Source organism: Lacticaseibacillus hulanensis (genome assembly GCF_004010095.1).
In the GTDB taxonomy this organism is placed as follows: domain Bacteria; phylum Bacillota; class Bacilli; order Lactobacillales; family Lactobacillaceae; genus Lacticaseibacillus; species Lacticaseibacillus hulanensis.
The window spans coordinates 1-49,236 of record NZ_RRYD01000022.1; the positions used below are offsets into that span (position 1 = coordinate 1).

The 49,236-nt window shown below is 54.7% G+C and carries 47 protein-coding genes, 2 tRNA genes and 1 riboswitch; of the genes, 39 read left to right on the forward strand and 10 right to left on the reverse strand.

Annotated features, from left to right (window positions below; all coding sequences use genetic code 11):
* Positions 1–235 precede the first annotated feature (235 nt).
* A complete protein-coding gene (locus tag EKN00_RS06765) occupies positions 236–985 on the reverse strand; it encodes an SDR family NAD(P)-dependent oxidoreductase (RefSeq protein ID WP_127849377.1) in 750 nt (249 codons plus the stop codon).
* A gap of 329 nt (positions 986–1,314) precedes the next feature.
* On the opposite strand from EKN00_RS06765, the gene EKN00_RS06770 reads away from it, so the two are divergent.
* The 4 genes from EKN00_RS06770 to EKN00_RS11080 all read left to right on the forward strand — a co-directional run bounded on the left by EKN00_RS06770 (position 1,315) and on the right by EKN00_RS11080 (position 5,333).
* Positions 1,315–1,965: an ABC transporter ATP-binding protein gene (locus tag EKN00_RS06770; RefSeq protein WP_127849378.1), complete on the forward strand. Its 651-nt coding sequence runs from the start codon at positions 1,315–1,317 to the stop codon at positions 1,963–1,965.
* A complete protein-coding gene (locus EKN00_RS06775) occupies positions 1,958–2,716 on the forward strand; it encodes an ABC transporter permease (protein ID WP_127849379.1) in 759 nt (252 codons plus the stop codon). Before EKN00_RS06770 ends, EKN00_RS06775 begins: the two co-directional genes overlap by 8 nt.
* A gap of 564 nt (positions 2,717–3,280) precedes the next feature.
* On the forward strand, positions 3,281–4,729 hold the full coding sequence (locus EKN00_RS06780) for an NCS2 family permease (protein WP_127849380.1): 1,449 nt from the start codon (positions 3,281–3,283) through the stop codon (positions 4,727–4,729).
* Between the two features lie 481 nt (positions 4,730–5,210).
* Positions 5,211–5,333 (forward strand): hypothetical protein, encoded by a 123-nt coding sequence (locus tag EKN00_RS11080; RefSeq protein ID WP_277749629.1) that lies wholly within the window; start codon positions 5,211–5,213, stop codon positions 5,331–5,333.
* 117 nt (positions 5,334–5,450) lie between these two features.
* Here EKN00_RS11080 and yidA read toward each other — a convergent pair whose 3' ends face one another.
* A complete protein-coding gene (gene yidA, locus EKN00_RS06785; protein ID WP_127849381.1) occupies positions 5,451–6,263 on the reverse strand; it encodes a sugar-phosphatase in 813 nt (270 codons plus the stop codon).
* Between the two features lie 232 nt (positions 6,264–6,495).
* Here yidA and EKN00_RS06790 point away from each other — a divergent pair, with 232 nt between their 5' ends.
* Positions 6,496–7,377 carry a fumarylacetoacetate hydrolase family protein gene (locus EKN00_RS06790; RefSeq protein WP_127849382.1) on the forward strand — a complete coding sequence of 294 codons (882 nt, stop codon included), beginning with the start codon at positions 6,496–6,498 and terminating at the stop codon, positions 7,375–7,377.
* A gap of 146 nt (positions 7,378–7,523) precedes the next feature.
* Here EKN00_RS06790 and EKN00_RS06795 read toward each other — a convergent pair.
* The 4 genes from EKN00_RS06795 to EKN00_RS06810 form a co-directional block, all read right to left on the reverse strand.
* Positions 7,524–7,595: transfer RNA gene (locus EKN00_RS06795), tRNA-Glu, on the reverse strand.
* Positions 7,596–8,016: 421 nt separating this feature from the next.
* Positions 8,017–8,631 carry a hypothetical protein gene (locus tag EKN00_RS06800; protein WP_127849383.1) on the reverse strand — a complete coding sequence of 205 codons (615 nt, stop codon included), beginning with the start codon at positions 8,629–8,631 and terminating at the stop codon, positions 8,017–8,019.
* Positions 8,632–8,695: 64 nt separating this feature from the next.
* Entirely contained in the window at positions 8,696–8,902 is a 207-nt protein-coding gene (locus EKN00_RS11150; RefSeq protein WP_127849384.1) for a zinc ribbon domain-containing protein, read from the reverse strand.
* Between the two features lie 26 nt (positions 8,903–8,928).
* Positions 8,929–9,498, reverse strand: coding sequence for a DUF1643 domain-containing protein (locus EKN00_RS06810; RefSeq protein ID WP_127849385.1), 570 nt, complete (start codon positions 9,496–9,498; stop codon positions 8,929–8,931).
* 338 nt (positions 9,499–9,836) lie between these two features.
* Here EKN00_RS06810 and EKN00_RS06815 point away from each other — a divergent pair.
* Positions 9,837–9,920 (forward strand) — tRNA-Leu (locus tag EKN00_RS06815).
* Positions 9,921–10,417: 497 nt separating this feature from the next.
* On the opposite strand, the gene EKN00_RS06825 is transcribed toward EKN00_RS06815, so the two are convergent.
* Complete coding sequence (locus tag EKN00_RS06825) at positions 10,418–11,479, reverse strand: amidohydrolase family protein (RefSeq protein WP_127849386.1); 1,062 nt, start codon at positions 11,477–11,479, stop codon at positions 10,418–10,420.
* Positions 11,480–11,696: 217 nt separating this feature from the next.
* Between EKN00_RS06825 and EKN00_RS06830 the strand changes: the two genes are divergently transcribed.
* The 22 genes from EKN00_RS06830 (at position 11,697) to EKN00_RS06935 (ending at position 31,206) form a co-directional block, all read left to right on the forward strand.
* Complete coding sequence (locus EKN00_RS06830; protein WP_164848060.1) at positions 11,697–12,302, forward strand: TetR/AcrR family transcriptional regulator C-terminal domain-containing protein; 606 nt, start codon at positions 11,697–11,699, stop codon at positions 12,300–12,302.
* A 273-nt stretch (positions 12,303–12,575) separates the two neighbouring features.
* Complete coding sequence (gene dnaX / locus EKN00_RS06835) at positions 12,576–14,417, forward strand: DNA polymerase III subunit gamma/tau (protein WP_127849388.1); 1,842 nt, start codon at positions 12,576–12,578, stop codon at positions 14,415–14,417.
* 76 nt (positions 14,418–14,493) lie between these two features.
* The gene (locus EKN00_RS06840; RefSeq protein WP_127849421.1) at positions 14,494–14,793 is read left to right on the forward strand and encodes a YbaB/EbfC family nucleoid-associated protein; all 300 of its coding nucleotides are present in this window, start codon (positions 14,494–14,496) and stop codon (positions 14,791–14,793) included.
* A 120-nt stretch (positions 14,794–14,913) separates the two neighbouring features.
* Positions 14,914–15,513 carry a recombination mediator RecR gene (gene recR / locus EKN00_RS06845; RefSeq protein ID WP_127849389.1) on the forward strand — a complete coding sequence of 200 codons (600 nt, stop codon included), beginning with the start codon at positions 14,914–14,916 and terminating at the stop codon, positions 15,511–15,513.
* A 22-nt stretch (positions 15,514–15,535) separates the two neighbouring features.
* Positions 15,536–15,805, forward strand: a complete 270-nt coding sequence (locus tag EKN00_RS06850) for a DUF2508 family protein (protein ID WP_127849390.1) — start codon at positions 15,536–15,538, stop codon at positions 15,803–15,805.
* 5 nt (positions 15,806–15,810) lie between these two features.
* Entirely contained in the window at positions 15,811–16,449 is a 639-nt protein-coding gene (gene tmk / locus EKN00_RS06855) for a dTMP kinase (protein WP_127849391.1), read from the forward strand.
* Positions 16,450–16,489: 40 nt separating this feature from the next.
* Positions 16,490–16,825 (forward strand): cyclic-di-AMP receptor, encoded by a 336-nt coding sequence (locus tag EKN00_RS06860; RefSeq protein WP_127849392.1) that lies wholly within the window; start codon positions 16,490–16,492, stop codon positions 16,823–16,825.
* Positions 16,825–17,817, forward strand: coding sequence for a DNA polymerase III subunit delta' (gene holB / locus EKN00_RS06865; RefSeq protein WP_127849393.1), 993 nt, complete (start codon positions 16,825–16,827; stop codon positions 17,815–17,817). The genes EKN00_RS06860 and holB overlap by 1 nt, the downstream gene beginning before the upstream one ends.
* Before the next feature lie 33 nt (positions 17,818–17,850).
* Positions 17,851–18,213 (forward strand): DNA replication initiation control protein YabA, encoded by a 363-nt coding sequence (locus tag EKN00_RS06870; protein ID WP_127849394.1) that lies wholly within the window; start codon positions 17,851–17,853, stop codon positions 18,211–18,213.
* Positions 18,214–18,236: 23 nt separating this feature from the next.
* Positions 18,237–19,097 carry a 16S rRNA (cytidine(1402)-2'-O)-methyltransferase gene (gene rsmI / locus EKN00_RS06875; RefSeq protein WP_127849395.1) on the forward strand — a complete coding sequence of 287 codons (861 nt, stop codon included), beginning with the start codon at positions 18,237–18,239 and terminating at the stop codon, positions 19,095–19,097.
* 49 nt (positions 19,098–19,146) lie between these two features.
* Complete coding sequence (locus tag EKN00_RS06880; protein ID WP_127849396.1) at positions 19,147–19,875, forward strand: acyl-[acyl-carrier-protein] thioesterase; 729 nt, start codon at positions 19,147–19,149, stop codon at positions 19,873–19,875.
* 1,057 nt (positions 19,876–20,932) lie between these two features.
* Positions 20,933–21,196, forward strand: coding sequence for a mucin-binding protein (locus tag EKN00_RS06885; RefSeq protein ID WP_127849397.1), 264 nt, complete (start codon positions 20,933–20,935; stop codon positions 21,194–21,196).
* Between the two features lie 216 nt (positions 21,197–21,412).
* A complete protein-coding gene (locus EKN00_RS06890; RefSeq protein WP_127849398.1) occupies positions 21,413–21,730 on the forward strand; it encodes a hypothetical protein in 318 nt (105 codons plus the stop codon).
* A gap of 208 nt (positions 21,731–21,938) precedes the next feature.
* A riboswitch (THF riboswitch) is annotated at positions 21,939–22,033 on the forward strand.
* A gap of 30 nt (positions 22,034–22,063) precedes the next feature.
* Positions 22,064–22,591: a folate family ECF transporter S component gene (locus EKN00_RS06895; protein WP_127849399.1), complete on the forward strand. Its 528-nt coding sequence runs from the start codon at positions 22,064–22,066 to the stop codon at positions 22,589–22,591.
* 224 nt (positions 22,592–22,815) lie between these two features.
* On the forward strand, positions 22,816–23,535 hold the full coding sequence (tsaB, locus tag EKN00_RS06900) for a tRNA (adenosine(37)-N6)-threonylcarbamoyltransferase complex dimerization subunit type 1 TsaB (protein ID WP_127849400.1): 720 nt from the start codon (positions 22,816–22,818) through the stop codon (positions 23,533–23,535).
* A complete protein-coding gene (gene rimI / locus EKN00_RS06905; RefSeq protein WP_164848061.1) occupies positions 23,519–24,109 on the forward strand; it encodes a ribosomal protein S18-alanine N-acetyltransferase in 591 nt (196 codons plus the stop codon). Before tsaB ends, rimI begins: the two co-directional genes overlap by 17 nt.
* Before the next feature lie 38 nt (positions 24,110–24,147).
* Entirely contained in the window at positions 24,148–25,170 is a 1,023-nt protein-coding gene (gene tsaD / locus EKN00_RS06910; protein ID WP_127849402.1) for a tRNA (adenosine(37)-N6)-threonylcarbamoyltransferase complex transferase subunit TsaD, read from the forward strand.
* A gap of 242 nt (positions 25,171–25,412) precedes the next feature.
* Complete coding sequence (locus tag EKN00_RS06915) at positions 25,413–26,948, forward strand: ABC transporter permease/substrate-binding protein (protein ID WP_127849403.1); 1,536 nt, start codon at positions 25,413–25,415, stop codon at positions 26,946–26,948.
* 2 nt (positions 26,949–26,950) lie between these two features.
* Positions 26,951–27,904 (forward strand): ABC transporter ATP-binding protein, encoded by a 954-nt coding sequence (locus EKN00_RS06920; protein ID WP_127849404.1) that lies wholly within the window; start codon positions 26,951–26,953, stop codon positions 27,902–27,904.
* Positions 27,905–27,946: 42 nt separating this feature from the next.
* Positions 27,947–29,278 (forward strand): dihydrolipoyl dehydrogenase family protein, encoded by a 1,332-nt coding sequence (locus tag EKN00_RS06925; RefSeq protein ID WP_127849405.1) that lies wholly within the window; start codon positions 27,947–27,949, stop codon positions 29,276–29,278.
* 213 nt (positions 29,279–29,491) lie between these two features.
* The gene (locus tag EKN00_RS06930) at positions 29,492–30,430 is read left to right on the forward strand and encodes a LacI family DNA-binding transcriptional regulator (protein ID WP_127849406.1); all 939 of its coding nucleotides are present in this window, start codon (positions 29,492–29,494) and stop codon (positions 30,428–30,430) included.
* A 5-nt stretch (positions 30,431–30,435) separates the two neighbouring features.
* On the forward strand, positions 30,436–31,206 hold the full coding sequence (locus EKN00_RS06935; RefSeq protein ID WP_127849407.1) for a Cof-type HAD-IIB family hydrolase: 771 nt from the start codon (positions 30,436–30,438) through the stop codon (positions 31,204–31,206).
* A gap of 147 nt (positions 31,207–31,353) precedes the next feature.
* Here EKN00_RS06935 and EKN00_RS06940 read toward each other — a convergent pair whose 3' ends face one another.
* The gene (locus EKN00_RS06940; RefSeq protein ID WP_127849408.1) at positions 31,354–33,279 is read right to left on the reverse strand and encodes an ABC-F family ATP-binding cassette domain-containing protein; all 1,926 of its coding nucleotides are present in this window, start codon (positions 33,277–33,279) and stop codon (positions 31,354–31,356) included.
* 433 nt (positions 33,280–33,712) lie between these two features.
* On the opposite strand from EKN00_RS06940, the gene EKN00_RS06945 reads away from it, so the two are divergent.
* The 6 genes from EKN00_RS06945 (at position 33,713) to EKN00_RS06970 (ending at position 40,299) form a co-directional block, all read left to right on the forward strand.
* Positions 33,713–34,345, forward strand: a complete 633-nt coding sequence (locus EKN00_RS06945) for a redox-sensing transcriptional repressor Rex (RefSeq protein ID WP_127849409.1) — start codon at positions 33,713–33,715, stop codon at positions 34,343–34,345.
* A 277-nt stretch (positions 34,346–34,622) separates the two neighbouring features.
* Positions 34,623–34,907: a co-chaperone GroES gene (gene groES, locus EKN00_RS06950; RefSeq protein WP_127849410.1), complete on the forward strand. Its 285-nt coding sequence runs from the start codon at positions 34,623–34,625 to the stop codon at positions 34,905–34,907.
* Positions 34,908–35,089: 182 nt separating this feature from the next.
* Entirely contained in the window at positions 35,090–36,721 is a 1,632-nt protein-coding gene (groL, locus tag EKN00_RS06955; protein WP_127849411.1) for a chaperonin GroEL, read from the forward strand.
* Positions 36,722–36,953: 232 nt separating this feature from the next.
* Positions 36,954–37,523 (forward strand): LOG family protein, encoded by a 570-nt coding sequence (locus EKN00_RS06960; RefSeq protein ID WP_127849412.1) that lies wholly within the window; start codon positions 36,954–36,956, stop codon positions 37,521–37,523.
* Positions 37,524–37,671: 148 nt separating this feature from the next.
* Positions 37,672–38,262, forward strand: coding sequence for a pentapeptide repeat-containing protein (locus tag EKN00_RS06965; RefSeq protein ID WP_127849413.1), 591 nt, complete (start codon positions 37,672–37,674; stop codon positions 38,260–38,262).
* A gap of 201 nt (positions 38,263–38,463) precedes the next feature.
* Complete coding sequence (locus tag EKN00_RS06970) at positions 38,464–40,299, forward strand: APC family permease (RefSeq protein ID WP_127849414.1); 1,836 nt, start codon at positions 38,464–38,466, stop codon at positions 40,297–40,299.
* Between the two features lie 94 nt (positions 40,300–40,393).
* Here EKN00_RS06970 and EKN00_RS06975 read toward each other — a convergent pair whose 3' ends face one another.
* A complete protein-coding gene (locus tag EKN00_RS06975; protein WP_127849415.1) occupies positions 40,394–41,227 on the reverse strand; it encodes a methyltransferase domain-containing protein in 834 nt (277 codons plus the stop codon).
* Between the two features lie 281 nt (positions 41,228–41,508).
* On the opposite strand from EKN00_RS06975, the gene mutS reads away from it, so the two are divergent.
* The 5 genes from mutS (at position 41,509) to ruvB (ending at position 48,606) form a co-directional block, all read left to right on the forward strand.
* Positions 41,509–44,214: a DNA mismatch repair protein MutS gene (gene mutS, locus EKN00_RS06980; RefSeq protein ID WP_127849416.1), complete on the forward strand. Its 2,706-nt coding sequence runs from the start codon at positions 41,509–41,511 to the stop codon at positions 44,212–44,214.
* 4 nt (positions 44,215–44,218) lie between these two features.
* Positions 44,219–46,312 (forward strand): DNA mismatch repair endonuclease MutL, encoded by a 2,094-nt coding sequence (gene mutL / locus EKN00_RS06985; protein WP_127849417.1) that lies wholly within the window; start codon positions 44,219–44,221, stop codon positions 46,310–46,312.
* Entirely contained in the window at positions 46,309–46,851 is a 543-nt protein-coding gene (locus EKN00_RS06990) for a Maf family protein (RefSeq protein ID WP_127849418.1), read from the forward strand. The genes mutL and EKN00_RS06990 overlap by 4 nt, the downstream gene beginning before the upstream one ends.
* A 106-nt stretch (positions 46,852–46,957) precedes the next feature.
* The gene (gene ruvA, locus EKN00_RS06995) at positions 46,958–47,551 is read left to right on the forward strand and encodes a Holliday junction branch migration protein RuvA (RefSeq protein WP_127849419.1); all 594 of its coding nucleotides are present in this window, start codon (positions 46,958–46,960) and stop codon (positions 47,549–47,551) included.
* Between the two features lie 38 nt (positions 47,552–47,589).
* Complete coding sequence (gene ruvB / locus EKN00_RS07000; protein WP_127849420.1) at positions 47,590–48,606, forward strand: Holliday junction branch migration DNA helicase RuvB; 1,017 nt, start codon at positions 47,590–47,592, stop codon at positions 48,604–48,606.
* Between the two features lie 434 nt (positions 48,607–49,040).
* Here the strand turns inward: ruvB and EKN00_RS10990 are convergent.
* The coding region (locus EKN00_RS10990; RefSeq protein WP_206611269.1) for a hypothetical protein at positions 49,041–49,236 on the reverse strand (196 nt) is incomplete at its 5' end.

Here is a 49,236-nt window from a genome sequence, read left to right on the forward strand (position 1 = left end):
TTTGATCTCGGCATCTAAATAACCTCCATTTAGAGATGTAGATATTTAGGTGTCTCCTCAACGCGTACCATAACAGATACAGGACATATTATTTGGAATGAAAATGGACTGCAAATGCATTGAAGAGTCCTTTTCAAACGATTTAACGGCCGCTTTCAGTGAAATTCTGCGCATATTTACGAAATATTACCTGTCGCAAATCCGCAAAGAGCCGAGATTCCTGTTGAGCAACGGCCTACCAGGGCAGGGTGCCCTCGGTTTCGGTAAACGTGCCGGTCGCGGGAGAATCGGTGAGCGCGAGGTTGATTACCTGCGTGGCGCCCTCAGCTGGGGTCTGCATGCCCGGGATTGCGGGCTGGCTTTCGTCGCGGCCACCGAAACCAGTGGCGGTCCAGCCCGGGTTCACGGAATTAACGGTGATGCCGTCAGGGGCGAGTTCCTTGGCGAAGCTGATGGTGGCGAAGTTCACGGCCGCCTTGGATGCTTGGTAACCGAGCGAGTTGACCTTGTAGAAGCGCGAGTTCGGGTCACTGGCCAGACCGAGCGAGCCCATGTTGCTGGCGAGGTTAATAATCCGGGCGGAGTCGGCCGCCTTGAGCAGCGGAATCATGGCCTGGGTGACGGCAACGAGACCGAAGAAGTTGACGTCGAAGTCCTGGCGCATGACCGCAACGGGCATCGTGCTGGCGCTTTGGTGATGATCCAGGGCCACGCCCGCGTTGTTGATCAAAATGCTGAGGTAGCCGTATTCTGCTTTGATTTGCGCTGCCGCGGCGTCGATTTGGTCCTGCTTGGTGACGTCGAGCTGGATGAATTCGGCCTCACCGCCGAGTGCCATGATGGCGTCGGCCGCCTTGATGCCCTTAGCGGCGTTGCGGGCCCCGACGAGAATAGTGTGGTCCGCCTTGGCGAGCGCCTTTGCGGTTTCGAAGCCAATGCCTTTGTCCGCACCGGTGATGAGGGTGATTGTTTTTTGTTTTTCCATGAAATAGCCTCCGTTAATCGTCCAGAGCGGAAAATTTTTTCTGCTGGTGGGCGGGTGTTTCGATTCGGCCAGCACTGCGTTGCCATGATTGTGGCCCCGTGGTGGTGGTTTCGCCAGCGAGGCAGTAGCGCTCCGCCGGCTAGGGAATTGAAACTCATGGTGCGAGTCTAGGCTTTAAGCAAGTGTGGTGCAAGAAAGTCGGTGGGCAAATGAGCAAATTTTAAATTGCCCTTCAGAAAGTTGTAATTACACAAAAAGCCCGCAAGCCGGTAAGCGCTTATGGTATAATTGGGTAAAGAAACTTTTGTAAGCAGGAGGAGGGGCTGACGATGAGCGATATTTTCACACTAAAGGACGTTGGTTACGCACCGGGCGGCAAGGTGATCTTGGCGAATATAAATTTGACGATTGCTGCAGGTGCGTATCTCACCATTTCTGGGCCATCGGGGTCGGGGAAAAGTACGCTGCTTCGGCTCCTAGCGACCTTGCTGACACCAACGAGCGGGATGATTATGTACCAGAACGAGCCGCAGACAGCAATTAGTAAGCCGGCGTATCGCCGCGAAGTTTCCTATTGCTTCCAGCAGCCGAGCCTGTTCGGGGAGACGGTCCAGGACAACCTCGAATTCCCGTTCACCCTGCGCGACGAGCCATTTGCCAAGGACCGTGCGCTCGCGGCGCTGACCGAGGTCGATTTGGCGGAATCGATGCTGACCAAACCAATCACGGAGCTATCCGGTGGGGAAAAGCAGCGGGTGGCGTTAATCCGCAACCTGTTGTTCACGCCGAAAGTCTTGCTGCTGGACGAAATCACCACGGGGCTGGATGCCGAAACGAAAAACACGGTCCACGAGCTAATTCGGCGCAAGCAGCAGTCTGGGGTGACCGTCATTGCGGTCACGCACGATGAATCCGAGATTGCCGCGGCGGACACACTGCTGACGATCAAGGCGGGCAGATTGGAGGATAGCCATGAATAATTTAGTTGTAAGTCCAACTGCACTGGCGTTTGCAATCGTGCTTGTTCTGATTGCATTTGGAATTAACCTGCACGAAAAGATTGGCTTGGAAAAGGACATGCTGATTGGTGTTCTCCGGGCGGTGATTCAGCTGACGGTGGTCGGCTACGTTCTGACCTACATTATTCGGGTGGACCGGGTGTGGTTGACGGGGCTCATGGTGGCAATCATCATCTTCAACGCAGCGATGAATGCACGCAAGCGGGCAAATGGCATTCCGCACGCGTTTCGCATCAGCCTGCTTGCCATCACGGCGGCAACCCTGACGACGATTGCGCTGTTGGTCGTTGCGGGGGCGGTGCGGTTTACGCCGAGTCAAATTGTGCCAATCTCCGGGATGATTGCCTCCAACGCGATGGTTGCGGTGGGTCTGGCCTACCGCAGCATGAACACCAGCTTCCATGATCAGCGTCAGGGTGTGCTCGAGCGGCTGGCACTGGGCGCGAGTCTGAAGCAAGCCTCGGTGCACATCGTCCGGGAGTCCATCAGAACGGGGATGGCGCCGACGATTGATTCAGCCAAGACGGTCGGCATTGTGAGCCTGCCGGGGATGATGTCCGGCCTCATCTTCGCGGGGGTCGATCCGACCAAGGCGATTATGTATCAAATCATGGTGACCTTCATGTTGCTTGCGGCCACCAGCATTGCCAGCGTGATTGCTTGCTACCAGGCGTACCCGCAGTTCTACAACGAGGATATGCAGCTGAACTAAACAAGACCCGTCTGCCGCAGATAGCCGATGCGGCGGACGGATAGTGTCACCACGGCTGCTTTGACCCCCGATTGCGGGGAGTTAGATTTGTCGCGGAAATTTAATGATACGACCACGCGAAAGTTGATGCTAAAGTGAATGAATTTGGTAAAATTGAAGTGGACGGATACCGGTGTTATTGGGATTGCTTGATCCCCGCGGGTGCGGGGGTAATCCTGGAAAAGATTTCAGGAGCAAAGAAATTTGACCGTGTTCCTCGCAGGTGCGGGTGTAATCCCACGCAAAGTTAAATCGGTAGGCAAGTGCAATTGTGGTTCCCGCGTAAGCGGGCTTTTTTGTACACCGGGTTAATTGGTGATAAAACCAATTCGAGTCACGTATAATTACGCTTGTTATTTCGAGCCATGTCGCAGACAAATAAATGCGCATGTTTTATTGTAAGTTTCTAACAGGCCGTCGAAATTGTACACAATTTTCGACGACTTTTTTTCTTGCCTTTTTCAGAAAATCCGCGTAACGTAGACCTAACGTGTTTTCAAATTACGGAGACTAGGGGAGGCCGACATGGACCAGTTTTTCCAGCTAAAAGAGAACCACACGACGCGCGGGCGTGAGGTGATTGCGGGGTTAACGACATTCTTCGCGATGTCGTACATTTTGTTTGTTGCACCACAAACCTTGGCGCTCACGGGGATGCCGTCACAGGCGGTGTTCTTGGCAACGATTATTGCCAGTGCGACGGGGACGCTCATCATGGGGCTCTTCGCCAATGTACCGTACGCGCTCGGACCCGGGCTCGGGCTCAACGCGTTCTTCACCTTCACCGTGGTCGGCGCGATGGGCTTTACCTGGCAGGAAGCTCTAGCACTTGTTTTCGTGTGCGGGTGCATCAACATCCTCATCACGGTCACCAAGATTCGGAAGCTGATCATCATGGCAATTCCTGAAGTGATGCAGCACGCCATCAGTGGTGGGATTGGGGTGTTCATTGCCTACATCGGGCTCAAGAACGCAGGGTTCCTGCAGTTCAGTGCCAACAAGTCCGGTCTGCTCAGCGTCAACGGTGGGTCAGCCGCGGCTAAAGTTCACGGCGCCGTTAATTCAATCGTTGCTGGTGGGGGCATCACCCCCGCACTGGTTGATTTTACCCGTCCTGGGGCCATCGTTGCGCTGCTTGGACTGTTGCTGATGGTTGTGCTCGTGGTGCGCAAAGTGCCCGGGGCCGTTCTCATCGGGATTGTTGCCACGACAATCATCGGGATTCCGTTTGGCGTCACCGACCTGCACATGTCAGCGGCAAACAGTTTTGGCCACGCGATTGGCCAGCTGGGCACGACCTTTGGGGCCGCATTTTCTGCGCAGGGCTTTGGCAGCCTGTTCACCACGCCGCACCGGGTTGTGATGTCAATCATGGCCATCTTTGCGTTTAGTTTTGCCGACATCTTCGACACGCTCGGCACCTTCATCGGGACTGGCCGGCGCACCGGGATTTTCACCGAGTTCGACATGAACGCGATGGAGAACGGTCACGGCTTTTCCTCCAAGATGGACAAGGCACTGTTTGGTGACGCGATTGCGACCGGGGTTGGTTCCATCTTTGGGACCAGTAACATTACCGTCTTCGTTGAATCTGCCACCGGGATTGGTGCCGGTGGTCGCACCGGACTCACCGCCGTCGTTGTTGCGGCCTGCTTCCTGGTTTCGTCACTGCTGTCGCCAATCATCGCGATTGTGCCGAACGAAGCCGTGGCGCCCGCGCTGATTCTGGTCGGGGTCATGATGATGTCCAGTTTCCGCGAAATCAACTGGAACGATATGTCCGAAGCAATTCCGGCGTTCATGGCCTCCGTTGTGATGGGGCTCATCTACAATATTTCTTATGGGATTGCGGCTGGGTTTATCTTCTACTGTCTGGTCAAGACGGCCACGGGCAAGGCCAAGGAAGTGCACCCGGTACTCTGGGTGGTTTCTGCGTTGTTCATCCTTGATTTTGCCGTCATGGCGATTGTGTAAATAATTAAAAAGCGACCGAATTCCGCTACGTGCATGGCGGAATTCGGTCGTTTTTTCGATGCTAAATTATAAAACCGGCTGATTGTGCACAAATGTGACATATTCACACCTGTGACAAAGACGTGGGACGAAAGGGGCTGCGGTTTTGGGTTAGGGTGCCATCAGCCGGTCATAAAACAACGGTGCTAGTTACCGCGGCCCACCAGTTTGCGGGATTGTTCGGCTTTTGATGACAAGTACGCCGCGCGCCTGTGTGACACCACCATTTGTCCCAAACCTGTTAAGTATTCTGACAATTAGAAACCCCTTACAGATGCGTCCTTCCGCCTCATTTTGCGCTCAAAAACACTTATAAATCGGCGCATTATCCTGGTCAACTTCTTACCGACAACTTAGGTAAGCCACCTTGTTGCACCGGCGCAAGTCGCTTAGTATAGCGGAGAAGTTAAACATGTTTTGTCAAAATTAGGAGGAATTAACCATGTTTCTGGCCGTTGTCGGCATTGTTGTCTTAGGCGTAATTGTAATTGAGAGTGATGAACTGATTGACGATACGCAGACGCCCGTTGCGCTGCGCCACTCTGCAAGCTTGGTCATGCGTTAAGATTTGCCGCGCGTTGTTCCATTATTTAAACTAACTAAATAGCAAAAGATGGCAGGACCAAAAATTCGCGTGATTTTTGGTCCTGCCATCTTTTTTTAACGGGCGGAGTTACCCAGCTTAGTTAAGCGCGTATTCAGTAATTGCCTTGGCCACGCCGTCGTTAACGTTGGTTGCGGTGATGACCTGTGCCGCATCCTTCACGGCGTCAATGGCGTTACCCATCGCGACGCCGGTACCGGCAGCTTCCACCATTGGCAAGTCGTTGGCCTGGTCGCCAATGGCCATGACCTCGTCCATGGTGTAGCCAAGGTACTTGGCGAGCGCCGTGACGGCATTGCCCTTGCTGACGGCCTTGTTCATGAATTCGAGGAAGAAGGGCTCGGAGTTGACGATGTAATAATCATCGAAGAACGCCGCCGGAATCTTTTCCTTTGCGGCCGCTAGCTTAGCGGGATCGTCGATGAGCATGACCTTGGCGAAGCGTTTGTCGGCCGGGAACGTGTCTGGCAGCCGGTAGAACAGCGGCATGTTCACCAGGAATGATTCGCGCACGGTGTAAGGAGAAATATCGGCATTCATGGTGTAAATGTGGGCTTCATCTTGCACGTGGGCGTGAATGTGCAGCTCGTTTGCCAGGTCCTGGATGCGTTTGTAGTCAGCGCAACTCAGGGTTTCGGACACGACCGTTTTGCCCGTGTCGACGTGCTGCACGAGAGCACCGTTGTAGGAAATGGAGAAGTCACCGGGCTCGGTCAGGTTCAGTTCGTGCAGGTATGCTTGCAGTCCCGTCAGTGGCCGGCCCGAACATAGGACCACCTTGATGCCTTGCTCCTTGGCACGCTTAACGGCAGTCACGGTTGCCGGGTTCAGCGCGTGGTTTTCATTTAGCAGCGTGCCATCGAGGTCGATAGCGATTAATTTGATGCTCATAACATTCTCCTTTACCGTATGCGGTTGCAGTACTTACAGTTTCTATTATAGAAGAAACGCAACGGTTTTGCTGAGGGTACGTCAAAAATGTGCGCAAACAGGGGGCAAGCAGCATTCTTTCCGCGGCAAATACGCATTTATCCTCGCAACGGCGCGGTTGTCATTAGCCGTTTTGGCAAAATAGAACTAGAATAGAGGTGTAAGAAATACGAAATAAGGGAGTCTGATTATAATGCGTTTAGCAATGTATCAAGGTCGACCATATTTTGTTCAGCCTAAGGGCAATCAGTTGCTGGGGGCTCGGATTGATGCGGCCAATGTGGTTACGTTGATTCGGCATCCGGCAGAATTAGCACGCCTTTCTAGCGAGATTAAGTATGACGTTAAGCTAGATCCGGCAAAACTGCGAGCGCCAATCCGCCTGCCGCACCAGATTTTTGCACTTGCGGGTAACTTCGAGGACCACCAGCAGGAACGGCAATTACCCGTCAGCGACATGCCGGTCGTTTTCTCTAAGTCCGCCAGTTCCATCACTGGTCCGCGGCCGCGCGTGACCCTACCTAGTGACACGGTCGATTGGGAAACCGAGCTGGTCGTGGTTCTGGGCAAACGGGTGCACGATTGTGATTTGCGTGCGGCCCAAAGCGCGGTCTTCGGCTACATGGTTGGCCAGGACCTGACTGACCGTTCGCTTGAAGATCAGCACGAGCTGCTCTTGAGCAAGTCCTACCCGCGTTTTTCCGCCATTGGTCCTTGGATTACCACGACGGACGAGCTGCCAGAGGGAATCGGTGATTTGCGCCTAGAAACACACGTCAACGGCATCCGGAAGCAGGCCGCGGCCCTCAAGCAGATGATTTTCACGGTGCCACAAGTGATTCAGTACCTGTCCCAGGCGGTAACGCTGCTACCAGGGGATCTGATTTTCATGGGTACGCCAAGTGGGGTTGGTTTTGCCCACCAGCCAAAACAATACATTAAACCAGATGATTTCATCGACAGCCAGATTGATGGGCTGGGGACATTATCCGCGACGTTCGTTATGAACGGCCGCGAAGTTCTGCGCCAGCAGCAACAAGACGCACTCGATGAGAAGGCCGCTGTGACTAATTAAGGCGGTGAGCAAACTGCAATGCGGTTTGCTTTTTTTGTGCAGATTATCGGGCGAAAGAAGGGTGTGCGGACGTGAGTTAAGCTGCTATACCAATTCACAAAAAAACAGGCTAAACGCTGAATTATCAACGTTTAGCCTGCCATTTATCACCCGTACGGGATTCGAACCCGTGTTTTCGCGCTGAGAACGCGACGTCTTAACCCCTTGACCAACGGGCAATGTTCATCAAGTACCCTTAATATGATACGGGAATTTGGCCAAAAGTCAACCATAATTACAGTAAATCTCACGCGAGATGTGAATCGGGTCGGTGGTGGGTGCCTTAGTTACAGTTATGGGCGACAGACACGGGTTGTGGCATCAAGGGTGCCGAGGAGCACAATGGCAGCCGTGCATAGCTCAAAATTAAGCTGCTGCTGATTATAGATTTGGTGTTGCAACAGGAACGTACATTTTTAGCGACCCAAACAGAATCAAACTCAGGGGTATTCATAATTTGAGGGGGTTCAAAAACGTGTGCGTATCTTGCTTGGTGCTTGGCGTACAATTTTAGGCCAACTACACGACACGAAGGGCAACGAACTAGTATCATTCGTTGCCCTTCGTGTACTAAAGATTTGCCGAAACGTATCTATGAAGTTAGCCCTCTGTTCCTGCCGACGGGGCAACTTCATTTTCTGAGAGTTCTACTAGGCTAAATCCCTGACCGTCACCGTTATCGGCATCGAGGGCGAAGTAGTAGTGCTTGTTCTCGAGCTCTTCAAAGAGGGAGAATAAATATTTTTTGCCGTCATTACGCGCCGTAGTTACGGAATGTTTTAGGCTCTTATGACCGTACCAAACCTCCTTGACCTCATCTGGCCGAATGATTACGCTGTTCCGGAAAAGTTTTTCAACCTCACCAATTTTGGTGGATGTTCTTTCATTTATTAGGATGAAGCGGCTTGAAACATTTTGCTTAGCATTTGACCGCACAATATTCAATGCCGCGGGACTATTGCCAACGTTGACAACCTGCAGGCAATATCCATACAGGCCGTCCATACTTGGCGCGCCAAAGCCTTCATGTGGTTCAGTTGTGAGCGCGGTTACGACAAATTTCAGAGCGGGAGCTGATTCCATTTCGATTGCCAACTGCTTCTTTGCAACGAGATTGGCTTCTTTTGTTTGTTCGTAAGCTATCCATACACCAATGACTGCCACTAGCGCCGCAACAGCGCTAACCCAGTCTGCAATACTTCCGACTTCCATCATTAACCACCCATCCTATCAATTAATCTATGTAAAGCCGTCCCGTTACCAGCGAGACAGCTGCGCACTAGCCGAAAATAATTTTAATCAACACTAGTGCAACAACAATGACAATGATTTTCCCAGTTAGGGACATACTGGTAAACCAGCTGAATGAGGAACGTCTTGCGGGTGCGGGTGTCCCTAATTGTTGTCCACAATGGGTGCATACAGTACCGTCGCGCTTTACGTATTTACCACAATTTGGGCAGCGTGGCCGATAAACATAAGCCATAAACTAATCCTCCTCTATTCTGCTATTTAACCGATACGGAAGTGCCACTGATTATCCGCCTTGCGAATGTGGGTCAGGTTTTGGATTTCTTCAGTCTTTTTGTAAAGTGGGTGTCCACCGTAACCGTCCTTGGTCAAACGAACTGTGTAAAAACCATCGCCAGTCGTCATTCGATCAATCTCGTCCATCAGCTCGATGTAGGACCTGTCGTTAACCCCTTTCTTGATTTCACCAGTTGCGACGAGGAAATGAAACTGCCTAGCAGCCACAACCATATTGGCAACCACGTTGGCGTTTACCGATGCTTGGTCATTAATTTCGGCCTGATGCGCCTTGAGATTATCGCTGTTAGTCTCGATTATTGGTGTGGTGTTGACGATGATAATCTGCTTGTAGTTGTCGCCCAAGTTCCTAATCAGTGTATTAACGGTTGGATCAGAGTGCTGACTGTTGGCAACGCTAGGGTTCATCATTAACACGAACAGTGACAGTGGCTTGTTTGCGTTCTTCGGGTTTGAGATTGTCAGTGAGTAGCGGTAGCCGTTAGCCACCCTGGGATTCATTTCGGCTGTGTAGCCATAAGGGTATTCTGTCATGAGTTAATCTCCTATTCTTGTGTTTACCGCACAAAAGCTTTTGCAAAAATGCAAAATAAAATCGGCCGCCATCAAATTCATTAACTGAATTTGGTGAACGAGAAAAATTCGAATTGCTTGAATCTGGTTGAATTTTTCTCGTATAGTCGGCCGACTAGAGATTTCATTTATTTTGAATTATTTACACTGTCAATTTAACCACCTAAAGCGCATACATGCAATATAAAAATTTGAATATTTGGTCTGATGTGAGCGTAAGATTTATCTTACTGTCAGTGACACTTAAAAACTGCCTATTGCTATTCCCCTGTGCTTTTGCTATAAATAATAATGTTGTTGCCGCAATGGCGGAATTGGCAGACGCGCAGTGTTCAGGTCGCTGTATGGGTAACCATGTGCAGGTTCGACTCCTGTTTGCGGCATAAGCGACAACCCAGTGAGCTCCGGAACTCGTTTCTTAACGGAAACGGGATCCGGGGCTTTTTTGTTCCGTCGCGTCAATGCTGGAAATGTATGTTTCCCCACAAAAAGTCAGTAGAATCAGGATGTATGCGGACAAACACCACTGCTATTCGCTGCCACATCCGTCAACTTGTCCCATGTTAAACCGCGCATAGGCAGAGTAGAATTAAACCGGTAAACTGGGGTTTGGGGAAATATACATAAATGAGGTGCGCACATGTTAAAGATAATTTGGCAACATGTGCCCGGCCGGACGTATCGTGGAGCGCGGCACGCACGATGCGCTGCTAGCCAAGCACGTATATTACTTTGACCTGTACAACAGTCAGTTCAGCGCGGAAAAATGACCGCACAATAACGGGAAAACGGACGTGCCCCATTCGGGTACGTCCGTTTTGTGTGTGCTGGTGCACTAATTATTGGTTGGGACAACGAGTAGTGTTGCTGTCTAGGCGGGTTAGTCGCATCCCAGTAACGCCTTGGCGTTGTCCGTTAGAATTTCCTGCTTTAATGTTGGGGTCAGAATCTCGGCGCCGGTCATCATCTGCGTCACCATCGTCAGCAGGGTGGGAATTTGGTCGAGTTTGGCGTGGTGCTCGAAGAAATGGTCGAAATGGTGTGCGGTTTTGACTAGGCGCAACTTTTGCTGGGCCTGCTTCGCGTTGGCGGTGGTGATGACGCTGAGCAGCTGACTGGATAACTGGAGGTCGGTGTAGGGGATGTCGCTACCGTAGAGGATGTGGTGCTCGTCGGTGAGGGTGAGTAGCATGGGGAGCTGGCGCGGGAAAACGGCCCCAGCGGTGTCGAAGTAAACATGCTGCAACGCGGCGAACATGTCTGAATGATATTGCTCTTTGACGAACGCCGCATCTCGGTCTGCGAGGATACCGAGGAAAGCCCCGGCATGCGGGACAATCAGCTTAATATCGGGAAAACGATCGAAGAAATGATATTGGAGCAAATTCATAAAGGTCATGGTGGTATCAAAGAAGAACCCCATGAGCGGTGTCGGCATGTCGATATTCACGTTTTGGGGCAAGGCCGCGGGTTGGTTCGGGTGCAGGGCCACAATTGCCTTGGCCGCGTTCAGCTGTGCGTACACCTCGTCGAAAATTGGCGAACCAAAATAGATCCCGCGGGTGTTGGTCGGGACGGTGAAACCGCGGGCACGGTTTGACAATGCCCAGTTAATCTCGGCGACAGAGTCATTGACGTAAGGTAGTGGTAACGATGCCAGATAGCCAAACTGCTCGGGATGCGCAATCGCCAGTCGTTCACCCTCCGCGTTGGCTTGGCGGGCAATGTCCAAGGTTTCCTGCCGGTCGCCAAAATTGAAGTGGGGTGAGGATAGGGAGAGCAGTGAGTAACCGATTTTATTTTTGGCCATGAAGTCTAGCGTCAGTTCGGGCGTCCATGCTGGTGTGGGCCAGCCGTCAGGGTCACCGGGAATGTGCCGCTTTAATGCGTCCGTGTAAACTTGGGGCAGGTAGTGGGTGTGAACATCAATAATTCCGTTCATGAGAGCATCTCCTTAGATTTATATCAACACTGTGTCTATCACCCAGCTATTCTAGGTCACATTCTGGCCAGCAACAATAATCAAAAAAGCTGGAAATGTTGAGTTAAATGTAATGGCCACGGTGTTGACTAATTTAGTTGGCAACTGCACACGGTGTTGATTTATTGTGGCGTGCGCGGAATAATAAAGGCAAAATCAGAGTTGGGTGGGGGATAAATTGCACCAAAAAACTGTTGCCACTGAGGCACGCATTAAGCAGAGCTTCATCACGCTACTGCAGGCAAAAACGTTTGAACAGGTTTCGGTGAGTGATATTGCACAACTGGCGGGTATCAACCGAGGCACATTTTACTTGCACTATGTTGACAAGTACGCACTACTTAATCACTACGAAGATGATTTAATTGGTCGAGCTCAGCAATTTTTCCGTGATGATTCCGCTGAGACAATGATGTATCAGCCGGTGACGAGTGCTGAACTATTTACCTACCCCGTGGTTGCCGATATTGTGGGCTTGGTCCAATCGGAGTTTGCGTTGTTTAAGGTACTGTTTGGGCCGAATGGTGACCCGCGCTTTGAAGTAAAGCTGCAGCATATTCTCCGGGATGCAATCAGTCAGCGTTTAGTCCAGTTAAAGGGCAAACCAACTCTGACCAAGTACATCCCAGAGACGTACGCATGGGAGCTGGTTATTTCTGGATTGGTCAGCATCATGAAAACCTGGTTACAGTCACCACAGCCAGCGGAGCCGCGGCGTGTGTGCGACATAATTATGAAGACGCGATTCTTGAGCCCCTACGACTTGCTCGGGGTTACCGATTAAGTGTGGGCCCAGAGGACAAGTTTTCCGTGAGCGTTAGCCGCGGTAAAGCGGTGCTTGTTTAGTAATCGTTCATCCATGAACACGGTGGCAAAATTATCCAAGTAAAAATAAAATTTCGGCGCTAAACCCAGTTCCGCGTTTTGCCCCACACCCAATCAATGTTAAAATTGAATTCAGAATGTGCGTTCGGGCAGCGGCCCGGGCGCCCACAACTGAAAGTGACCGTGTGCCGCGGGCTAACCGGCTGGTGCACGAATGAAAGGAAGGGTTTAGGTGAGTTATCAGGCACTGTACCGCGTATGGCGTCCCCAGACATTTAGCACCGTTGTTGGGCAGGACGCGATAACCCAGACCCTAAAAAACGCCGTGATTAGCGGCCAGACGAGCCACGCGTACCTGTTTACCGGCCCCCGGGGGACAGGGAAAACGTCCGTCGCCAAGATTTTGGCCAAGGCGCTTAACTGTTTGCACCTAGAAGATGGCGAACCGGACAACACCTGTGTTATCTGCACCGCGATTAACAATGGTAGCCAGCCGGACGTAATCGAAATCGATGCCGCAAGCAACAACGGTGTCGATGAGATTCGGGAAATTCGGGACAAGGCCAAGTACGCGCCAACCGAGGCCCGCGTGAAGGTCTACATCATCGATGAAGTCCACATGCTGTCGACTGGTGCGTTCAACGCGCTGCTCAAGACGCTCGAAGAACCACCGGCGCACGTGGTGTTCATTCTCGCCACCACGGAACCCAACAAGATTCCGGCGACGATTATTTCCCGGACGCAGCGGTTTGATTTTCGGCGGATTACCAGTGCCGACATCGCGGGCCATCTGGCGGATATCCTCGATTCCAAGGACATTACGTACGATGAGAAGGCGCTCGCCATCATCGCCCGGGCCGCTGACGGGGGGATGCGTGACGCGCTGTCCATCCTCGATCAGGTATTGAGCTTTGGCGACAATCACGTCACCACGGAGAACGCGCGCGACGTCACTGGTTCCGTCACGACGGCCGATTTGGGCGCATTTTTGAAGAGCGTTCACGCCGGCGATGTGGCTGAAGGACTCGCGACGATTGACCGGATTTTGAGTGCCGGGCGGGATGCCGGACGCCTGATTGAAGATCTAATCAGCTATGCGCGGGACCTGCTGGTTTATCAAGCAGCACCCAAGCTGATGGACGAAGCGGAAATGGCGCTGATGGATGAAAACTTCACCACGCTCGCCGGTAATCTTGCCACCAACTGGTTGTACCGGGTGGTGGACTTGCTCAGCTCCACCCAGCAGCAACTCAAGACGACCAACCAGCCCGACCTATACCTGCAGGTGGCCACGGTCCGGCTCGCGCAACTGGCCAAGACGCCGGAAGCACCGACTGCGATGGCAGCGACGGCAAGCGCACCAGCCGACGAAGACGAACTAACGCAATTGCGGGAGCAGGTCAGCAAGCTAAGCCAAACAGTCCAGGAGCTTGAAAGAAGGCCCCAGGGCGGTGTCAACCAAGCATCCCCGGCCAAGCCGGCCCGCAGCAGGCAACCCAAGCCAAGCGCCAAGGCAAAGGTGAACACGGCTGCGATTTACCCAATTTTGGCCCACGCGACCCGCGACGACCTCAACGCGCTCAAGGACGTGTGGCCGGACGTGCTGAACCGGCTGAGCACCATTAAGCGCAGCATGATGAACGTGTCGGAACCGGTGGCCGCAAGTCGTGATGGGGTCATTGTCAGTTTTGACAACGACTTTTACATCGAGCGGGTAACTGGCGACGCGACGCTGCTGCAAGAGATGCGTGACGGGCTCAAGGCGATGACCGGGCGCGACGAAAAAGTCGTGCTGGTCGAGCAATCGCAGTGGCCACGCGTGCGGCAGAACTTCATCAAGGAAGTCGGCTTTAAGGCTAAACCAGAAGCAGCCAAGGATGGCGCGGCGCCGGCAACATCTGCGTCGGTTGCACCACAGGCCGCCCAAGAAGCACCAACTGCGCCTGCTGATTCTGCGCCCGCTGCTGCGGATACCGCTACAGAAGCGCCGAAGCCAGATACCGAGGACACCAAGGTTGTCTCCGAATTGACTGATTTGTTCGGTAAGGACAACGTTGATGTTGTGGACGATTAATTAAAGCAATCAAACCGGCCGTTAATGGGCCAGACAATACGAATTCAAGGAGATTATTACAATGCCAAACATGGGAATGGGAAACATGCAGAACATGATGCGTCAGGTCAAGAAGATGCAAAAGGACATGGAAAAGGCGCAGGCAGATTTGAACGCCGCAACCTTCACGGGGACCAGTGCCCAGGACCTTGTCACCGCCACCTTTACCGGCGATCGCAAAATGACCGAACTCAGCATCAAGCCTGAAGCCATTGACCCCGATGACCCAGACATGGTTGCCGACCTCGTGCTCGAAGCCGTGAACAACGCGCTGGCCGAAGTTGAAAAGGAAACCCAGGCGAAGATGGGTAAGTACACCCGGGGCATGGGTATCTAAACTTGATGCAAGGGTGAGCCGGACATACATTTGGCGCGCAAACGGCGTCAAAGCGCTGGTCGCCGCTAATTGTTGCTAAATTGACGATGGCGGCAGCTGCGCTTACGTGGAGGATTAATTGTGCAATACCCAGAACCAATTGAACGTTTAATAGATAGTTACATGAAATTACCGGGCATTGGCGAGAAAACGGCCACCCGGCTTGCTTTTTTCACGATTGATATGGACAAGGACGACGTGGATGGTTTTGCCAAGAGTCTCGTCGCGGCTAAAACCGAGCTGCACTACTGCTCTGTTTGCGGCAACATCACGGATACTGACCCCTGCAGCATTTGCAGCGACCCGGACCGCGACCAGACGAAGGTGCTGGTGGTGGAACAGCCCAAGGACGTCATGAGCATTGACCGGATGGACGAATACCACGGGCTTTACCACGTGCTCCACGGGGTGATGTCCCCGCTTGAGGGTACTGGCCCCGAAGACCTGAACATTGCCAGCCTGCTGCACCGCCTGCAGGACAACGACGCCGTGACCGAAGTAATTGTGGCCACGAACGCAACCCCAGAAGGTGAAGCAACGGCGATGTACCTGGCGCGCCTGATTAAGCCAGCCGGAATTCGCGTAACGCGGCTTGCCCACGGGCTGGCTGTTGGTAGCGACATCGAATACGCCGACCAGATGACCTTGATGAAGGCCGTCGAGGGGCGCACCGAGTTATAGAGACAGTTGCGGAGGATAAAATATGTTTGGACGCAAGAAAACCGCTGGTAAAGAAGCGGTTGATGCTCAGCTACTCAACCTGATTTACACCGTCCGTGAGGGAATTGTCCGTGAACGGTCACTGGCGAACGCCAACGTCTCGGGAATGACCGAGCGGGAAAAAGCGAACATTGCGCGTCAGGAAGGCTTGTTTGATTTTTTGCATCGTCAAGCCCGGACGCGCAAGGTGAGCGCAAAGCAGGTTGAAGAGTTTTCCGTACGCTTCAACCTGGAAAAAATCAACAAGGGGTGAAGCGTGTGAGCGGGAAATTCATTACTTTTGAAGGCCCAGACGGCGCGGGCAAGGACAGCGTGCTGGACGCCATTGTGCCCGAATTAAGGGCTCAACTTGGCGATAAGCTGGTTGTGACCCGCGAACCCGGCGGCGACCCCATTGCTGAACAAATCCGCGACGTGATTTTGGATCCGCAAAACACGGCCATGGACGACCGAACTGAAGCACTGCTGTACGCGGCATCGCGGCGCCAGCATCTCCAGGATGTGGTCGAACCGGCGCTGGCACGCGGTGCGGTGGTGCTGTGCGACCGGTTTGTTGACAGCTCGGTGGCTTACCAGGGCGCTGGTCGCCAGATTGGTGAGCAGGCGGTATTTGACCTCAACCAGTTTGCGACGAATGGGCTGCAGCCGGATCTGACGGTGTACCTTGACGTCCCGTCAGAGGTTGGACTGGCGCGGATTGAACAGCACCGCAAAGACACGCAGTACGACCGGCTCGATCAAGAGGAATTGACCTTCCACAAGCGTGTGCGTGCCGCCTACCAGCGTCTCGCTAAGGCGAACCCGCAGCGCATCGTGACGATTGACGCGACCAAGCCGCTGAACCAGGTCATTGATGATGTGCGCAGCTTGTTGCGCCACCACGTGGTCACGGACTAGGCGCTCGGGTTGTTTCGGGGATAATACAGGAGGTTCAACAATGAAGTTAGTGTTAGCAATTGTTCAAGACCAGGACGCTTCTCGGCTTAGTGCGGCGTTTGTGGATAACAACATTCGCGCAACCAAATTAAGTTCAACCGGGGGCTTTCTGCGCGCCGGTAATTCCACCTTCATCGTGGGGGTTGAGGACAGCCGCGTTGATGCAACTTTGCAGGTAATCAAGGCCAACTGCGAATCCCGCGATGAATACGCAACGCCACCACTCATCAGCGTTGACGCGGCGGCGGGTGATTCCGCTGCGGTGCGGCCAATTGAAGTTCGCGTTGGGGGCGCTACGGTGTTTGTTCTGCCGGTTGACGCCTTTCACCAGTTCTAATGGCGGCCGCAAGCACGCTGCCGGAGGGGCTTGTCCGGCAGTTTAGCCACATAATTGACCGGGACCAGATGAGTCAGGCGTACATTTTCGCGGGCCCTGCTGGTGCGGGAAAAAAGGCGCTTGCGCTGTGGATTGCCAAACGTCTTTTCTGCACGAACCTGCAAGATGGCCAGCCCTGCAATGAGTGTGGTGAATGCCTGCGCATTGCTACCGGGAATAATCCGGATGTTCTGACGGTTGAACCGGATGGGCAAAGCATCAAGGCCGAGGCCATCCGCGGACTCAAGGACGAGATGGGCAAAAGTTCGGTTGAGGGGCATTCGCGGGTGTTCATCATTCGCGATGCGGACCGGATGACGGCCAGCGCCGCTAACAGCCTGCTCAAGTTCTTCGAAGAACCGCTGCCTGGGATGCTCATCATTCTCACAACGACGGCGAAGAACCGGCTGCTCCCGACCGTGTTGTCCCGGGCCCAGATTGTCCAGTTTCCGCCCCCATCATGGCAGGCGGTTGCCGACCAGCTCGCAAATGCTGGTGTGGCGAGGTCACTGGCATCAGTGATTGCCCGGCTCACCAGTGATGTTGAAGCGGGTACGGAACTGGCGGCGGATGAGGCCTTTCAAAACCGCTTGAACAGCGTCCTGCGCCTGACGGGATTGCTGGCACATGCTGACGCGATGGCTTTTCCGTTCATTCAAACTGATCTGATGAAACAGGTGGGCGACAAGAACGACCAGCGGCAGGTCTTGCGGATGCTGGCGCTAGTTTACGCCGAGGCGATGCGCCGCAGCTGCGGCCAAGAAGCGCAACTGCTGGTGAATAACCAAGATGTGGCGCAACTGTCGACCCAATCAACGGTGCAACTAAGTGCGGGGCTCGACGCGGTGCTCACGGCGACCGGCCAGTTGGAAAGCAACGTTGGTTTTCAGGCCGACTGTGAGCAATTGGTGCTGAAGCTATTGCACGGCGCGCCGGCAGTAAGCAGTAATTAAGATGTGGGCAGTGGACCCACAAGGAGATGCGACATGGAACAGACAAATCTTTTGGAAGAGTTCATGAACCTTAGCAATGAAGCCGAGGAGTTGAGTGCCAAGGTGGCTGGGCTGAAGGATGCGGTGACGGCGGTGCTCGAACAGAACGCGGAACTGCGCATGAACAATGGCCGGTTGCGCGAACGAATTGAACAACTAACGGCGGAGCAGGATGATGCGGAGCCAACGGTTGTGGAGCACACTGCCGAGGCGGGGATGAGTAAGTCCCGCAAGAACCTCGAAAAAATTTACATGGAAGGCTACCATGTTTGCTCGAAATTCTACGGTCAGCACCTCGAACCCGGCGAATCGTGCGCATTTTGTACTGACATTCTCTACGGCGAGCGGCAGCGCTAAGCATTGCCCAGGAAGGAACGATAATGCAGGTTCAGTCAAGTTTTGCTAACCACCAGACGGGGACACTTTACCTCGTGCCCACCCCCATCGGTAACTTGGACGATATGACGATGCGGGCCGTGAAGACGCTACAGGAAGTCGACATGATTGCGGCGGAAGACACACGCAACACCGCCAAGTTGCTCAACCACTTCGACATCACCACCAAGCAGATTAGCTTCCACGAACACAACACCCAGCAGCGGATTCCCGAGCTCCTGCAATATTTGCGCGATGGGCGCAGCATTGCTCAGGTGAGTGACGCGGGGATGCCGTCCATTAGCGACCCCGGCAAGGAGCTTGTGGCTGCCGCAATTGCTGCAGATATTCCGGTGGTCCCACTTCCTGGGGCCAACGCCGGCATCACGGCACTGATTGCTTCTGGCCTTGCACCTCAGCCCTTTACCTTCTACGGGTTCGTGCAGCGTAAAAAGAGCGTGCAGGCGGAAGAACTTGCAGCATTGGCGCACCACCCGGCCACGCTGATTTTCTACGAGGCTCCACACCGACTAGCCAAAACGCTCACGGCAATGGCCGAAGCGTTCGGCTCGGACCGGCAGGCGGTGCTCGCGCGCGAGTTGACCAAGCGCTACGAGGAATTCGCACGCGGCACTCTGGCAGAATTAATCGAGCAGGCAGCAACTCCGCGAGGTGAGTACGTGATTCTGGTCGCTCCCGGCCCCGCCGCGCCGGAAGAAGAGGCGGAAGACGCCGATTTGTCCGTGGTGGATGCGGTGCAGGCTTTAATTGATGCCGGCGCCAAGCCGAACGCGGCGATTAAGCAGGTGGCCAAGGAGCGCAATCTGGAGCGCCAGGCGATTTATAACGAATTCCACGAGATATAAGTAGAACGCAGCCATGCAAGGTAAGTAGCAACACTGAGAGGACGGTTCAATGCGGTATTCAGAGAAAGCACTAATTCCATTTTTTATGGTGACGGAAGACGGCACACTCAGCTTGGCCAATCTGGTCAACCTGGTGCAACAGGTTTCTGAGCGGCAACTGGCCGGCGCGGCTAGTCAAACCGAGATGGTCAAGCGTTACAACATCGGCTGGGTCATCACGCAGTCGCAAATTGAAATTACCCGCATGCCCCGTGCCGAAGAACACGTGACCCTCTGGACGGAAGCAACCAGCTACAACCGGCTGCTTTGTTACCGCGATTACGGCGTCTTGGATGAGCAGGGCAACCAGCTCGTGATTGTTCACAGCACGTGGGTGATGATGGATCTGGATACACGCAAAATTGTGCCAATCATCGACGAAATCGTTGAGGGCTTTGGCGCCAAAAAGCTGACGAAGGTGGAACGGCTGCCCCGCCTGCCACGCTTTGAAGATCCCGAGGGTGAACGCAAATACTGGGTCCGGTATTTTGACATCGACACCAATCACCACGTCAACAACGTGCACTACTTCGACTGGATGCAAGATGCCCTTGGGTACGACTGGATGCGGACGCACAAACTGGTTAGTGCCAACATTAAGTACGAACGCGAAGTCGAACCCGGGACGCAGCTGACGTCGCAGTACAAGGTTGTCCGTGAGGGCGGCAAGACCGAGACGTACCACCAAGTCCGCGTCGGCGACACCGTCAACGCCACTGCGCACCTGCAGTGGGCGTAGTCCAAGAACACTGACACTGTCTGGCAGCGCAAGTAGTTTTGTGCTTGTTGGGTACTGAGTGGTCTAGGGGCCGCGCCTGGGCGGGGCCGGTGCGCGTTCCGTGCGGCTGGGATTTTCCGTGCGGCCGGTTGAAGCCCCAAAAGCGGGGTCTTCAACCTAAAAATTAAGCCCCGTATGTCCGTTCTTCTAGTTACGAACTTAATGCGTATTATTAGGGCCTGTGGGGAAGCTTTGTTCTTCCTGACGGGTCTTAATTTTTGCCGGCTATGGTGTGGAGAAGCCCGATGCAAAAAACGCATCGGTCTTCTCTCACCATAGCTTTCACAGGAAAATCCCAGCCGCACTACACGCGCACCGGCCCCACCCAGTCGCTACAACGTGGTTAAAGTTCTAGGGTGCACAACTGAGAACTTCACGACACAGGTAGCTACCTTAGACTTGTTGGGCTGCCCTCCGTGGAACTGATTCTGAATTTGAGTTTATGCCGCTATCCAGCGGAGCGTTGTGGGGTTTGGCCGGAGGGTCCGGGCTGGGTCTCGGGTGTGCCGCCCAGCTGTGGCAACAGTAAAGCCTGGGATGACTGGCGGGTTTTGCCAGGCATCTCAGGCTTTACTGAGGGAAAAATTTAGATTTGTGTGAGGAGCATTCAGGATTTGCGCACGAGATAGAGGCTTCGGTTTCTTGCCCATCATCGTACGAGTTAGGTTCAGGCTGCGACGATGCAAAGCTAAATTTTTAGTCTGGAGACGGTGCTTTTCCGGCTCCAGACGACCGCCACAGCGACCACGGCGAAGCACACCCGAGGTCCAGCCCGGACCCGGAGGCCAAACTCCACAACGCGGAGCCTCCCCCTACTGGTATACCTCCCCAAGATCTGACGCTGCCAGACAGCATAAGCCTCCAGGTGGACATGTCTTGACGGTATTATTAGCGTTATTGTTTTGCAATTAGCTTTGCCGACTTGTTACAATAAGGATATAACAATATGGTGGCTGTGCACCGTGCAGGTAGCAGGAAACGGTGCGGGAATAGCACCCTAGAAATGGTGGGAATGGGCATGACGGCGACGAAGATTAAAGCACAAATCAAACAGGGTGAAGAGTACGTTCGCCACGTGTTAACGCGCACAGTGCGTTACATCGATGACGACACACACTGCATTTTGGCTGAAGACTTTTCCAGAGTGCACGACAAGTTAGTGCAGTACAGCACCGCGGCGACGATTAGCTTCTTCGAGGGCCGCGGGTACACGCTCGTTAGCGATGAGTGCGCCGGCAAAGTGGTCACTGGCGATTACACCGTGCACATGCGGCGTGTATAATTTATTTTCAGGGTATCCATTAGTTTTTGTGTTAGGTCCAATATTAATTAAAGAAAAATGGCGATAATCCAGTAATTGTTCGGGATTATCGCCATTTTTGTTCGTTTCGCCGTAAACTGTTCCCAAATAGAAAAATTAGTTATTAAATCCTGCACGCGACGACGCGTAAGACCGCAATACAATACTGAAGAAGGGAGTTATGGAGGCATAACTAAAATGGAAGAACGTGATGTAATGCAGATGCATGGGCTAACGGGGGCGTTTAGCCGTCTCCGCGCGCGATTGATTATTAGTGATATCACGAACCGTGTGCTCGACACGCATCGCAGTGGTGCACTGATGGTGACATACGTTGATGGGTTGACCAACGTAATTCTGCGAACGGACGTAATTATGGGTAGCCAAACGGCAACGCGCAAACGGATTGAACAATCGTTACGCGAATTGTGGCGGCCAGGTTCGGAGTTCCGCCTGGTGTCGGCTCAAATTGATCGATTTGGTGGCGGGTATCGAATTGTGCGTTCAGCGCACTGAATAAGGGCAAAGCAACGGGGCGAAATTTGACTGGCTATTGGCCAAGTTTCGCCCTATTGTTATGCGCAACGGGAACGTTAATTGCTGTTAACCGATAATTGTTTGGGTTTAGAACTGATTTTGTGCGGTAATAAGCGGACACTTTTACACTTGCGGACCGAAAGCATTCGTGGTATCTTTATTAGGTAAGTGATACGCTTACTAATAATAAGGAGTAGGACTCAACGCGTTAAGTGCTGGTGGAACGGAATGTGAACACCGGACGAAGTCGTCAGACGCGATGTTGGGACCGCATTCGCCTGAATAGGGCGTCTCCAAAAGGGAGATGGCAACATGCAAATAGTTAGTTTGGCAAGCCCCAAGCTCACGACGCGGAATTTGGTTTATTTAGCCATGCTGATGGCAATGCAATTGGTTCTCGGCCGGTTTTCGGTGGGGAACGAGTGGATTAAAATCAGCCCGGCGTTCATCGCGACCGTGATTTTGGGGTATTATTTTGGCCCGTGGCTGGCGGCACTCGCCGGCGCACTGAACGATCAGATTGCGTTCATGCTGTGGGGCACCGGGGCGAACTTCCTCGGTTTCACCCTGTCAGCAGCAGTGGGCGCGCTGATTTATGGCCTGTTTTTCCACAAGAAGGCCGTTAAGTTGTGGCGCGTCATCGTCGCAACGGCGCTGGTGATTCTCGTCGTGAACATCGGGCTCGACACGCTGTGGCTGGTGATGATGGGCTTTAAGTTCAACGTCATCATCTGGCCGCGCGTGCTGAAGAATCTCGTTGTGTTGCCAATTCAAGCCGCACTTGCTTACAGCGTTTTGAAAGCAGTTGTGCGCGTACGTCCTAATCTAGAGCGTAAATAATTGATTAACCGGCAATGGTCTGGTCGAAGCACACCGCGTGTTTTGGTTGGTCGCTGCCGGTTTTTTTGCGCTCAAATCCTGGAAGCGCCCGCATTTTTTAGGGGTTGAAAGGTGTGGTAAACTAGTATGCAGAATTAGACAGTTATCATGGCCTACTTGACGTTTGCTCCTTGCAATCCGCACCGAGCCAGATAAAGGTGACCATGGCTCAGGAGGACCTTTCGATGAATATTTTGGCGCTCGACACGTCGAACAAAGCAATGAGTGTAGCGGTTGTGCAAGACGGAACGCCGCTGGCCGAAACCACGCTGAACCGGATGAAGACCCACAGCGTACAGCTTCTGCCCACCATCGATAATTTGGTAGCGCTCAGTGGGCTCGTGCCCGAAGACATTGACCGTGTGGTAGTCGCCGCCGGTCCGGGGAGTTACACCGGTCTGCGCATTGGGGTGACCACTGCCAAAACGTTCGCCTACACGATGAATATTGACCTGGTCGGTGTTTCCAGTCTGGCCGTTCTGGCGGCGAACGTGCGGAAGGAAACAGCGCTGATTGTGCCCGTCATGGATGCGCGGCGGGGCAACGTCTTCACCGGGATTTACCAGTGGGACGGCGACAAGCTCGTGAACGTGCTTCTGGACCGGCACACCAGCCTCGAACAGTTGGTGGCTGAAGTGGGTGCCTTGGACCAGCCGGCCATTTTCGTTGGTGCCAGCTCCGTGATGCGGGAACAGATTCGCGGCGCGCTTGGCAGCATGGTGTCCTTCACCGATGCGGTTGACGACCTGCCCCGGGCGCTGCGCGTTGCCGAGTTAGGCCGGGAGTTGCCCGCTGCGGATATCGCGTCCTTCGTGCCGCAATACCTGCGCCTGACGGAAGCGGAAACGAATTGGCTCAAGAAGAATCCGAATGCGGACCGGAGTAACTATGTTCAGAAGGTTTAAAGATTGGCTTGCGCGGCGGCAGGCAATTCGTGACGGTTTTTTGCCGCACCCAATTACAATTAATGGCGCTACTTACAGTTTGCGCCGCATGACGGAAGCGGACATCCCCGCAGCCCTAGATTTAGAGCGCGCTGTCTACGGTGACACGCCGTGGGAAAAAATGGCGTTCATGTCGGAACTGCAGAAGAAATCAACCGCGCTGTACCTAGTGCTGGTGGTTCCCGAATCCGGACAACTAGCAGCATTCATCGGCGCGTCGTTTCGGCGGCTTGAGTCCCACATCACGAACATCGCGGTGCACCCGCAGTTTCAGCGGCAGGGCATCGGGCGGACGCTCATGGAGCTCATGCTGGACCGGTCGAAAACCATGGGGATTCAGGTTGTGTCGCTTGAAGTACGGCTCGACAACGTGCACGCACAGTCGCTGTACCGGTCGCTTGGCTTTGTCGATGGTCGCGTGCGGCGTAATTATTACACGCGCGAACGGGCAGACGCAATTGACATGGCGGTGAAGTTGAGTGGTAGTACCGACAAAGCTCCGATTAACGATTGTGATCACAACGCAACGGTGTAGTGGCGGTAACCTGAAAAGAGAGTTTAAGAGGTAGTATTTTGGCTAAAGATGAAATTATTTTGGCGTTTGAATCAAGCTGTGACGAAACGTCGGTGGCGGTAATTAAGAACGGGGACAAGATTCTGAGCAACATCATTGCGACCCAAATCAACAGCCACAAGCGCTTCGGCGGCGTCGTTCCGGAAGTGGCCAGCCGCCACCACGTGGAAGAAATTACCATAATTATTGACGACGCACTGACCGAAGCTGGGATCAGCTACGAAGACGTCGATGCCGTGGCTGTTACGTACGGCCCCGGTCTGGTGGGCTCACTGCTGATTGGGGTGACGGCCGCTAAGACCATCGCCTACGCCCACCACTTGCCCCTCATTCCGGTGAACCACATGGCTGGACACATCTACGCGGCGGCATTTGTCACCAAGCTCCAGTACCCCGTGCTTGCGCTCATGGTTTCTGGTGGGCACACCGAACTGGTCATGCTCACGGGTCCTGCCGAATTCTCCATCATTGGCGAGACGCGGGATGACGCTGCCGGTGAGGCCTACGACAAGATTGGGCGGGTACTCGGCATTTCCTACCCCGCCGGTAAGGAAATCGACCGGCTCGCGCACCTGGGCAAGGACACGTTTGGCTTCCCGCGCGCCATGGACAACAGCGATGACCTCGACTTTAGCTTCAGTGGTTTGAAGTCCGCATTCATCAACACCGTCCACCACGCGGACCAGTTGCACCAGGAGCTCAGCCACGAGGACTTGGCGGCCAGCTTCCAGGCGGCCGTCGTGGACGTTCTGGTCGACAAAACGATGACCGCGCTGCAGGAGCACCCCGTGAAGCAGCTGATTGTTGCCGGCGGGGTCGCGGCCAACCAGGGCCTGCGTGAGGCGCTCGGTGCGCGGCTTGCCACCGAGATGCCTGACGTTGAGCTGATTGTGCCCCCACTGCGTCTTTGCGGCGACAACGCGGCGATGGTCGGTGCGGCAGCCCACATTTTGCGCGGCAAGAACGTGTTCGCGGGGGAAACATTGAACGCTGAACCAAACCTGAATTTTGCGCGCGCCTAGATCATGCGCGACAATTATCATTTTATCCGTGCACAACTAACCAATTGCGGGTAATATAGAACCCCGTTAGCACCAAAGCTGCCCGTTGCGGGCGGTTTGCGGGCTAACGGGGCTTTTTTGTACAAGAGCGAACGTTTGTCCGTTTTTTTTGACCACTCAACTTGCGATAATTAGATATAAGTATTAACGTTGTTGCCAATTAAGCGCGAACGAATAAACGTGTGTAAAAGGAGGGCAAATCCATGCAGGACCTAATTAACACCTTTATGGAGCGACGATCTGACCTGGTTCAGGCATTGGGTCAGCACCTCGAGATTTCAATTGTTGCACTAATTATTGCCATGGCCATTGCGATGCCCCTGGCGTATTGGGGTGTGAACCACGAGCGCGTGTCAGGGTGGCTGCTCCAGATTACGGGGGTGTTGCAGACGATTCCGTCGCTCGCACTCCTGGGGCTACTCATTCCGCTGGTCGGCATTGGCACGGTGCCCGCAATTATTGCGCTGGTGGTGTACGCACTACTGCCAATTTTCCAAAACACCTACCTGGGGCTAACCGGAATTGACCCATCACTGCTCGAGGCGGCCGATGCCTTCGGGATGAAGCGCTGGCGCAAGCTGATTAAGGTGCAACTTCCGCTTGCGGCACCGACCATCATTGGCGGGATTCGCACGGCGATGGTGCTGATTATTGGGACTGCAACGCTCGCCGCCCTGATTGGGGCCGGGGGGCTCGGGTCGTTCATCCTGCTAGGGATTGACCGCAATAACACCAGTTTGATTGTGATTGGGGCCGTCACCTCCGCGCTGCTTGCCGTGGGGCTTAACCTCATCGTCGGCTGGCTGGCGAAGCACCGCTGGCAGTGGACCGCCGCCCTCGCCGCACTCCTTCTGGGGGTTGGCGCCGGGACGGGAATCGCACGGATTGCCACCCAGACGGAAACCATCACCATTGCCGGCAAGCTCGGCGCCGAACCGGATATTTTGATTAACATGTACAAGGAGTTAATCGAACAGGATAACCCGCGGGTGCACGTGCAGCTCAAGCCGAACTTTGGTAAAACCACGTTCCTGTACTCGGCCCTCAAGAAGGGGTCGGTTGACGTGTACCCCGAATTCACCGGGACCGTCCTCGAGACGCTGGTGAAGGTGCCCAAAGCCCAGGCGGATCAGCACCGGTCGGCCCAGCAGACGTATGCACTCGCCAAGCAGCTGATTGCAAAACAAAGTGACATGACCTACTTGCCACCGATGAAATACGAAAACACCTACGCGCTGGCCGTGACGAAGAAGTGGGCCAAGGCCAATGACGTCAAAACCATTAGCGACCTGACCGGCCACAGTGGGAGCCTGCACGCCGGCTTTTCCCTCGAATTCACCGACCGACCAGACGGGTACCCGGGGCTGAAGGCAAAATACGGGCTGAAACTGCCGTACCAGACGCTGGAACCAGCGCTGCGGTACACCGCCATTCGTGACGGGCGGGTGAACATCGTGGATGCCTACTCGACCGACAGTGAGCTGGTGCAGTACCACCTGCAGACGCTCACGGATAACCACCACCTGTTCCCCTCCTACCGCGGCGCGCCGCTGATGCGCAGCAAGTTCGCACAGCAGCATCCGGGGGTCGTGAAGAGCTTAAACAAACTGGCCGGTAAAATTTCGGCAGCGGACATGCAGCAGATGAACTACGACGTGAACGTAAAAAAGCAAAGTGCAGCCCACGTTGCGCGGCACTACCTCGAAACCCACGGACTGCTCAAGAAGGGGGGCAAATAGCGATGGGAACGATGATTGAGTTTGACCACGTCCACAAGGAATTCAACGGCGCCGCCGTAATTCCCGATTTGTCGCTAACCATCCCCGAACGCGAGATTACCGTCCTGGTTGGCCGCTCCGGTTGCGGGAAGACCACGACGCTGAAGATGATCAACGCGCTGATTAAGGCGGACAGCGGCACCATCAAGTACAATGACCGGCTGGTGACCGATTACAACCTGCAGGAATTGCGCTGGCAAATTGGTTACGTATTGCAGCAAATCGCCCTGTTCCCCAACATGACGGTGGCTCAGAACATCGCGGTGATTCCCGAGATGCGCCGCGAATCGGCCGCCGATATTGAGCGGCGGACGCGGGAGCTATTAAGGTCCTGCAGCTTGGACCCGGACACCTACATGAATCGCGCGGTGGACGAACTGTCCGGCGGCGAGGCGCAGCGCGTGGGGATCATGCGCGCACTGGCGGCTGATCCGCCAACGATTCTGATGGACGAACCGTTTAGCGCGCTGGACCCCCTGTCCCGGCGCCAGTTGCAGGACCTTGTGCTGGATTTGCAGACCAAGTTGCACAAGACCGTTGTCTTCGTCACCCACGACATGAACGAGGCCCTCAAGATGGGCGACCACATTGCGGTGATGGATGCCGGCCAGATTGTGCAGGTCGGCACGCCGAGTGAAATTCGCAACAATCCGGCCGATGAGGTGGTGGCAAAGCTGTTTGCCGGCACCAAGCAGGACGATCCGTTCGCGCGGAGCCTAGATGAAATTGTGGCGGACGGGTACGGCGCGTTACAATCAAGTGGGGATGCCGCTGACCTCGTGCCAGCATCAACCAAGCTGGCCGCCGTGATTACCGAGTTGACAAGTGGTCAGACCGTGCGCGTGGCGCGTGCCGGGCAGAAGTACGCACTGACGGCGGGAGATGTGTTGCGGTACCTCACGACGCAGCGGAATTAACCGTGGCAGATTGATTGTTACTCACGAAAGGAGTGGCTTCAAATGGCATTTGACGTAGACGTTGTGGTAATTGGTGGCGGACCAGGCGGACTGGCCGCGGCCCACGCTCTTGCGCGGACCAAGAAGGTTCTGGTTGCCGAGGATAATCTCTGGGGCGGAACCTGCCCGAACTTCGGTTGTGACCCCAAGAAGATGCTTTACGGGGTCACCGAGGCGGTGCGGCAGACGCGCAGCTATGCCGGCAGTGGGGTCAGCGGGGTTGCGCTTGTTGATTGGCCACAGATGATGGCGTTCAAGCGCGGCTACACCGATAGCGTGCCGGCTGGGACCGAGAGTGGCCTAGCCAGTGCGGGCATCGAGCACGTGCACGCCAAGGCGAGCTTCATTGATGCCCACACGCTGCGAGTTGGTGACCGCGTGGTGACGACTGACAAGGTGATTATCGCCACGGGGGCGCACGCGGCGCGGCCAGACATTCCGGGTGCGGAGTTGCTTGAAACGAGCACGGATTTTCTGAGCCTGCCGGACAAGCCGGATGCAATTGGGTTCATCGGTGCTGGCTATGTCGCCATTGAGCTGGCCAACATTGCCGCAGCTGCGGATGTCACCGTGCACGTTTTCCAGCACAATCACCGCATCTTGCGGAATTTCCCGGAAGAATACACGCAGCTGGTCGCAGAGGACCTCGCCCGCAAAGGCGTCATCTGGCACTGGGACACGGAGGTGCAGGAAGTCCGCGACCAAGACGATGGCGTTCAGGCGCACACCACGACCGGTGATTTTGACCTGAACCACCTATACGTGGCGATGGGGCGGCCGGCAAACACGGATGGCCTGAACCTGGACCAAGTGGGTATTAAGCAGGGCAAGGGTGGTATTACAGTAAGCGACCACCTGCAGACCAGCCAGGCCAACGTGTACGCAATCGGTGATGTTGCCGGTAGCAACGTGCCGAAGCTCACACCGGTTGCCGGGTTAGAGGGCCGCTATGTCGCTGGGCAAATCCTGGGCGATAGCAGCGACCCAATCAAGTACCCGGCAATTCCGCACGCGGTGTTTGCTGGTCCCGAACTGGCTTCCGTCGGGGTTACGCTCGATGCGGCCCAGGCTGATCCGGATGCCTATGCGGTCACCACACAGGACGTCGGGTCTTGGTACACCTACAACCGCATTCGGGACACGCGGGCCAAGGTTTCCGTGATCACGCGGCGGAACGACGGCATCATCGTTGGTGCGATTGCCTACGCGACGAACGCTGAGGAGTTAATCAATTATCTCAGCGACATGATTAGTCACGAGACGCCAGCAAGTGACCTAGCGCAGTGGATGCCGGTTTACCCAAGCGTGGCCAGTGATTTGGGCTACTTCTATTAACAAGAATAATCGCCGCCAGTCGCGTTTTGACTGGCGGCTTTTTGATGCACATGTTCATTTTTAGTGCCCATGTGGTGGGCCTTTTGTACTTTTTTGAACAAAGCCAGCGCTTGTTGTTGCCGGGATATGCTATGATAGAAAGCGTCATCATTAATAAAACGATAATGTACATATGTTGGTGTCTGACGGATATCGACCAAGGGAGGTGAGAAGATGGCGACGATTCACGATGTTGCCCGGATTACGGGTTTTTCGCTCGGCACGGTTTCGAACGTGATTAACCGGCCGGAGCGGGTTGCGCCCAAGACGCGGGCAAAGATTGAGCGCGTGATGGCGGAACTGAACTACACGCCGAACGCAATGGCGCGCGGCCTTAGTCTGGGCCAGAGCCGGAACGTCGGCGTCGTGCTTCCGAATAGCCACCACCCTTACTTTGCCCACATTGTGGACGGCATTACCGACGCCGCTTTTCCCACTGGGTACCGGGTGACGCTGCTGCCGACGAACTACGACGAGGGCTTCGAGCGCCAATACCTGCGCGAGTTCCAGCAGAAAATGTACGCCGGCATGATTTTCGTTTCCAGGCAGCTGCCACTGGCGGACCTTGTGAATTATGTTCGTTATGGCCAAATTGTGACGTGCGAAAACGTGGGCGACATGAAAATCACCTCCGTTTATTCCGACCGGACGACGACCTACCGCGCCGCTTTTCGGTGGGTTTGGCAGCGCGGGTACCGCAACGTGGCCCTGCTTGGTTTGCGGGGTCCGGAGCACAGCGAAACCACGCGCGATTTGATGCGGGCGTACGAATATGTTTTCCACGAAGAACTTGACCCGGATCGGTTCCGGCCGGGCGTTTCGAGCAGGCAGGATGGGTACGCGGCGGCGCAGTATTTGGCCACGACTGACCCGAAGATTGACTTTGTGATGGCTAATGGTGATGATATTGCTGCGGGGGTGTACGCGGCGTATAAGGAGCTCGGGGTGAAGATGCCCGGCATTATGGGCACGGAAAACCAGCTGTCTAGTCAGCTGTTGCACCTGCCGACGATTAATCACCACTTGGAGACGCTGGGGCACATTGCCTTTAACCAGGCAATTCGTCCGGGAATTCGGCATCAGCTGGTAAAATCAGACTTTGTTGCGAGGTAATAATTTTGACTGAAAAAAGATTGGCAGTTTTCGATATTGACGGAACGCTCGTCACGATGAAAAAGACGATTTTAAAAAGTACGCTTGCGGCCATTCGGGAGTTGCAGGAAAAGGGCGTGCACGTGGCCATCGCGACGGGCCGCAATTACAAGATGGCCCGCGCGGTGATTGATGAAACGGGCATCCACGACTACATTGTGTGCAACGGATCGGCGTACTACGTGAACGATAAGCTGGTGGCGCAGCGCACGATGGACCAAGATGACATGCGCAAGTTAACGCTGTTCACACGGCAAATCGACACCAACTTCCTCGCCGAAACCGCCGATGAGGTCTACGCCGATAAGCTGCCCGAACCAATGGCGGAAAAGTTGATGGCGGGCTGCCAGACTTTCCCCGTTTTGGGCCACGGCTTTGCCCTCAATCACCCGTTTGTCCAAGGCCTGGCGGTGATGTCACCGGAGCAGGAACAAAGCGTACCGGAATTGAAGCACACGCAGTTCCGCCGCTTTGGTCCTGAGGGGGTCGACGTCCTGCCGGCTGACGGGTCAAAGGCGCGCGCGATTAACGAACTGGCCGGCACGGTTGGCGTCAGTCGTGATAATATCGTGGCCTTTGGGGACAACCAGAACGACAAGGAAATGTTGCATTCTGCCGGCATCGGGATTGCCATGGGCCACGCCACCCCGGACGTCCAGGCCATGGCCGACTGGGTCACGAGTGACTCCGAAAGTGACGGCATTATGCGCGGCCTGCAGCACATTGGTTGGCTCTAAACGCGAATAGGTATTTGGCAAAGCTCGCAGTAGGGGTGCTCACCTCGGCTGCGATTTTTTGTGATTGGGCGCAAAAAAAGCCCACCGCAATGAAGCGATGGACTGTGCTCGTGTATTTGGCATTGATTAAGCTCAGACGCGCAGGGCTTAGTAGTCTTCAAGTGCCAGTGAGGCTTCTTCCCAGATTGATTCCTGCTCGGCAATCTGCTGGTCAAGGTCCTCGATTTCCTTTTGCATGTCGGCCAGTTTGAGGGCGCGGGCAGCATTTTCGGGCTGGGCCATTTCGGTCTCAATCGATTCCTTCTTGGCGGTCAGCTCGTCGATCTTGCTTTCGGCATCATCGGCCTGGCGCTGCAACTTGCGCATCGCCTTTTGGTCTTCTTTGGAGGCTTGGTACGCCTGGTTGGCCGCACTCTGGGCAACAGGTTCGCTGCTTGCAGGGCTTGCCGCCTGGTTTTGCTCGGCCAGCTTCTCCTGGTAGTAATCCCAGTTGCCCAGGTAGGTGGTGCTGCCGGCGGGGGTGATGGCCACGACGCGGCTGGCCAGGCTGTTGATGAAGTACCGGTCATGAGAAACAAACAGGACGGTGCCGTCAAAATCGGCGAGGGCAGATTCGAGCACTTCCTTACTGTTGATGTCCAGGTGGTTGGTCGGTTCGTCCAGGATGAGCAGGTTCGCGTGGTTCAAGGCGAGCTTGGTGAGTAGCAGGCGGGCTCGCTGACCACCGGAAAGGGACGCGACCGTCTTGCCGACGTCATCGGCGGTGAGCAGGAATGCGGCCAGGGCGCTCCGGACTTCTTTTTCGGGCATCATTTTGTGCTCGTTCCACACTTCATCGAGAACGGTGTTGGTTTCTGTCAGGTTGTGTTGGTCTTGGTCGTAGTAACCCGGTTCCACGTTGGCACCGAACTTACTGCCACCCTTCAGGAACGGAATTTGGCCGAGGACGGATTTTAACAGCGTTGATTTACCAACCCCGTTTGGTCCGACAATCGCCAGGCGTTCGCCCTTGGTCAGCTCAAAATCGATGGGACCGGCCATTGGTTCGTCTGGACTGTAGCCAACTGTGGCGTCGCTAACCGTGAGCACCACGTTACCGCTCGGGTGATTGGCCGTGAAGTGGAAGTGGGCACTGGCATCACCGGTTGGTTTTGGCAGGCGCACCATCTTCTCCAGTTGCTTGCGCCGGCTCTGCGCCATCTTGGTGGTGCTGGCCCGGACCAGGTTCTTGTCGACGTAATCTTGCAGCTTGGCGATTTCTTCCTGCTGCTTGTTGTAGGCCTTCCACGCCTGGTCGATGTTAGCGGCGCGCTGCTGGCGGTACTGGGTGTAGTTCCCGTGGTAGTGGGTCGCACCGGTTGGGCTCAGTTCGTAGACTTCATTGACACTGTGATCAAGGAAATACTGGTCATGGCTGACGATGAGGATGGCGCCCTTGTATGCGCGCAGGTATCCTTCCAGCCAGGTGAGTGTGTCGATGTCCAGGTGGTTCGTGGGTTCGTCCAGGATGATGAGGTCGTGGCCCTGCAGCAGCATTTTCGCCAGTGCCAGCCGGCTGCGCTCCCCACCTGACAGGGTTGCAATGCGGTCGTGAAAACGCGCCTCCGGGAAGTTGAACCCAGCCAGGACGTTGCGGATCTCGGCTTCGTAGCCATAACCGTTGCGTTCCTTGAACTCGTGGCTCAGATTATCGTAGGTGGCAAGCGTGTCGTGGTAACGTTTGTCGTCAGTTAACACCGCTGGGTCCGAAAGCTGGGCCTCAAGTTCGTGGAGCTTTACTTCCATTGCGCGTAACTCGCTGAACCCATCAAGCATCTCGGCGTAGATTTCCTTGTCCGAATCAAGCCCAGAGTTTTGCGCGAGGTAGCCAATCGAAATATTCTTCTTGGTGGTGACTGTCCCGTAATCGGGTTCCTTGTCGCCATTTAGGATCTCAAGAAGGGTGGTTTTGCCAATTCCGTTAGGGCCGACAAGTGCAACGCGGCCGCCCTCTTGAATCTGTAGTGAAATATTGGTGAAGAGGTCAACACCGTCAAAGGTGCGACCCACGCCTTGTGCTTGGAGTAGAATCACTTTTTGGTCCTCCGTTAAAAAATGTCTATCTTCTAATATAACACAGGCGGACCGAATACAATAAGTCATGGGGCTTTACGCGGTGGTAAATGGGTGAGTTGTGACCATGAATTATTGGCTAATTTACTAAAAGAAGGTTTAGTGAAAATTGTTCGCATATTGGTGCACAAAGGCATATTTATGCGTCTGTATTAGCAAATTTATCTTGACCGGTTGCTAACTTGTTATACCATATCGGCATATGTGGCATTTTTCTCAGCAAAGAGCGCATTATATTGATGATTGCTCAAAACTTAATATTGCACTTTAATCCAAAAATCGTTATGCAAGCGCTTGTTTTTTAGTGCGCTAACGAATATGATTAACACTGAGATGTGTGTAAAATAACGGGAAAATATATGGGTCATGTGATATTTTGAACGGAGGGTGCTAAATGTCTGGTTCTGCAATTCCAAAAGCGACTGCCAAGCGGTTGCCACTATATTACCGATACTTGTCATTCTTGGCGGAATCCGGCACCGGCCGAATTTCGTCAACTGAACTTGCCGAGGCGGTGAAGGTGGATTCGGCAACGATTCGGCGGGATTTTTCGTATTTTGGCGCGTTGGGTAAACGGGGATACGGTTACGATGTTGGTGCGCTGGTTGAGTTCTTCAAGAAGACTCTGAGTCAAGACCACCTCACGAACGTTGCGCTGGTTGGTCTCGGCGCGATGGGGCACGCACTGCTGCAGTACAACTTCCGCGCGTCCAGCAACATTCGGATTAGCGCCGCGTTTGCGACTGATGCCAAGGTGATTGGCACAATTCAATCCGGCGTGCCGGTATATTCAATGAGTGAACTGAGTAAGCAGCTTGAGGATCAGCAAATCCAAATCGCAATTCTCACGGTCGATGACGAAAATGCGCAGGACTTCGCGGATCAGTTGGTTGGTGCGGGCGTGCGTGGCATTATGAACTTCACGTCGGTGCGGCTGACGGTGCCGAAGAACGTGCACGTGCAAAACATCGATTTGGCGACCGAACTGCAAACAATCATTTACTTCTTGGACAGTAGCAACAAGTAACGCAACGAAGAAGCACTTACAACGAGCCAGGGTTGAGGCAGCGGCGCAAGTGCTTCTTTTTTTGCGTCCTAAATTCCTAAACTTTAGCACTCCTTAATAAAAAGTGCTAAATTGACAAACGCCCGTGCCATGCGGTTTACGGCGCGTTTGACCGATTTACGACCGAAAATTTCACCGTCCGGGGGTTGCAATCCTAAGTGTGCATGTTATAGTAATACTTGTGTTAGCACTTGAGACGAAAGAGTGCTAAAAAATTATTCTTCATGGAGGGATTGTCTTGCTTAAACCATTAGGAGATCGCGTCATTGTTAAGGTGACTGAAGAAGAGGAACAGACTGTTGGCGGTATTGTTCTCGCCAGCAACGCAAAGGAAAAGCCACAAACCGGTAAGGTGATTGCCGTTGGTGAAGGCGCCCTTACCCCAGAAGGCAAGCGGCTACCAATGGCCGTTTCTGAGGGCGATGTAGTGATGTACGACAAGTACGCCGGCTCCGAAGTGAAGTACGAGGGCGAAAAATTCCTTGTTATGCACGACAAGGACATTATGGCAATCGTTAAGTAGATAGCAATTTGAACTGTTAAGTCGCAGCCGCTTGGTTTTGAATTTACGACCAAACGCGTGACTTAGGTAGCATTGAGACACAGAACGCAGGCGCCCGCTTTGCTGGTCAGCATCGGTAGTTAATCAGATGATGCAAGATTGGCTGTGCGCCCCGTTCGACTATACTTGAGGTGAAAAATACAATGGCTAAAGAAATTAAATTCTCTGAAGACGCTCGCGCAGCAATGTTGCGTGGGGTTGATAAGTTGGCAAACACCGTTAAGACCACGATTGGGCCTAAGGGACGTAACGTTGTTTTGGACAAGGATTACGGTTCACCTGAGATTACCAACGACGGTGTGACAATCGCTAAGTCCATCGAACTTGAAGACCGGTTCGAAAACATGGGTGCTAAGCTCGTTTCCGAAGTTGCTTCCAAGACCAACGACATCGCTGGTGACGGGACCACGACCGCAACGGTTCTGGCTCAGTCCATCATCCGCGAAGGCATGAAGAACGTGACCGCCGGGGCTAACCCTGTTGGCATTCGTCGCGGGATTGAACTGGCAACCAAGGCTGCAGTTGACGCACTGCACGCTAACTCCCACACCGTTTCCACGAAGAAGGAGATTGCACAGGTTGCTTCCGTTTCTTCCGCTAACGAAGAAGTCGGGAACCTGATTGCCGACGCAATGGAGAAGGTTGGTAACGATGGTGTTATCACCATTGAAGAGTCCAAGGGGATTCAGACCGAACTTTCCGTTGTTGAAGGGATGCAGTTCGACCGTGGCTACCTGTCCCAGTACATGGTCACCGACAACGACAAGATGGAAGCCGACCTCGACAACCCATACATCCTGATTACCGACAAGAAGATCAGCAACATCCAGGACATCCTGCCACTGCTTCAGGAAATCGTGCAGCAGGGTAAGGCACTTCTGATTATCGCTGACGACGTTGATGGTGAAGCTCTTCCTACCCTTGTTCTGAACAAGATTCGTGGGACCTTCAACGTTGTTGCGGTTAAGGCACCTGGCTTTGGTGACCGGCGCAAGGCAATGCTTGAAGATATCGCAACGCTGACCGGCGGGACCGTTATTACTTCCGACCTTGGCCTTGAACTCAAGGACACCAAGATTGATCAGCTTGGCCAAGCCGGCAAGGTAACCATCACCAAGGACAACACGACGATTGTTGAAGGTGCTGGTTCCAAGGATGCCATCAACGAACGTGTTGCTGTCATCAAGTCCCAGATTGCCGAAACCACGAGTGACTTCGACCGTGAAAAGCTGCAGGAACGCCTGGCAAAGCTTGCCGGTGGTGTTGCGGTTATCAAGGTTGGTGCCGCAACCGAAACTGAACTGAAAGAACGCAAGTACCGCATTGAAGACGCCCTGAACGCAACGCGTGCCGCTGTTGAAGAAGGTTACGTTGCTGGTGGCGGTGTTGCCCTCGTTAACGTCATTCCTGAAGTTGCTAAGTTGAATGAAGACGGCGATGTTCAGACCGGGATCAACATTGTGCTACGTGCTCTTGAAGAACCTGTTCGTCAGATTGTTGAGAACGCTGGTCTTGAAGGCTCCGTCATCGTTGAACGCCTGAAGGGTGAAAAGGTTGGCTTTGGCTTCAACGCCGCAACTGGCGAGTGGGAAGACATGGCTAGTGCCGGCATCATCGACCCAACCAAGGTTACCCGTTCTGCTCTGCAAAACGCCGCTTCCGTTGCCGCTTTGATGCTGACCACCGAAGCCGTTGTTGCCAACAAGCCAGAACCTAAGGACGCCGCTCCTGCAGCTCCAGCTGGTGGCATGAACCCCGGCATGGGCATGATGTAATCTAATCCGGCGCAGACGCAAAGGCGCGGCTGCATTAGATTAACCTGTTGCTGGTGTGCATAGTGCATGCAGCAGTCAGTTTACTTGTTCGATATTCAGTAACCGAAAACAACCCGCCGAGCAATCTGCGGGTTGTTTTCTTGTTTGGGGGCTGGAATTGGAGTAAACTGACATTTACCTTACTATAAATTACGCAGTCGCAATTCGCGGCTTAGAAGGAGTGACGCAAATTATGAAGATTTCAGTTTTCTGCGGCGCCCGCTTTGGCAAGAAGAAGAGCTACGAACAAGTCGCTAATGCCCTGGGTTGGTACATGGGGCGCAACAATATCGAGTTGATTTACGGTGGTTCCCAATCTGGCATTATGGGCACAATTAGTGGGGCGGTACTTGCCGCCGGTGGTGAAGTGACCGGCATCGTGCCCGCGGGATTGTTCACCAGTGAGATTCCGCGGCATGACGCGACCCACAACATCGTAACTAAGGATATTGATGAACGGAAGCGGCTGCTGCTGTCTGAACCAGACGCATTTCTCGTTTTCCCTGGCGGCCTTGGCACCCTGGAAGAGGTCTCACAGGCCCTTTCCTGGATGGCAATTGGGCTACTCCCGAACAAGCCACTGGGGATTTTCAACATGAACCATTTCTACGACGGTCTGCTGACGGTGCTCGATCAGTTCGTTGATCAAGAGTTCGCGGATGCGTCCGTTCTGGACAATGTCTTTGTATCGGATAACTTCGAGGAGCTGATTGGGATGCTGGAGGCAAACGCCGGCGAACTGTCACTTGAAGAAGCAAATTAAACTAAAGGCGTGGGTAGCTGGCGAGTATTCGCTGAGGCAGCTATCCGCGCCTTTTTTCGAAAAATATTTCCCGGGTTATGGGCAAAACGGCTTTACGAAGTCGCATCCATCCGCTACGCTCAAATAAACAGCTAAGAAGGAGCTCAATATGATTCATACCGATGAGCAGATGGATTTGGGAAACGTCGAGCCACTTGATGAGTACGTGCACTGCACCTTTACGGAGACGGACCTCCCCGTGCACGTGAGCGATGTGCGGTTTGAGCGGTGCAGTTTCGCATCGGATCAGGTCCGCAGTGATTTTGTGAACGTGGTGTTTGTCCACTGCGACTTCGCCAATACCGACTTCACCCAGGTGCGATTTGGCGGCGTCAGTTTCACGGACTGCCGGTTACTTGGCGCTGATTTCAGCGATGCCAAGTTCGTGCAGACACGGTTTACTGACTGCCAGGCCCAGATGGCAATCTTCGCCCAGGCGAGCCTGCGGAAGTGCTATTTTCAAAAATGCGACCTAACCGATAGCTCTTTTCAAAATGTGACCACCCGGACGAAGACGCAATTCGATGACTGTCAGTTGGTTAACGTTGACCTGCAAGACACCCTGCTCAAAAACTGGGACGTGCGCACCTCGACCATCCAGAACCTGCAATTCGACCCGGATGATGCTTATGGCTTAACCATTGCGGGGTGGCAGGCCGCGGAGCTCATCGGCATGTTTGGGATTAAGGTGGCTGAGTAACGGCCAAGACAAGCGAATATTTGGTGGGGTGCGGGTGAGTCAGTGCAGCTTCACCTGGCCCAAAAGCTGGAGTATTGATGAAAATCAGCTGTGGGTTTGGGGCAATTTTCATGACCACGGCGCTTTGTTGTAGTAATTTAGCTGGCACAGTGTTAACATACCATTTGTTTACGATATCTTATGAATTCAGGAGTTTGTGCAATGCAACAGCTTAAACGCTTACTCATCGGTCGGCCACTGAAGTCGTCCGAAGAGGGTGGCCAAAAATTAGGTAAGTTAAAGGCCCTAGCAATGCTCAGTTCCGACGCGCTGTCTTCAGTTGCGTACGGGACCGAACAGATTGTTTTGGTGCTCACAACATTGTCGGCCGCGGCAATCTGGTATTCATTACCAATTGCGGCCTTCGTGCTCATCTTACTTCTCAGTTTGACCCTGTCTTACCGGCAAATCATTCACGCATACCCCGGTGGTGGTGGTGCCTACGTTGTTTCCAGCGAAAACCTGGGGACCACTTCCGGCCTGCTTGCTGGGGGTTCACTGCTCATTGACTACATGCTCACGGTTGCCGTGTCCGTTTCCGCTGGTGCGGAAGCAATTTCCTCGGCGATTCCGGCCCTGTACGGACATGAGGTGCTCATTTCCATCATCATCGTGGTGCTGCTCATGGCCATGAACCTGCGCGGGATGAGTGAATCGGCGAACTTCCTGATGGTGCCAGTCTACCTGTTCGTTATCTCCATCACGGCGATGATTGTCTGGGGGCTGTACCGGATTGCCACGGGGGACATCCCCATGCAGGCCCGCGGTGTGGTCGGCAGTGTCGTTCCCGGCATCAGCGCGGCGTTAATCTTCAAGGCCTTCAGTAGTGGTTCGTCCTCACTGACCGGGGTTGAAGCGATTAGTAACGCGGTGCCGTTCTTCAAGAAGCCGCGTGCGCACAACGCCGCATCCACGCTCGCAATTATGGCGACGATTCTCGGGTTCTTCTTCGCCGGGATTACCTTCCTGAACTACTGGTACGGAATTGTGCCAATCGCCAAGGTGACGGTGCTGTCCCAGGTCGCCAGCTTCACCTTTGGCCACGGATTCATGTACTACATCATCCAGTTTGCCACTGCGATGATTCTGGCGGTGGCCGCCAACACTGGGTTCTCCGCGTTCCCAGTGCTGGCCTACAACCTGGCTAAGGACAAATTCATGCCCCACATGTACCAAGACCGTGGGGACCGTTTGGGCTACTCAAACGGGATTATTACCTTAGCCGTTGGGTCCATCATCCTGATTTCAATCTTCCACGGGAGCACGGAACGCCTCATTCCCCTGTATGCGGTTGGGGTGTTCATTCCGTTCACGCTGAGCCAATCGGGGATGATTGTGCACTGGTTGCGCAACCGGACCAAGGGGTGGTTCACGAAGACGCTTGCGAACTTTTCCGGGGCGCTGATTTCCTTTGCCATTCTGGTTATCTTGTTCGTTTACCGTATCGGTGATATCTGGCCGTTCTTCATCATCATGCCCGTGGTCCTATTCATCTTCTACAAGATTCACGATCACTACCAGAAAGTTGCCGAACAGCTGCGGCTGCCAGATGCGGCCGAAGAGGTTGCCCTCCATGATTACGATGGCAGTACGGTGATTGTGCTGGTCGGGAACGTCACCCGGGTTACCCGGGGGGCGCTCAACTACGCCCAGACGATTGGGGACTACGTGATTGCCATGCACGTGTCAATGGATGAAAACCCGAGCAAGGAACAGGAAACGCAGGATGAGTTCAAGCAGGACTTCCCGAATGTGCGGTTTGTCGACGTGCACTCATCCTACCGCTCCGTTCAAGGGCCGACGATTCGCTTCGTCGACATGATTGCGCGCAACGCGGCTAAACGGAACTTTACCACCACGGTTCTGATTCCGCAGTTTGTGCCCAAGGAACGCTGGCAGGATATTCTGCACAACCAAACCACGTTCCGCTTGCGGCGCGCATTTTCCAGCCGGGAGAACATCATCGTGGCGACATACAGTTACCACCTGAAAAAATAAATGCAGACTAAAAAAGTTTGACCAAAATCTTGGTCAAACTTTTTTTGCATCCCCAGCCAGACGTAAGCGTCAGGTTTTGGTTATTAACAACAGGTTACTGTACGGCAACTGTCAGTAACACGACGTCTACGTGGATACTTGCCGGCGGGTTTGCTAGCAGGGCGGCACGTTTATCCGCGGGTGCCTGCCAGGACAGTGGGGTCATCTTGACGATGTCGGTAAAGAGGCTGGAATCGGCCTGGAAGTCGTAGCTGATTGGTTCTTGCGTTGCGTTCGGGTAACGCTCCATGAAGTGGTCGAGTACGCGCGAGTTATCGTAAGTGGCCTTGTCCGTGCCGGCGTAGAGGCCCTGGCGCAGTTCGGTCAGGTAGCCGGCAGCGGGGATGATCTTGTAGATGTGCCCGCCCGGCCTTAGCACGCGCTCGAATTCAGCGTAGGCGCCCGGCGAGAAGATGTCCGTGACGGCAGAAAACGAGTTGCCCGTGAACGGCAGGTGTGCGAGGTCGGCGACGCAAAACAGTGCGGGGGAATCAAGCGCGCCGGCCAGCTTGATGGCGGGGGCGGAAATGTCAAAGCCGACCGTCACGCCATCAGGTTGCGCCAGCTTGGCAGTGGGCGTGCCCTCACCGCACCCGATGTCCAGGAGGCGGTCGCGCGGGTCGAGCTTGGCCGCGATTGCCTGCAGGAATGGGTCAAAGAAGCCGGCTTGGAGCACCCGCCGGCGGGAGGCGAGCATTTCCTCGGTGTATTCCGTTGCCACGGGGGCGTTCAGGAAATTAACGGTCCCCTTTTTGGCCAAATCGTAGCGGTGGTTGTTGGCACAGATGAGGCTGGTGCCCGTGACTGTTAACTCTTCTTGGCACACGGGACAGGCAAACAGGGGCGCTGCAGCCGCCATAGCTGCCGCTTTTTCCTCGATTTTACGCATGAGATCCTCCGATATTCGTCATTATTTTTATTCCAGTATACGCTAAACTACGCGCGGTTAAAAACGCGGGCAGGCCGCGGTGTTAGCGGGGCGGCGGCAATCACGGCGGCAGGATTTGCGTGCCCATTCCCATCGCGGTGGGTCCAGCCAGCGCCGGGTGACGATTATTGTAAATTGTCGCCCGTTTCGTTAGTGGACTTTTAGGATAATTCGCGGGAAAATAGAGCATGAACGCTTTATTTTGCCAAGCGAAATGGATTGTTAATGAGAGGGAAAATTAAATGCCCAAAAAAGTAACCGATACACCGATGATGCAGCAATACAAGGCCGTGAAGGCGCAGTATCCCGACGCCTTTTTGTTCTACCGCATCGGTGACTTTTACGAATTGTTCTTCGATGACGCGATTAAGGGGTCCCAGCTGCTGGAATTAACGTTAACCGCGCGGAACAAGTCGGCGGACAACCCCATCCCCATGTGTGGGGTGCCCCACCATGCAGTGGATAACTATATCAACATTCTGATTGATCAGGGCTACAAGGTGGCCATCTGTGAACAAATGGAAGACCCCAAGCTGGCGGTGGGGATGGTTAAGCGCGCCGTTATTCAGCTGGTCACCCCCGGGACATCAATGAACATCCACCCGGGTGAGGCCAAGAAGAACAACTACCTGAGTGCGGTGCTACCCCTTAATCCCGGGTTCGGCTTTGCGTACAGCGACTTATCCACCGGTGAATTGAAGGTCACCGTCCTTGCTGACTTATTCAGTGTGGAAAACGAGCTGTCGGCACTGGGGTCAGTCGAAATCGTTGTGCCCGAAAACCTGGACGACACGGTCGCAAAGGCGCTCCACAGCGGCGATCGATTGCTGAGTGTGCAAAAAGACGACGGCAAAAAGCACGCCGAAATTAGTTACGTCACCCAGGACCTGGATGATTTGGCCGAAATCGACGTGGTGACCATGCTGATGCGGTACCTGCTCGACACGCAAAAGCGCAGCCTGGCGCACATTCAAAAGGCAGTTACCTACGCACCCGCGGCATTCCTCGACATGGACGCCGATGCCCGCCGGAACTTGGACATTGTTGCCAACAGCCGCACGGGGAAGAAGGCCGGGAGTCTGCTCGGCCTGCTGGATAGCACCCAGACCGCCATGGGTGGGCGGATGCTGCGGACATGGTTGGAACGGCCACTGCTGGATGTCAGCGCGATTAATGAGCGGCAAGAGCAGGTCCAGACCTTGCTTGATAATTTCTTTGAACGCACCGAACTGGCGGATGCGCTGCGCAAGGTGTATGACCTCGAGCGGCTCGCGGGCCGGGTTGCGTTTGGCAACGTGAACGGGCGCGACTTGCTCCAGCTGGCCACCAGTTTGGACCAAATGCCGACGATTGAGGACATTCTGGGGCGAATGGCTGCCCCGAGCATGGCACCGTACCAGCAGCTGGACCTCGTGGGGGACATTGCCGACTTGATTCACCGTGCCATCACCGACGAGCCCCCAATCTCCGTGAAGGAGGGCGGTGTGATTCGGGATGGCTACGACGAGCAGCTGGACCACTACCGCGAAATTTCGCGCTCCAGCAAGACCTGGCTCGCCAATTTGGAAGCAAGCGAGCGCGAGAAGACGGGTATCCACAACCTGAAGATTCGCTTCACTTCGGTGTTTGGGTACTTCATTGAGGTGACCAAGTCCAACCTGGCCAACGTGCCAGAAGACCGCTACGAGCGCAAGCAGACGTTGACCAACGCCGAGCGGTTCATTACCCCGGAACTTAAGGCCAAGGAAAGCGAGATTCTGGAGGCACAGGCCAGTTCCACCGCCCTCGAATACACGCTCTTCACCAAGGTGCGTGACGACATCAAGGAGCAGATTGGCCGGTTGCAGGCATTAGCTGCTAAGGTTGCCGAGCTTGACGTCCTGCAGAGTTTTGCCCAGCTGGCCGAGAACCAGCATTTTGTCCGGCCGGAGATGAGCAAAACCAGTCACGACGTTGAAATCGTTGGCGGCCGCCACCCGGTTGTGGAAAAGGTGATTGGTAAGTCCAGTTACATTCCAAACGATGTGTTCATGAGTGACGGTGTGGACATGCTCCTCATCACGGGGCCCAACATGTCCGGGAAGAGCACGTACATGCGGCAAATGGCGCTCATCGTGATTATGGCCCAGGCGGGGAGTTTTGTGCCCGCGACCAGTGCGAAGCTGCCAATTTTTGACCACATTTTCACCCGAATTGGCGCGGCCGATGACCTGGCGAACGGGCAGAGTACGTTCATGGTCGAGATGCTAGAGGCCAACGAGGCGCTTAGTCACGCGACCAATCGCAGTCTGATTCTGTTTGACGAAATCGGGCGCGGGACCGCCACTTACGACGGGATGGCGCTGGCGCAGGCCATTATTGAGTATCTGCACGACCACGTGCACGCCAAGACGCTGTTTTCGACACATTACCACGAACTAACGGCGCTGGCGCAGTCGCTGCCGCACCTGAAGAATGTTCACGTCGGCGCAACGCTGGAGAATGGTAACCTGGTGTTCCAGCACAAGATGCTCGCAGGTCCCGCCGACAAGTCGTACGGGATTCATGTTGCCAAACTGGCTGGGCTGCCGAATGAGTTGCTGAGACGTGCCGATAGCATTTTGCAGACACTGGAGGGCAAGGAGCAGGTCCAGATTCCGGCCGCTAACGAGCAAACGGAATCCGGCACCACTGCCGTGCAGCCAGACGTGCCAGCGGGGGCGCACGCTGATGCATATGCGGATACGGCCGAACCCGCCGCGGTTGTGGCCGATACGCCGGCAGACGGGGCGGATGAGCAACTCGAATTGTTCGCGCCGGAGCCAGTTAAGCCGGTCAAGACGGCGCGTTCGAAGAAGGAGGAGGCGGTTCTTCGTGAGCTCGCCGACTTTGACCTAATGGGGGCCAACCCGATGGCCGCAATGAACCTATTGTACGGACTGCAGCAGAAACTAAAGTCAGGGAAGTGATCTTGTGCCACAGATTCACGAGCTATCCGAAGCGCTCAGCAACCAAATTTCAGCCGGTGAAGTGATTGAACGGCCCGCGTCCGTGATTAAGGAACTGGCAGAAAACAGTATCGACGCCGGGGCCACCCAGATTGATATCCGGGTGGTCGATGCCGGCCTCACCTTAATGGAAGTAATGGACAACGGTAGCGGGATTGAGCGCGAAGACGTGCCCACGGCCTTCAAGCGCCACGCGACCAGTAAGATTGCGACGGTGCGTGATTTGTTCGCCATCCACTCGCTCGGGTTTCGCGGTGAGGCGCTCGCCTCGATTGCCTCCGTTGCGGATGTGACCCTAGAAACCGCCACGGTGGCCGGTGAAGGGACCCTGGCGCACCTGGTCGGCGGTAAGATGGTCGACCAGCACAGTCAGGCGTTCCGGCAGGGGACTACTATTCGCGTGGCCAACCTGTTCTTCAACACGCCGGCGCGGCTGAAGTACGTGCGCTCCCAGGCGACCGAACTGAGTCACATTGTGGACATTGTTAGCCGCCTGGCGCTCGGGCATCCCGAAATCGCGTTTACCCTGCGCAACGGGGACAAGGTGACCTTCAAAACCACGGGCAACGGCGATATGCAGCAAACCATCGCCGGGGTCTACGGGGTGGCGATTGCCAAATCGATGTTGCCGATTAGCACGTCTGACAGTGATTTTAGTATTAACGGGTTTGTGAGCCTGCCCGACACGACGCGCTCAAGCCGAAACAGCATCACGCTGCTCATCAACGGCCGCTACTTCAAGAATTACAACCTGGTTAAGGGTATCATTGCCGGCTATGGCTCCAAGCTCATGGTCGGCCGGTTCCCGGTTGCCGTTGTGGCGATTGAACTTGACCCGCACCTAATTGACGTCAACGTGCACCCCACCAAGCAAGAGGTGCGCATCAGCAAGGAAAAGGAACTGGCGGAACTACTCAAAACCAGTATTTACGGGCGGCTGAGCAACCAGAACCTCATTCCGGACGCGCTCCACAACCTGAATAAGGCGCCGCGTGGGGGCAAGAAGGCCGAACAGACCAATCTTGAACTCACGCGCAATGCCGACATGGTGCACGAGCGGACGCTGACGGCGCCGCAGCCGGGAAGCACGGCGGCGAGCACCATGGCAACGGGGCGTTCCCTGTTTGGCTTGCCCGCAGACCAAACGGCGCGGCGCAAAACGCAAGACTGGACGCCGGCGGAAGGTGCCAGCAAGCAGGGCGACTCGGCAAGTCAGCCGGCGCCAGATACGGCAAGTCTTGAGCAACCGGCAGCACCTGGGGACGCGGGCAGCGACCTCAGCATCGATCAGCTGGACGCCAGGAGTATTTTCACCGAGCCCGACCGGTTGGCCGAGTGGGACGCAAAGTACGGTCGGCCGGACCCCAAGGTGAGTCCGTTCGGCAATCTGCCGGGTGAAGATTCGCCGGCAGAGCAAGTTGACCTGGGACCAATCGGCAGCACGGAACCATTTCCCGAGCTGCGCTACTTGGGCCAACTGCACGGCACGTACCTGCTGGCGGAAACCGACAAGGCGTTTTACATGGTTGACCAGCACGCGGCCCAGGAACGCATTAATTACGAGTATTATCGCGTGGAAATCGGTAAGGTTGAGCAGGCTCAGCAGCAATTGCTCACGCCGATTGTGCTCGATTATCCGGCCGGGGATGCGCTCAAGATTCGCGCGGCCCACGATGTGCTGGCGCAAGTTGGCGTTTACCTCGATGACTTTGGGCAAAACAGCTTCATTGCTAGCAGTCACCCAACCTGGTTCAAGGCGGGTCAGGAAGAGGACACACTGAAGGAAATGATTGACTGGGTGCTTGCGGGCGGCCACATCACGGTTGCCCAATTCCGGGAAAAGGCCGCAATCATGATGAGCTGCAAACGCGCGATTAAGGCGAACCACCACCTGGATTCACGTCAGGCGCAGGCACTGCTCACCAAGCTGGCCGAAGCCGAAAATCCGTACAACTGCCCGCACGGTCGGCCGGTGCTTGTGTCGTTTAGCAATACAGATTTGGAAAAGATGTTCAAACGAATTCAGGACAGTCACGAAAGCGATAGGTGGAGTGAATAATGATACTTGCAAGCGCGTCGCCGCGGCGACAGGAGTTACTTGGCCGCATCACAAGCGATTTTCAGGCGGTGCCGGCCCAGATTGATGAGCGCGCGCTGCCGCTATTGCCACCGGCGGAGTACGTGTTGGCGCTGGCGCAGGCCAAAAGCCGAGAAGTTGCCGGCCGTTACCCGGGCGAGCGCATTATCGCGGCCGACACGATGGTGGCGTTCGGCGATGAAATGCTCGGCAAACCGGCAGACGAAGATGCCGCCCGCCAGATGATCCGCAAGCTGGCGGGGCAGACCCACCACGTGCACACGGGACTGGTTGTCCGGCAGGCAAATGGGCAGGAAGAAAGCCGCGTCGTCACAACGGCGGTCACCTTCTGGCCGTTGTCTGATGCCGAGATTGAACTGTATCTGCAACAAAACAGCTACATGGGTAAGGCCGGTGCGTACGGTATTCAGGATGATGGGGCCTTTCTCATCAAGAAAATTGATGGTGATTACTACAACGTGATGGGCTTGCCGCTCAGCACTCTGGTGCGCATGCTGTAATTGGGCGCGGCTTGTGCTAGAATTAACTACGAAAATACGTTCGCTATTGGACGTAACTAAATGAAGTCCCGCGGCGCCTTTGCGGTGTGCGGGTGGAGGGTTTCGGATGTATGAATTTTTCCGCGGCAAGGTCGCAGCCGTCGCACCAGATTGTGTTGTTATTGATGTGAATGGCGTTGGCTACCGGTTGCTGGTTGCCAACCCGTACCATTTTCACGTTGGCGAGGAGGCCATGGTTTACGCCCAACTAATCATCCGTGAAAACGAGCAGAGTCTGTACGGGTTCAACGATGAAGAGCAAAAGCGCGTGTTCAACCTGTTGTTGTCCGTGACCGGGATTGGGCCGAAGAGTGCGCTTGCAATCTTAGCCAACGTGGACACGAACGGCCTGGCGCAGGCGATTGCCAGTAACGATGTCGCCTTCCTCACGCGGTTTCCTGGGGTGGGGAAGAAGACCGCGGCCCAGATTGTTCTGGACCTGCAGGGCAAAATCGACAAGCACGTGGACCTGTTCACTCCCGAGGTTGCGGACTCCGCACAGCCTACCAGTTCGAAGTTAAGCGATGCACTGGCGGCGCTGATTGCCCTCGGCTTTACCGAACGGGAAGTTAACAAGATTGAACCAAAACTACTGAAAATGGATCTGAGTGACACCGACGCGTACCTGCGTGCCGGCCTGAAGCTACTCACTAAGCATTAAGACGAAGGTGCGGGTTGCACATTCGGGAAAGGACGCAAATGACGGAGGAAGAACGCCTACTTGCCAGCAGCGAGCAAGATGAAGATGTCGCCGCAGCGAACACACTGCGGCCGACTACGCTTGCACAATACATTGGCCAGGATGCAGTTAAAAATCAGCTAGACGTGTACATTACCGCCGCCAAGAAGCGCGAGGAATCACTTGACCACGTGCTCCTGTACGGCCCGCCTGGTCTGGGGAAAACCACGATGGCGCTGGTGATTGCCAACGAGATGGGTGTGCACATCCGGACAACCAGCGGCCCGGCAATCGATAAGCCCGGGGATCTGGTGGCACTGCTCAGTGAGCTTCAGCCTGGGGATGTCTTGTTCATTGACGAAATTCACCGCCTGCCCAAGGTGGTCGAAGAAATGCTGTATTCCGCGATGGAAGATTTCTACATCGACATCGTGGTTGGCCAGGGTCCAGCGGCGCACCCAGTGCATTTTCCGCTGCCGCCGTTCACCCTGATTGGGGCAACGACGCGCGCCGGGGTACTGTCGGCACCGCTGCGTGACCGGTTCGGGATTTCGGCGCACATGGCGTACTACACGACGGAGGACTTAGCCAAAATCGTGACGCGTTCCGCCGCAATCTTTAACCTCGCAATCGACCCAGACGGCATCAAGGAGATTGCGCTCCGGTCACGGGGAACGCCACGGATTGCCAACCGCTTGCTCAAACGCGTTCGGGATTTTGCGGACGTTGCTGATCTAGAAACCGCGGATGCGGAACTGGTCGACACGGCACTGACCGCACTGCAGGTGGATAACCGCGGCCTGGACACGATTGACCGCAAAATTCTGCGCCTGATGATTGACCAATATAATGGTGGTCCAGTTGGCCTCAGTACAATTGCGGCCAACATCGGGGAAGAAACCGCGACAATCGAAGAAGTCTACGAGCCATATTTGCTGCAAATCGGCTTCATCCAGCGGACACCACGCGGCCGGACGGTCACGCGCGAAGGATACGCACACATGGGCCGGACGTATCCAGAATCTTCAAATCACTAACGCTGTCCGGCAGCGTAAGTCGTTTTGATGAACTAGACCAGTGAGAAGGCTCCGCGTTGTGGGGCTTGCCCTCCGGGTCCGGGCTGGGCCTCGGGTGTGCTTCGCCGTGGTCGCTGTGGCGGTCGTCTGGAGCCGGAAAAGCGCCGTCTCCAGACTAAAAATTTAGCTTTGCATCGTCGCGCCGAAACCTAACTCGTACGATGCTTGGTATGTAATCGAAGCCTCTATCTCGTGCGCAAATTCTGAACGCTCCTCACACAAATCTTAATTTTTCCCTCAAGAAAACACGATGTGCCAACTGCAAAAACCGCAGTCGTCACATCGTGTTTTCTTGTTGCCACAGCTGGGCGGCACACCCGAAGCCCAGCCCGGACCCTCCGGCCAAACCCCACACCGGTCCGCTGGATTGTAGTAAGTACCTCAGTTACCTAGTGCTACTGAACCACAAAAACAACGAAAAGTGTGGAAGATTCTGGTATTACTGTTTCCCAGTTCTGTTGAGACCGCTCAACCAGTCTTTCTTTTAACCAACGCTGTAGCGACTGGGCGGGGGCGGTGCGTGTGTAGTGCGGCTGGGATTTTCCTGTGAAAGCTATGGTGAGAGAAGACCGATGCGGGTTTTGCATCGGG

What these genes read in the sequence shown, in the direction of transcription:
- EKN00_RS06765 (WP_127849377.1), bottom strand. Translation starts at nt 985, where the DNA reads ATGGAAAAACAAAAAACAATCACCCTCATCACCGGTGCGGACAAAGGC.
- EKN00_RS06770 (WP_127849378.1), top strand. Translation starts at nt 1,315, where the DNA reads ATGAGCGATATTTTCACACTAAAGGACGTTGGTTACGCACCGGGCGGC.
- EKN00_RS06775 (WP_127849379.1), top strand. Translation starts at nt 1,958, where the DNA reads ATGAATAATTTAGTTGTAAGTCCAACTGCACTGGCGTTTGCAATCGTG.
- EKN00_RS06780 (WP_127849380.1), top strand. Translation starts at nt 3,281, where the DNA reads ATGGACCAGTTTTTCCAGCTAAAAGAGAACCACACGACGCGCGGGCGT.
- EKN00_RS11080 (WP_277749629.1), top strand. Translation starts at nt 5,211, where the DNA reads ATGTTTCTGGCCGTTGTCGGCATTGTTGTCTTAGGCGTAATTGTAATT.
- yidA (WP_127849381.1), bottom strand. Translation starts at nt 6,263, where the DNA reads ATGAGCATCAAATTAATCGCTATCGACCTCGATGGCACGCTGCTAAAT.
- EKN00_RS06790 (WP_127849382.1), top strand. Translation starts at nt 6,496, where the DNA reads ATGCGTTTAGCAATGTATCAAGGTCGACCATATTTTGTTCAGCCTAAG.
- EKN00_RS06800 (WP_127849383.1), bottom strand. Translation starts at nt 8,631, where the DNA reads ATGATGGAAGTCGGAAGTATTGCAGACTGGGTTAGCGCTGTTGCGGCG.
- EKN00_RS11150 (WP_127849384.1), bottom strand. Translation starts at nt 8,902, where the DNA reads ATGGCTTATGTTTATCGGCCACGCTGCCCAAATTGTGGTAAATACGTA.
- EKN00_RS06810 (WP_127849385.1), bottom strand. Translation starts at nt 9,498, where the DNA reads ATGACAGAATACCCTTATGGCTACACAGCCGAAATGAATCCCAGGGTG.
- EKN00_RS06825 (WP_127849386.1), bottom strand. Translation starts at nt 11,479, where the DNA reads ATGAACGGAATTATTGATGTTCACACCCACTACCTGCCCCAAGTTTAC.
- EKN00_RS06840 (WP_127849421.1), top strand. Translation starts at nt 14,494, where the DNA reads ATGGGAAACATGCAGAACATGATGCGTCAGGTCAAGAAGATGCAAAAG.
- EKN00_RS06850 (WP_127849390.1), top strand. Translation starts at nt 15,536, where the DNA reads ATGTTTGGACGCAAGAAAACCGCTGGTAAAGAAGCGGTTGATGCTCAG.
- EKN00_RS06860 (WP_127849392.1), top strand. Translation starts at nt 16,490, where the DNA reads ATGAAGTTAGTGTTAGCAATTGTTCAAGACCAGGACGCTTCTCGGCTT.
- holB (WP_127849393.1), top strand. Translation starts at nt 16,825, where the DNA reads ATGGCGGCCGCAAGCACGCTGCCGGAGGGGCTTGTCCGGCAGTTTAGC.
- EKN00_RS06870 (WP_127849394.1), top strand. Translation starts at nt 17,851, where the DNA reads ATGGAACAGACAAATCTTTTGGAAGAGTTCATGAACCTTAGCAATGAA.
- rsmI (WP_127849395.1), top strand. Translation starts at nt 18,237, where the DNA reads ATGCAGGTTCAGTCAAGTTTTGCTAACCACCAGACGGGGACACTTTAC.
- EKN00_RS06880 (WP_127849396.1), top strand. Translation starts at nt 19,147, where the DNA reads ATGCGGTATTCAGAGAAAGCACTAATTCCATTTTTTATGGTGACGGAA.
- EKN00_RS06885 (WP_127849397.1), top strand. Translation starts at nt 20,933, where the DNA reads ATGACGGCGACGAAGATTAAAGCACAAATCAAACAGGGTGAAGAGTAC.
- EKN00_RS06890 (WP_127849398.1), top strand. Translation starts at nt 21,413, where the DNA reads ATGGAAGAACGTGATGTAATGCAGATGCATGGGCTAACGGGGGCGTTT.
- EKN00_RS06895 (WP_127849399.1), top strand. Translation starts at nt 22,064, where the DNA reads ATGCAAATAGTTAGTTTGGCAAGCCCCAAGCTCACGACGCGGAATTTG.
- tsaB (WP_127849400.1), top strand. Translation starts at nt 22,816, where the DNA reads ATGAATATTTTGGCGCTCGACACGTCGAACAAAGCAATGAGTGTAGCG.
- rimI (WP_164848061.1), top strand. Translation starts at nt 23,519, where the DNA reads ATGTTCAGAAGGTTTAAAGATTGGCTTGCGCGGCGGCAGGCAATTCGT.
- EKN00_RS06915 (WP_127849403.1), top strand. Translation starts at nt 25,413, where the DNA reads ATGCAGGACCTAATTAACACCTTTATGGAGCGACGATCTGACCTGGTT.
- EKN00_RS06920 (WP_127849404.1), top strand. Translation starts at nt 26,951, where the DNA reads ATGGGAACGATGATTGAGTTTGACCACGTCCACAAGGAATTCAACGGC.
- EKN00_RS06925 (WP_127849405.1), top strand. Translation starts at nt 27,947, where the DNA reads ATGGCATTTGACGTAGACGTTGTGGTAATTGGTGGCGGACCAGGCGGA.
- EKN00_RS06930 (WP_127849406.1), top strand. Translation starts at nt 29,492, where the DNA reads ATGGCGACGATTCACGATGTTGCCCGGATTACGGGTTTTTCGCTCGGC.
- EKN00_RS06945 (WP_127849409.1), top strand. Translation starts at nt 33,713, where the DNA reads ATGTCTGGTTCTGCAATTCCAAAAGCGACTGCCAAGCGGTTGCCACTA.
- groL (WP_127849411.1), top strand. Translation starts at nt 35,090, where the DNA reads ATGGCTAAAGAAATTAAATTCTCTGAAGACGCTCGCGCAGCAATGTTG.
- EKN00_RS06960 (WP_127849412.1), top strand. Translation starts at nt 36,954, where the DNA reads ATGAAGATTTCAGTTTTCTGCGGCGCCCGCTTTGGCAAGAAGAAGAGC.
- EKN00_RS06965 (WP_127849413.1), top strand. Translation starts at nt 37,672, where the DNA reads ATGATTCATACCGATGAGCAGATGGATTTGGGAAACGTCGAGCCACTT.
- EKN00_RS06970 (WP_127849414.1), top strand. Translation starts at nt 38,464, where the DNA reads ATGCAACAGCTTAAACGCTTACTCATCGGTCGGCCACTGAAGTCGTCC.
- EKN00_RS06975 (WP_127849415.1), bottom strand. Translation starts at nt 41,227, where the DNA reads ATGCGTAAAATCGAGGAAAAAGCGGCAGCTATGGCGGCTGCAGCGCCC.
- mutS (WP_127849416.1), top strand. Translation starts at nt 41,509, where the DNA reads ATGCCCAAAAAAGTAACCGATACACCGATGATGCAGCAATACAAGGCC.
- ruvA (WP_127849419.1), top strand. Translation starts at nt 46,958, where the DNA reads ATGTATGAATTTTTCCGCGGCAAGGTCGCAGCCGTCGCACCAGATTGT.
- ruvB (WP_127849420.1), top strand. Translation starts at nt 47,590, where the DNA reads ATGACGGAGGAAGAACGCCTACTTGCCAGCAGCGAGCAAGATGAAGAT.